The following is a 56055-nucleotide window of genomic DNA, read 5'->3' as shown; positions in this document are numbered from 1 at the left end:
CGGCTTCGCGGAGGCCGGGAGCGTGTGGCAGAAACCCGCGGCCGCCGTCGAGGCGAGCGCGGCCGCCACCGGGTTGACGCCCGCGCCCACCGCGGCGATCACGACCAGCGGCACCAGGACCGAGGAGCGGGCCGAGCGGGACTGCAGGACGAGGTGCGCGGCTGTGCTGACGACGATGACGAAGGCGAGGAACGCGACCGGCGAGAGACCCGCGGGCAACCCGTCGACCAGCCACTTCGCCGCGCCCGAGTCGGCGAGCGCGACACCCATCGCCATCGTGGCCGCCATGAAGAGCAGCAGCGACCACGGCACGGTCTTGAGAGCGTCCTTGAGGCGTACGGTGCCGAGGGCCGGCGAGGACGCGACCACCGCGCCGATCAACGCGACCACCGCGGGCGGCACTTGGTGCAGCGGCTCGCTGCACCACAGCAGCACCACCGTGCCGAGCAGCAGCGCGCAACGGGTCTCCTCCGTGGTCAGCGGACCCGTGACCGGGCGTTCGCTGTGCTCCTGGAGCTGCTCGGCCGTGATCCGCACCGGCGCCTCGCGGTCCTCGCGCCGTGTCATCGTCCACAGGACGGCCTCGGCGGCCAGATGCGAGGACGCGACCGCGAGCGGCAGGCCGAGGAGCAGCCACTGGGTGAAGCCGATCTGCTCGCCCGTCGCCTCGAACAGGACGTTCACCGTGATGAGATGCGCGCCGGCGCCGATCAGCGTCGCGACCGCCGACAGCAGGATCACGGTCGGGAAGAGCAGCGCCAGCATCACGACGAGCCGCCGCCGGTCGGCGAGCACCTTCGCGAGCGCCAGGAAGACGGGCAGCGCGAGGGCCGCGCGGCCGGAGGTGGCCGGGACGGCGAAGGCCGTGACGACCAGCGCCGCGGTCGTCAGATGCGTCAACTGCCGTACGCTGCGTGCCCCGCTGACCAGGAACGCCGCCGCCCGCCCCGCCAGGCCCGTGCGGGCCACGGCGGCCGCGAGGACGAACGCGCAGATCAGCAGCCAGACCGTCTCGTCGCCGAGCGTCCCGAACAGCGTCTCGCTGCTGATCACCCCGGTCGCCGTGAGCGCGAGGCCGGCGCCGAGCGCGATGTATGTGTCGTCGATCGGCGTGCCGATCCACGCACAGGTCGCCAGGGCGAACACCGCGAGGGTCAGCCGGGCCTCTCCGGTCAGGGACGGGAGGTTGCCCGGCACGAGCAGCAGCGCGCAGATGCTGAGCGCCACGATCAAGGTGGCTGTTTGCCGTACGTTCAGGGTCACGCAGTACAGCGTTGCGAGCGGCGGTGAGTGCTCAATGAGTCCTGGATGAAGGAAAGTTCACCGAAGAGGGCTCGCCCCGCAGGAGGTCAGGCCCCCGGCAGCCGGTACCCCATCCCGCGCACCGTCTCGACGTGCGCCGCCCCGAGCTTCTTGCGCAGGGCCCGTACGTACACGTCCACGATGTTGGACCCGGGGTCGAAGTCGTAACCCCAGACGTGGGAGAGGATCTGCTCGCGCGAGAGCACCTGGCCGGGGTGGCGCAGGAACAGTTCGAGCAGCACGAACTCGCGGGCGGTCAGATCGACCGTACGGCCGTCGGCGCGGGCCCTGCGGGTCCGCAGATCCAGTGTCAGCTCACCGCTCTTGAGTACGGTCACCTCGGGCGCGCGGGCCGCGGTGCGCAGGCGCAGCCGTATCCGCGCGAGCAGCTCCTCGAAGCGGAAGGGCTTCGTCATCCAGTCGTCCGCGCCGCCCTCCAGGCCCGCCACCGTGTCCCGCACCGAGTCGCGGGCGGTGAGCACGATGACGGGGACGGTGACGCGGGCCTCGCGCAGCTGGCGCAGGACCGTGAAACCGTCCTTGCCGGGCAGCCCGATGTCGAGGACCACCAGGTCGTAGCCGCCGGTGACCGCGTAGTCGTAGCCGGTCTCGCCGTCCGGCACGACCGTCGGCGTGAAGCCGTTGGCGCGCAGGCCCTTCTCCACGAAGGAGGCGATGCGTTCCTCGTCCTCGACGATGAGGATGCGGTTCATGGGGAACTTCCTTTTCCGTACGGGTCGTTCAGAGCGAGCGCGAGCACGAACGTGGCGCCGCCCCCGTCGGTCCTGCGCAGCAGCACCCGGCCGCGGTGGCCCTCGGCTATCGCCTTGACGATGGACAGACCGAGTCCGGCCCCGCTGCCCCGGGTCCGTGCCGTGCCGCGCCGGAACCGCTCGAAGATCAGCTCGGTGTCCCCGGGGTGGACTCCACGCCCCGAGTCGGCCACGTACAGCTCGACGCGCGGGCCCTTGGTGCGCGAGCCGATCCGGATCGTCTGCCCCGGGACGGTGTGCTGCACGGCGTTCTGCGCGAGCTGCACCATCGCCTGGGTGACCCGCTGCTCGTCCAGCTCGGCCTCGCAGTCGGCGACTTCGGCGAGCACCCAGTCGCGGTCGCCGAGGGTGCGTGCCTTCACGTAGACGTCGGCGGTGAGTTCGGCGAGCTGCACGGGTCCCGGCGTGATGAAGTCGGGCCGCTCGGCCTTGGCGAGCAGCAGCAGGTCCTCGACGATCCGGCTCATCCGGTCGAGCTCGTCGGTGACGATCCGCATCGTCTCCTCGCGCTCCGCGGGATCGTCCCCCATCACTTCCAGATGGCCGCGCACGATGGTGATGGGCGTGCGCAGTTCGTGGCCCGCGTCGTCCACGAACTGGCGCTGGGCCGCGAAGGCCCGTTCGAGCCGGTCCAGCATCCCGTTGAACGTCTCGGCGAGCGCGGCCACGTCGTCCTTGCCCTGCACGGGGATCCGCCGGGTCAGATCCTGCTCGGTGAGCTGCGCGGCCGCCGTGCGCACCAGGCGTACGGGCTTGAGGATGCGGCCCGCGACCACCCAGCCGATGCCGGTGGTCATCAGGAGCGCGACCCCGGATATCGCAAGCAGCACCCGGAAGACCATGTCGGCCTTCTCCTGCTCGGCGCCCGGGTGGAAGGCCACCACGAACGCCCCGTCGGTCACCGAGCCCTTGAGGCCGACCTCGACCTTGGCCCAGCGGATCTCGCCCGTGGGGCGGTGCAGGGTGCCGGAGGTCTCGGAGGAGTCGAAGATCTGCCGGCGCGCGGCGGGGTCCTCGTGCAGCGGCAGCGTCACGTCGATCGTGCGCGGCTGCCACCGTTTGGCCGGGCCCTGACCGCCGTCACGGGCGATCAGGCCGATCAACTCCTCGTCCGGGTCGGCGTACTGGCGCTCCAGGAACACTTCGAGGAGCCGGGTGGTGTCGGTGAAGCGCTTCCCGGTGTTCGGGTCGATGCCCTGGGACACGAAGTTCGAGAACTCGTTCGCCTCCTGGCTGAGCAGCTTCGCCACCCGCTGGTCCACGTCCCGCAGCAGGATCGAGCGGGTCGTGGCCGCGACGGAGGCCAGCGCCACCGCCATCACCAGGAGCAGCCACAACAGGATGCGGACCCGGGCGGAGACCCGGCGGGGTGCGGGCTCCGTCGCGGCGTCAGCCGTCGTCGCCTTCGCGGGCATCGTCCCCCGTACCCCGGTCGTCATCGTCATCGTCGTCGTCCACCGGCGGGCGGGAGACGGCTTCGTCGCTCGGTTCACCGCTCGGTGTGCCGTCCGTCGCGGACGGGCTCGGGCCCGTGGTCGGAGTCGTCTCCGGGGTGGGCGAACCGCTGTGGTCGAGCTCGACCTTGGGCGGGACCTTGGGCGTCTCGGAACTGTCGGTCAGTGCGTAGGAGGTCGCCGCGATCCCCAGAGGGATCGCCACGACGGCGGCCAGGGTCGCGATGCGCTGGGAGAAAGCCATGCCCTCAGCGTGCGCGCGCGACCCCGCGCGCCGGATGAGCCGCAGATGAAGAAGTCCTCATCCGCGGCCGGGCAGTTGCCGCCCGACGGGCCGGCGGCCGCGTGGACGTCAGTTGTCGAGGCCGATGGCGAACGCGGCCTCCAGGTCGTGCTGCGAGTACGTACGGAACGCCACGTGCGTGTCGGTCGCCTCGACGCCCGGGATCTTGCTGATCCGGCCGGGGATGACATCCGCGAGGTTCTCGTGCTGGGCCACCCGCACCATCGCGATGAGGTCGTACGTCCCCGTCACCGAGAAGACCTCGGAGACGCTGTCGAGGGCGGCGATGGACTCGGCGATCTCCGGGATCCGGTCCACGCTGGTCTTGATGAGCACGATCGCGGTGATCACGGCTGGCTGTCTCCCTCGGTGGCCGGCGCCCTGTGCCCGGCGGGCCCCTTCACCTTAGTCGTACGCGATCCCGGGCGGTCCTCGCGTGCGTAGCGGCCCCACGCGTACAGGAAGCCCAGCGCGAACCCGGCGAGATGCGCCAGATACGCGACCCCGGGACCGCTCTCCTCGCGCCGCGAGGCGAGCCACTGCAGTGCCACCCAGAACGGCAGTACGACCCAGGCCGGGAAGCGCAGGGGCAGGAAGAACAGGAACGGCAGCAGGCTGGTGACCCGCGCCTTCGGGAACAGCTTCAGGAACGCGCCGAGCACCGCGGAGATCGCCCCGGAGGCCCCCACGAGGGTCTGCTCGGAGCCCGCGTTCGCCAGCGCGTACACGAACAGCGCCAGGGCGCCGCAGCCCACGTAGAACACGGCGAACTGCAGATGCCCGAGCCGCTCCTCGACCATGCCCCCGAACACGTACAGGAAGAGCATGTTGCCGAGCAGATGAAGCCAGCTGCCGTGCACGAACAGGGCCGTCACGGGGGTGATCGCCGCGCGCGGCGCGCCGCTGAGCAGTTCGGCCGGGATCACGCCCCAGCGCGCGAAGAACGCGCGCTGCGCGGCGAGCAGCGTGTCACCGGTCCCGTACGCGGGGTTGAGGCCCGAGGCGGGCGAGAGGACGAAGACCGCGCAGCACAGGACGATGAGGCCGTACGTGACCACGGGGCCGTGGCCCGCGAGGACCCGGGTGGCCGAGGTGCGCATGGTCCGGGCGATCTCCCCGCTCCTGTTGATCATGTGCAGATACTGACGGAACCGGACCAATCCGCATAGACCGCCTCGCCGCTCCGGGGGCGTCCGCGCGGCCGCCTGGCAGGCCGTAGGGTTGTAGAGCCTGTTTCCTGACCCCCGCCTGCGCCCCGACGCCCGGCACGCACTCTCGGCGCACGGCGCCCCAGGACCGGTGGCTCCGCCACAGGACCTGGAACGCCGCACGCCGAGAGCACGCACCGAACGCCGCTGCGCCGTCCTCCGGACGAACGACGGGGGTCAGGAAACAGGCTCTACGGCCGAGTAATGCCACCTGAAAGGCGCCCTGCCACCATGACGGTTCCCCTGCCGACCGCCGAGACCCGCTGGCGCTGCACGCTCTGCGGCAATCTGACCCGTTTCGACGTGACGCGTTCCTCGAAGGTAGTGGAATACGTGCATCTCGACCTGGCCGGTGAGCCGAAGGTGGAGGAGCGTGAGGTGGTCAGTGAGACCATCGAGTCGGTGCGCTGCCGCTGGTGCAACGCGCAGGACCAGGTCGAGCTGGTCGACAGGCCGGGCGCGGGCTCCTGAGGAGTACCGCACCCTCGGACTTTGGGGTGACGGATGGTGGAGAACCAGGGCGGGGAGCCGGACGACGGCGCCGCTGAGGTGCTCGACCGCCCGCTGCCCGAAGGGGTGCGGCGCCGCGTCGTCGCGCTCACCTCGGAGGGCTTCGGCTCCCTGACGATGGCCGAACTGCCCGCGCAGCTGCGCCAGTACGCGCGGTTCACACCGTCGCGGCGGCTGAAGTTCGCGGGCAACGCGATGGCTTCCGCCCTGGAGTCCGACGCGCTGTTCCGTCAGCGCATCGGCGAGCGGTTCAAGGAGGCGCAGCCCGAGCTGGCCGGCGCCCTCGAATCCGGCTCGCCGCCGCCCGCCGCCGACCCGCTCGACGTGGCGGCCGCCGCGTATGTGCTGCGTCCCGCGGGCTGGGTCAAGCTGGTCACCGCCGCCGGCGAGGAGGCGCAGCGCGCCGAGTCCGAGCGGGCCGGCGAGGAGACCAAGGCCGAACTGGAGCGCCTCAAGGCCGAACTGGCCGCCGCGCAGGAGCACACGAAGGCCGAGAACGAGCGGCTGCGCTGCGAGGTCGACACGGCCCGCAAGGAGGCCGAGTCGCTGCAGCGCAAGCTGCGCAGCGCGCTCAGTGATGTGAAGCGGGGCGAGGCCGCGCTGCGCAAGGCGCAAGGCGAGCACGAGGCGCAGCGCGCCGAGTCCCATGCCGCGCAGTCCGCCGCCGAGAGCGAGTCGCGGCGGCTCAAGTCCCGGCTCTCCGAGGCCGAGGCGGCTCTGGAGGCGAGCCGCAAGGCCGTGCGCGAGGGCCGTTCCATCGAGGACATGCGGGTGCGGCTGCTGCTCGACACCGTCCTTGAGTCCGCGCAGGGCCTGCGCCGCGAACTCGCGCTGCCGCCCGTCGACCTGCGGCCCGCCGAGACGGTGGACGCGGTCGAGCCCGGCCGGATGTCACCCAAGGACATCGCGGCCCGCGCCCTGTCCGAGGCCGACCCGGCGATCCTCGATCAGCTGCTCGCGCTGCCCCAGGCGCATCTCGTGGTCGACGGCTACAACGTGACGAAGACCGGCTATCCGACCATGCCCCTGGAGAAGCAGCGGCTGCGGCTGCTCGGCGGTCTGTCCGCGCTCGCCGCCCAGACCGGCGCCGAGGTCACCTGTGTCTTCGACGGGGCGGAGCTGGCCGCGCCCGTGCTGCTCGCGCCGCCGCGCGGGGTGCGGGTGCTGTTCTCCAAGGCCGGCGTGACGGCGGATGAATTGATCCGCCAGCTCGTGCGCGCCGAGCCGCCCGGCCGGCCCGTGACGGTCGTCTCGACGGACCGCGAGGTCGCGGACGGCGTGGCGAAGGCCGGGGCGCGGCCCGTTCCTTCCGTGATGCTCCTCAAGCGGCTGTCGCGCTGAGTAGTGCCCTTCCGCATGGAACGCCGGACTATCGGTGCTCTCGTCAACTCCTGTGACGTATGCCCGATTTGGCGTGACCTTCACACGACGTAGCGTCAATCCCTCATCACTGCACGTGGGTTCTCGGTAAAGAAAACCCTCGGCGGCAGATTTTTTGCTCATCCGGATTTGAACTGATCACAGGAAGGTCACTAAGGTCACGCTCGAACCTTCGCACGGTTGATCACCCATAAGGGGTGGCGGCGGGTTCACCGCCCACCGGCTCGTACGGTAGGCGGCTTGAGGAGAAGGAGCCCGCCTTCGTGGCGTCCCACCGTCGACCCAAGCAGCCGAGCCGCACCCGTGTGACCGTGCTCACCGCGACCGCAGCCGCCGCCGTGGCGCTCACCTCCCAGGCCGCGCAGGCCGACGAGAAGCCCACGAAGAAGGAAGTCAAGGCGAAGGTCGACAAGTTGTACGAGGAGGCCGAGAAGGCCACCGAGAAGTACAACGGCGCCAAGGAGCAGCAGGGCAAGCTCCAGGACGACATCGACGAGATCCAGGACCAGGTCGCCCGCGGCCAGGACGAGCTCAACGACCTGCGCGCGAGCCTCGGTTCGATGGCCAGCGCCCAGTACCGCAGCGGTGGCATCGACCCCACCGTCCAGCTGTTCCTGTCGTCGGACCCCGACACGTACCTGGACAAGGCCTCCACGCTCGACCAGCTGACCTCCAAGCAGGCCGACGCGCTGGACCAGATCCAGGACAAGCAGCGCAGCCTGGCGCAGAAGCGCAAGGAAGCCACGCAGAAGCTGAAGGACCTCGACGAGACGCGCGAGGAACTCGGCAAGAAGAAGAAGGAAGTCCAGGGCAAGCTCGGCGAGGCGCAGAAGCTCCTCAACACCCTGACCGAGAAGGAGCGCGCCGCGCTCGCCGCCGAGGACGCGCGCGCCAGCCGCGCCTCCGGCGACCGCGTCGACCTGGGCAGCGCGCCCAAGGGCTCGAACGTCGCGATGGCCGCCTTCCAGGCCGCCCAGGGCAAGATCGGCACGCCGTACGTCTACGGCGCCTCCGGCCCCGGCTCCTTCGACTGCTCGGGCCTCACCTCGTGGGCCTACGCCCAGGCCGGTGCCTCCATACCCCGGACCTCGCAGGCGCAGGCGAACTACGGCACCCGGATCTCGAAGGCCGACCTCAAGGTCGGCGACCTTGTCATCTTCTACGGCGACCTGCACCACGTCGGCTTCTACGCGGGCAACGGCCAGATCCTGCACGCCCCGAAGCCGGGTGCGGTCGTCCGCTACGAGTCGATCAACAACATGCCGTTCATGTTCGGCGTCCGGATCTGACGCTCCCGGTCCGGTCCTTCGGATCCGCGGGCTCCGCAGCGGAGTCCGTCATGCCCCGAGGGCGCTGACGTGCCCTCCGAACGGGCGAATTCCCGCATAGTGTGCTGACCCCACGCCCCGCCGACGACCTGCGTCGATGGCGGGGCGTCGTGTTGCGCGCGGCGCCGCGGCGGCCGTCGTCGGTGATAGCTTCCGCGTCGTTCGTCCCGGGCCCTGTCGTACGGAGCCGGGGCGGACCTACCGCCGGACGGGCGGGACGTGATGCCTGTGGAGGTCCCGCAGGCCCGGAACCGCGGTTCCGGCAGGGGCCGTTGAAGCGGGAACCCGCCGGGAGCCGTCCGCGCCGCGGACGGCCGACCGGAGGCCCGGACACCTCGCCCGGCGCCGGACGTCCGCACTGCCGCTGATCTCCGGCAGCCCGGCCCGCGACGCGGGGCGGGCGGCAGCGGCAGCAGGAAGGAGAGCCGTACCCCGTGGCGTCGCATCGCCGTTCCGCTCCGTCCGACCGCTTCGGCGGGCTCGGCCGGGGCGCTCGCGTCACCGTCCTCTCCGCGGCCGCGGCCACCGCCGCCGCGGCCCTCACCGCCGCACCGGCCGGCGCCGACCCGGCGGAGCCCGCGGGCACCCGGGCCAAGGTCGACAAGCTCTACGCGCAGGCGGAGCGGGCCACGGAGGCGTACAACAAGGCGGACGAGAAGGCCGGGAAGCTGCGTAAGCAGGTCGACCGCGCCAAGGACCGTCTCGCGAGCGGGCAGGAGCGCATCAACACCATGCGGGGGAAGCTCGGTACGCTCGCCGGGGCCCAGTACCGCTCCGGGGGCATCGACCCGACGCTCGGCCTGATGCTCTCCGAGAGCCCGGCCGGCTATCTGGAGAAGGCGGCCACGCTCGACCGGATCAGCTCACGGCAGGCCGGTGAACTGGCCGGCCTCCAGGAGGCCCAGCGCGCCCTCGCGCAGGAGCGGGACGAGGCGCGGCGCAAGCTGACGCAGCTGGAAGAGGCCCGTACGACCGTGGCGAAGCAGAAGCGGATCGTCACGAAGAAGCTGGCCGAGGCGCGCCGGCTGCTCAACTCCCTTCCGGGCGCCGAGCGGGCCGCCTACGACCGCGCGTCGCGCTCGGGCCGGGACGGCCTGCCTCCGCTCACCGGCGCACCCGCGTCAAGCCGTGCCGCCGCCGCGATCGCCGCGGCCCGGCAGGCGGTCGGACGGCCGTACGTGTGGGGCGCCAACGGACCGAACGGCTTCGACTGCTCCGGTCTGACCCAGTGGGCGTACTCGCAGGCGGGCGTCGGTCTGCCGCGGACCTCGCAGGCGCAGCGGTACGCGGGGCGCCAGGTCTCGCTCGCGGAGGCCCAGCCCGGCGACCTGGTGGCGTACCGCGACGACGCCAGCCACATCGGGATGTACATGGGCAACGGCCAGGTGGTGCACGCGCCGTACCCCGGCGCCCCGGTCCGGTACGACCCGGTCGGGATGATGCCGGTCTCCTCGGTCACGCGGGTCTGACCGTGTCCCGGGCGCCCTTCGCGAGGCGCGATCGTGCGGTCGGGCTCCGGTGATCCGGGCCGTACGATCGTGAACGTGGCTGGTCGAGGGCGTACGAGGGCGTGGGGTGCGGGGGTCGTCGTGACCGCCGTGCTGGCCGGGTGCGGCGGACCGCCCGGTGCGCCCGCCGACAGCCGCGACGTGAAGGCGCTGCTCGACCGGCGGGCCGAGGCGGTGCTGGCCCGGGACGCCGCCGCGTTCCGGGCCACCGAGGCCGACGGGGACGCCGGCGAACTCGACGCCCTGGCCGACGTACCGCTCAGCTCCTGGACGTACGAGCTGACCCGCCTCGTACCCGCGGGCGACGAGGCCACCGCGACCGCGCGGCTGCGCTACCGGATCTCCGGCTACGACGGCGCCCCGGTCACCGCGGACCGCACCCTGAAGCTCCGTCGCGAGGACGGCGCCTGGCGGGTCGCCTCCGACCGGCCCAAGGACAAGACCGCGCAGCAGCTCTGGGAGCAGGGCGAGGTCGAGGCCGTACGGGGCGAGCGCAGCCTCGTACTCGGGGTCGGGCGCGACCCGGCCAAGCTGCGCTCGTACGCCGAACTCGCCGACCGTGCCGTGCCCGCCGTCCAGGAGGTCTGGGGCAAGGGCTGGTCGGGGCGCGTGGTGATCCTCGTACCGGAGTCGCTCGACGCCATGGGAGGGCTGCTCGGCGCGCCGGCCTCCGGCTACCAGGGCATCGCGGCCGTGACCACCGGCGAGGCGGGCGGCACCGGACGGACGCCCGCGGACCGGATCATCCTCAACCCCGAGGCGTTCGACGAACTCGGCGACTTCGGCAAGCAGGTCGTCCTCACCCACGAGACCACCCATGTCGCCACGCGTTCCGCCACCACCGCGGCCACCCCGCTGTGGCTCTCGGAGGGCCTCGCGGACTGGCTCGGCTACCGCGGTTCCGGACGGACGGCCCAGCAGGCGGCGCCCGAACTGGACCGTGCCCTCGACCGCTCCGAGCCGCCCGTGAAGCTGCCCGCCGACGACGCGTTCGCGTTCTCGAGCGACGCCTCGCGTCTGGCCCAGGCGTACGAGAGCGGCTGGCTGGCCTGCAAGATGGTCGCCGAGCGCTGGGGCGACCGGAAACTCCTGGCGTTCTACCGGGCGGTCGGCGAGCACGACGGGCGCGAGGGCGCGGTCGAGGACGCGCTCGGCGACGTGCTCCGCACGGATCTCGATGCGTTCACGCGGGAGTGGATCGCGTACGTACGGGCCGAGCTGACCTAGCGGTCAGCGGTCAGCGGTCAGCGGTCAACGGTCTGCGGCCTCGGGGCCGGCCGGTCAGGTGGACTCCAGCTCCGCGATGGCCTCGGCGAGCCACTTCTTCTCCGCCGTGCCCGTCGCCCGGGCGATCCGCAGCATGCCCCGGCGGAAGGGGTCCGGCTCGTCCTCCGCCCTGACCGGCTCCCCGCCCTCGTAGAAGAAACTCGCCGGGGCCAGCAGGAACTCCTGCCGCCGGCGCAGGACCGCGATCTGGTCCGCGCGGTCCGGGAGCCGGCCGAGGAAGGCGAGCAGGGTGAAGAAGCGCTGGCCGTCCGTGATGTCCGTGTCCTTCGGCGCGCGCAGCCGCTCGTGCAGCGCCGCCCGGCCCGCGGGGGTGAGCGCGAGGATGCGACGCGGTACCGCGCCTGCGCCCGGCTCGGTGCGCTGATCGAGCTTGCCGGCCTTCACCAGACGGCTGAGCGCGGGGTAGAGCGCGCCGTCGCTGACCGGGCGGACATGGCCGCTCAGGCCCTGGATGCGGGCCTTCAACTCATAGCCGTGCAGGGGCTGTTCGTCGAGGAAGCCCAGGATCGTCAGCTCAAGCACCGTGCGCTCCCCGCTGGTTGTCGGTCGTCGTGACCGTATGATATCTCTCATCGAGGTGCCTCGATTCGAGGTATGCGAGACGGGGCGTGATGGGGCAGGGGGCGCGATGGGGCAGGGGAGCGGTCAGGAGCACAGGAGGCCGAGCGGCCGGAAGCACAGGAAGCGGCTGATCACCCTCGCGTATCCGGTCTACTGCGAACTGCTCGCCTCCGTCGCCGCCGGGATCGTCACGATGATCTGGGTCGCGCGGCTCGGCGGCGCGGCCGTCGCCGCCGTGGCCGTGGCGACCAACGTGGAGAACCTGCTGCTCGGCCTCGCCCTGATCGGCGCATCCGGCACCACGGTCCTGGTGGCGCACGCCCGTGGCGCGCAGGACACGGCCGCGCGGCGGCGGGCGGTCGCGGGCGGCTGGGCGGTGTGCGCGGTGATCGCCCCGGCGGTCGCGCTCTGCGGGTTCCTGCTGCGCGAGCCGATCGCCGCGCTGGTGCTCGGCGGCGCGCCCGGACCCCAAGTCGCGCTCGCGGCAACGTACTTCGCGATCTCGCTGCCCGGCTCCGCCCTGCTCTTCGCGCAGCTCCAGCTCGACGCCGTGCTCAAGGGCGGCGGCGACACCCGCACCCCGATGCGGCTCGCGCTCCTGGCGAACGGGCTGATCCTCGTCCTCGACCCGCTGCTCATCCACGCGTACGGGATCCGCGGCGCCGCCCTCGCCACGGTGCTCGGCCGCGCGGTGGCCCTCGGCTTCGGCCTGCGGGTCCTGCGCCGGCACCGGGCCGGCGGCCCGCGCCCCGCCGTGCTCCGCGCCGCCCTGCGCACGCTGCGGACCGGTCTGCCGATGGGTGCGGACTTCCTGCTGCGGATGGCGGCGACGCTCGCCCTGGTCGGAGTCGTCGGGCGGTTCGGGGTGGCCTCCGTCGCCGCGTACGGGATCGCCACGAAGGCGATGTACGTCGCCACGATGGCGTTCTATGCCGTACGGCAGGCCGCCGCGATCCACACCGCCCACCTGCTCGGTACGGGCCGGGGCGAGCGGGGCGCCGTCGGGCGGCAGACGGTCCTCGTCGCCGGGTCCCTCGGTGCGCTCTTCGCCGCGCTGCTGTGCGCGGGGGCGCCCGGCGTGCTCGCCGTGTTCGGGGCGGAGGCCGAGGCGGCCCGGCAGGGGGCGCTGTTCCTGCGCTGCCTCGGCCCGTATCTCGTCCTGCTCGCCTGCTTCATCGCGCTCGGCGGCGTCCTCGAAGGCGCCGGTCACAGCGCCCGGCTGCTGCGGATCACCGCACTGGGCGCGCTGGTCCAACTCCCGCTCGCGTACGCCCTGTCGGGCCTCGGCCTGGCGGGCGTGGCGCTGGCGATGGGCCTGGCGGCCGCCGTGCAGTGCGCCGCGCTGGCGCTGCTCGTGCGGCGGGTGGGTCAGACGCCCGCGCCGGTCCTCGCGCGCGCCGCCTGAGCCGGCAGCGCGGCGGTCCGCGCGCGGGGTTCGGTGACCGTCTGCCGCCACAGGCGGCGGGCCGCCGACAGTGTGGCCGCCGCAAGCAGGCCGTTGCGTACGGCGAGCAGGGTGATGCCCCAGGGATCGCTGGCCGCGATGTGCGAGAACCAGACGGGGAACTCCATGAACGTCACGGCCGTCGCCGCGAGGGCGAGCAGGGCGGGCCGCCGCATCCGGCTCGTACGGAACACCAGGCAGACCGCGGCCAGACCGACCAGCCACAGCAGATACTGCGGGCTGATCACCCGGCTCGTGGCCGTGAACAGGAGCACCGCGGTGAACGCCGCGTCCGCGGGCGTCGACGGGGCACAGACCCGCGCGCGCAGCCGCCACACCACGAGCCAGCCGAGCGCGAGCACCGACAGGGCCTGGGCGAGGGTGCTGACCAGCGGGACGTACGGGCCGAGGAACTCCACCGAGCCGTAGTTGAGCTGCATCCGGCCCGGCCAGCCGAAGTGGCGGGCGACATGGAAGGGCAGCGCGCCGAGCGACTCGACCTCCGTGCCGCGCTCGCGCTGGAACGTCAGGAAGGCCAGCGCCCCGGGCATCGTCACCGTGAACGCCACGGTCAGCGCGAGCGCCGTCGCGAGCGCCGTGGTCCAGGCGCGGCGCGTGGCGCGGCCGCGGGGCGTGCCGACGAGCAGCAGCGCGGGCCACACCTTCAGGAGCGCGCCGAACGCCACCAGCGCTCCCTGGACGCGGGCGTGCCGGGCGCCCGCGAGCAGGGCGGTGACGGCGACCGCGGTCACGAACAGGTCGTAGCGGGCGTACGCGGTCGGTCCGAGGAGCGGCACCCCGGCCACCCACACCCAGGCCCCCGCCGCCGACTTGCCCGGCCGCCCGGCCGCGTACCGCAGCAGCCCGAGCACGACGGCGTCCGTGAGGAACGCGAGCACGAAGAACGCCGAGGTGTACGCGAGGAACGGCAGCAGTGCGGGGGAGAGGACGGCGAGCGCGGCGGCCGGCGGGTACTGCCATGTGACGTCGTCCAGCGGGAACGTCCCCGTACGCAGAATCTCGAACCAGCTCTGGTAGATCACCTCGACATCGCCCGTGACATCCGGGCCCGGCGCCGTGAACACCTTGAACACCCACAGCAGGAGCAGCGCACGCGTGGGGAGCCAGACGGCCAGGAGGCGGAGCGTCAGGGGGAGTTGAGCGAAGGGAAGGGGTCGCTTTACGGACGTCATGTGTGGCCTTGCCCGGATATGTACAGAGTATGAGCCGTCATGATGCCGCTGCGCATCGGGCCATGGGGTGAGGCGCGACCGTACGCACCGCCGGCTCCTGCGGTCGGCTACTGTCGGCGTCGATGCACAAGACCCTGATCGTCACGAACGACTTCCCGCCCCGCCCCGGCGGCATCCAGGCCTTCCTGCACAACATGGCGCTGCGGCTCGACCCCGAGCAGCTCGTCGTCTACGCCTCCACCTGGAAGCGCGGCCGAGAGGGCGCCGAGGCCACCGCCGCCTTCGACGCGGAGCAGCCCTTCAAGGTCGTCCGCGACCGCACGACGATGCTGCTGCCGACGCCCCGCGTCACCCGCTGCGCCGTCTCGCTGCTCAGGGAACACGGCTGTACGTCGGTGTGGTTCGGCGCCGCCGCGCCCCTCGGCCTGATGGGCGGGGCGCTGCGCAAGGCGGGTGCCACACGCCTGGTGGCCACGACACACGGGCACGAGGCGGGCTGGGCCCAGCTGCCCGCCTCCCGTCAACTGCTGCGCAGGATCGGCGAGTCCACGGACACGATCACGTACCTCGGCGAGTACACCCGCTCCCGTATCGCCGCCGCGCTCACCCCCGAGGCGGCCGCGCGGATGGTCCAACTGCCGCCCGGCGTCGACGAGAAGACCTTCCACCCCGGCTCCGGCGGCGCCGAGGTGCGGGCCCGGCTGGGGCTCAGCGAGCGTCCGGTGGTCGTCTGCGTGTCCCGGCTCGTGCCGCGCAAGGGGCAGGACACCCTGATCGAGGCGATGCCGCTGATCCTGGCGAAGGTGCCGGACGCGGTGCTCCTGATCGTGGGCGGCGGCCCGTACGAGAAGGAGCTGCGCAAGCTCGCGGCCGAGACGGGCGTCGCCGGGTCGGTGCGCTTCACGGGCGCCGTGCCCTGGGGCGAACTGCCCGCGCACTACGGGGCGGGCGATGTCTTCGCGATGCCGTGCCGCACGCGGCGCGGCGGCCTGGACGTCGAGGGCCTCGGCATCGTCTACCTGGAGGCCTCCGCGACCGGGCTGCCGGTCGTCGCAGGCGACTCCGGCGGCGCGCCCGACGCGGTGCTCGACGGCGAGACCGGCTGGGTGGTCCGCGGCGGCTCCCCCGAGGAGTCCGCGGACCGCGTCACGACCCTTCTGCTCGACCCCGAACTGCGGGCCCGGATGGGCGAGCGCGGTCGCGAGTGGGTCGAGGAGAAGTGGCGCTGGGACCTGCTGGCGGAGAAGCTGAAGCAGCTGCTCTGAGGCGTACGCAAAGGGGGCCCGCTCATCGAGCGGGCCCCCTTTGCGTACGCCTTGCGGGGCTCAGCCCCGGTAGATCGCCTCGATCTCGTCGGCGAAGTCCTTCGCCACCACGTTGCGCTTCAGCTTCAGGGACGGCGTCAGATGGCCCGACTCCTCCGTGAACTGCGCGCCGAGGATCCGGACCTTGCGGACCGACTCGGCCTTCGAGACCGCCGCGTTCCCGTCGTCCACCGCGCTCTGGATCGCCGCGAGCAGATCCGCGTCCTCGCGCAGATCGGCCACCGCCGCCGAGGGCTTGCCGTGCTCCGAGGCCCAGCGGCCCAGGAACTCCTCGTCGAGGGTGACGAGGGCGCCCACGAACGGGCGGCCGTCGCCGACCACCATGCACTCGGCGACCAGGGCGTGCGCCCGGATCCGGTCCTCGATCACCGCGGGCGCGACGTTCTTGCCGCCGGCCGTCACGATGATCTCCTTCTTGCGGCCGGTGATCGCGAGGTAGCCGTCCTCGTCGAGCGTGCCGATGTCCCCGGTGTGGAACCAGCCGTCCTCGAGGGCCTCGGCGGTCGCGCCCTCGTTGTTCCAGTAGCCCGCGAACAAGTGCTCGCCGTGCAGCAGGACTTCGCCGTCGTCCGCGATCCGGATCACCGAACCGGGCAGCGGCTGGCCGACCGTGCCGATCTTCTGGCGGTCCCACGGGTTGAAGGCCGTGGCCGCGCAGGACTCGGTGAGACCGTAGCCCTCGAGGACCGTGAAGCCGATGCCCCGGAAGAAGTGACCGAGCCGCTCACCGAGCGGGGCGCCGCCGGAGATCGCGTACTCGCCGCGGCCGCCGAGCACCGCGCGCAGCTTGCTGTAGACGAGCTTGTCGAACAGCTTGTGCTTCAGCTTGAGGCCGAGCGACGGGCCCGACGGGGCGTCCAGTGCACGGCTGTACGCGATGGCCGTGTCCGCGGCCTTGTCGAAGATCTTGCCCTTGCCGTCGGCCTGCGCCTTGGCACGCGCCGAGTTGTAGACCTTCTCGAAGACGCGCGGCACGCCGAGGATCAGCGTCGGCCGGAAGGAGGCCAGCTCGTCCGTGAGGTTCTTGATGTCCGGCACATGGCCGAGCTTGATCGGCGCCATCATCGGCGCGACCTGCACCAGGCGCCCGAAGACATGCGCGAGCGGCAGGAACAGGAGCACCGAGCAGTCGCCGGTACGGAACAGGGGGCGAAGGCGCTCCACCACGTTGCCGCACTCCGCGAAGAAGCTGCGGTGGGTGAGCACACAGCCCTTGGGGCGGCCGGTGGTGCCCGAGGTGTAGACGATCGTCGCCGGGTCGTCGGCCTTCGCGACGGCCGAGCGCTCGTCGACGGTCTCGTCGCTCACCGACGTGCCGGAGGCGCGCAGCGCGTCCAGGCCGTCGCCCTCGATCTGCCACATCTCGCGCAGGGCCGGGAGGCGGTCCCGTACGGAGGCGACCGCGGCCGCGTGGGCGTCGAGCTCCACGAAGCAGGCGACCGCGCCCGAGTCGCCGAGGATCCACTGGATCTGCTCGGGTGAGCTGGTCTCGTACACCGGGACCGTGACCGCGCCCGCGCTCCAGATCGCGAAGTCGAGCAGCGTCCACTCGTAGCGGGTACGGGACATCAGACCGACCCGGTCGCCCGGGTTCACCCCGGCGGCGATCAGGCCCTTGGCGGCGGCGCGCACCTCGGCGAGGAAGTCTCTGGCGGTGACATCGGTCCAGGTGCCGTTCACCTTGCGGCCGATCACGGCCACGTCGGGATGCTGTGCGGCGTTGCGATGGACGATGTCGGTCAGATTGCCGTCCGCAGGGACCTCGTAAAGGGCCGGAAGGCTGAACTCGCGCAAGACTGCTGCTCCTCATAGGGCGCCGGCGCCACGACGGTGTGTGCTGCGACGGTGCGGTCCAAGATCGGGCAGGTGCTCTCCGCATTGGGGGTACGTGGAGCACAACTGGACTGCCCGGACGTTACCCACCGGTACGGGCTCTCCGATAGGGGGTCCGGGCCAGATGTACGCTGCGTCACACGACAAGGCTGTGCAGTTCGCACAGTAGTCGACCCCTCCGGCGACTCGGAAGTAACCGCAGGTCCGGTGGGGGTTCGGGAGAGAAGCGGGGCGCTCTACCCCTGCGCGGACCGGAGTTCTAGGGTGATCGGCATGCGTGTGCATGTGGTCAGCGACGTTCACGGCAACACCGAGGCCCTCGCCCGCGCCGGAAACGGCGCGGACGCCCTGGTCTGCCTCGGTGACCTGGTGTTGTTCCTCGATTACGCCGACCACTCGCGCGGCATCTTCCCCGACCTCTTCGGCCGCGAGAACGCCTCGCGCATCGTCGAGCTGCGCACCGCCCGCCGCTACGAGGAGGCCCGCGCCTTCGGCGCCTCGCTCTGGCAGGGGATCGACCGGGGCGCGGCCATCGAGAGCGCCGTACGCAGGCAGTACGCCGAGATGTTCGCGGCCTTCCCGACCCCGACGTACGCCACGTACGGCAATGTCGACATCCCGGGCCTGTGGAAGGAGTACGCGGGCCCGGGCACGACCGTCCTCGACGGCGAACGCGTCGAGATCGGCGGCCTCGTCTTCGGCTTCGTCGGCGGCGGCCTCAAGTCGCCCATGCGCACGCCGTACGAGATCAGCGACGAGGAGTACGCGGCGAAGATCGAGGCGGTCGGCGAGGTGGACGTGCTGTGCACGCACATCCCGCCGGAGGTGCCCGAGCTCGTCTACGACACCGTGGCGCGGCGCTTCGAGCGCGGCAGCGTCGCGCTCCTCGACGCGATCCGGCGCACCAAGCCGCGGTACGCGCTCTTCGGACACGTCCACCAGCCGCTGGTGCGGCGGATGCGGATCGGGGTCACGGAGTGCGTGAATGTGGGCCACTTCGCCGGGTCGGGGCGGCCGTGGGCGCTGGAGTGGTGAGGCGCGCGCGGGCTCGTGTCCCACGGGTCGAGGCGGCTGCCACCGCGCCGCACGCGGCGCGGTAGCCTTCACGGCGGCGGACCCGGTGCAATTCCGGCGCCGCCACCACCCACCCCTTGCATGCGTCCTGTACCGGAGGAGCCACGGCGATGGCGGAACACACCAGCTCGAGCATCACGATCGAGGCGTCGCCCGCCGAGGTCATGGCCGTGATCGCCGACTTCGCCCGCTACCCCGACTGGACCGGCGAGGTGAAGCAGGCGGAGGTCCTCGCGACGGACGCCGCCGGGCGCGCCGAGCAGGTCCGCCTGGTCATGGACGCCGGCGCCATCAAGGACGACCAGGTCCTCGGCTACACCTGGACCGGCGATGACGAGGTCAGCTGGACGCTGGTCAAGTCCCAGATGCTGCGCGCCCTGGACGGCTCGTACGCGCTGGCGCCGTCCGGCAAGGGCACGGTCGTCACGTACAAGCTCACGGTCGACGTGAAGATCCCGATGCTCGGCATGATCAAGCGCAAGGCGGAGAAGGTCATCATCGACCGGGCGCTGGCCGGGCTGAAGAAGCGGGTGGAGTCCGGGCTCAAGTAGCCCCTGCCGCCGCCGCGGCCGGAGCCTGGGAGCCCTCCGCGCCGCCGCGGCCGTCTCACGTACCGTTGCCGCATGCGCACCCTCCTCCTCACCGGCCCCGGCGGCGCGGGCCGCACCACCCTGGCCGCCGCCACTGCGGCATCGGCGGCCGCGGAGGGGCACAGGGTCGCCCTGCTCACGGCCGACCACGCCACGCAGACTCCGGGCGTCACGGTCATCACGCTGAGCCCCGCCACCCACTTCCGCGCCGAACTCCTCGCCCTCCAGGAGCGGGCCGCCACGGCCCTGGACCTCCTCGGCGCCCAGCGCCTCGACGAGGACGAGCTCACGCCGCTCCCCGGGGCCGCCGAGCTCGCCCTGCTCACGGCGGTGCGGGACGCGCACCGGAGCGAGGCGTACGACCTCGTCGTGGTCGATCTGCCGCCCACCCGCCAGGCCCTGGCCACCCTCGCCCTGCCCGCCCAGCTGCGCCGCTACGTCCGCCGGCTGCTGCCGCCGGAGCGGCAGGCCGCCCGGGCCCTGCGCCCCGTCCTGGCGCAACTCGCGGGCGTGCCGATGCCCGCGCAGTGGCTGTACGAGGCGGCCGCCCAGTGGGACGCGCATCTCGCCGGGGTGCAGGCCGTGATCGAGAGCGCGGACACGGCCGTACGGTTCGTCGCCGAGCCCGGACCGGCCGGCACCGAGGCCCTGCGCGAGGCGCTGATGGGGCTCGCCCTGCACGAGCTCGGCATCGAGTCCGTCGTCGCCAACCGCGTCCTGCCGCGCGGCTCCGCCGACCCGTGGCTCGCCTCGCTCGCCGCCCAGCAGGACAAGGCGCTCGCGCAGTGGCGCGGTGACGGGCTGCCCGTCACCGAGGTCGCCCACCTCGGGCGCGACCCGCGGGACGCGGCCGACCTGGCCGCCCTCGCCGTCCCCGCGCCGCGCGCCGTGGCGCCGCGGGCCCAGTGGCCGACGGCGGACCGCCGGGCCGAGGACGGCGTCCTCGAGTGGCGGATACCGCTGCCGGGAGCGCGGCGCGAGGAACTCGACCTCGTACGGCGCGACGACGAACTCGTCGTCACCGCCGGGGAGTTCCGGCGAATCGTTCCGCTCCCTTCCGCCCTGCGCCGCTGCACCGTCTCGGGCGCGGGCCTCAAGGAGGGCACCCTCGGCATCCGCTTCACCCCCGACCCGGGCCTGTGGCCCGAGGACCGCCGCACGCGCTGAGCCCGCCGTACGCGGCCGGGGCGCCGATCCCGTACGGGTCACCCCCTGATCCCCGTACCGCCGTTCGGGTACCGTCGAAGGTACGTAGGTCCTGTCCCCGGACAGGACCGGCCGCGCACCGTCCGACCCGCCGCAGGAGCCCGTCATGAGTGACACCGAGCGCCCCGCCGACCAGCCGCGAGCGGTCGACGACGACGCGTGGGAGAAGGCCTGTGCCGAGGACCTCGCCGCCGAGCAGGCCCGGCGCCGCGCCCAGCACGGCACCCCGCCCGGCTCCGCCGCCGAGGAACTGCGGCGCCTGGTCGACGCGGTGAGCGAGAAGCTGTCCGGGCTGCAGACCCCGATCGCCGGGATGGCCGCCCAGGGTGCCGTCAACCAGCTGATCAACCAGGCGAAGTCGGTCGTCGAGCCGGTCATCCAGCGCAACCCCGACGTCTTCGACCACCTCGCCGCCGCGGGCTCCGAACTCCTCGCGGCCTACCGTTCGGCCGTCGAGGGCCACGAACGCCGCTGGACGGACGACCGCAAGGACAAGGGCGACGAGCCGTCCGGTGGCGACCACATCGACCTGGACTGACGTTCCCCTCGGTTGGCGGGCCCGGCGCACCCCTCGGATAGGCTGGGGCTCAGCGGGGCTCGACCGAAAACTGAGGGACACATGGGACTCACCATCGGCGTCGACATCGGCGGCACCAAGATTGCGGCCGGCGTGGTCGACGAGGAAGGCACGATCCTTTCCACCTTCAAGGTGCCGACTCCCAGCACACCCGAGGCCATCGTGGACGCGATCGCCTCGGCCGTGGAAGGCGCGCGGGCCGGTCACGACATCGTGGGCGTGGGCATCGGCGCGGCCGGATACGTCAACCGCCAGCGTTCCACCGTCTACTTCGCGCCCAACATCGACTGGCGCCACGAGACGCTCAAGGAGAAGGTCGAGGGCCGCGTCGGCCTGCCGGTCGTCGTGGAGAACGACGCGAACGCCGCGGCCTGGGGCGAGTACAAGTTCGGTGCGGGCAAGGGGCACCGCAACGTCATCTGCATCACCCTCGGCACCGGCCTCGGCGGCGGCATCATCATCGGCAACAAGCTGCGCCGCGGACACTTCGGCGTGGCCGCGGAGTTCGGCCACATCCGCATGGTCCCCGACGGTCTGCTCTGCGGCTGCGGCAGCCAGGGCTGCTGGGAGCAGTACGCCTCCGGCAGCGCCCTCGTGCGGTACGCGAAGCAGCGTGCCAACGCCACCCCGGAGAACGCGGAGTTGCTGCTCTCCCTCGGCGACGGCACCCCCGACGGCATCGAGGGCAAGCACATCTCGATGGCCGCGCGCCAGGGCGACCTGGTGGCCGTGGACTCCTACCGCGAGCTGGCCCGCTGGGCCGGCGCGGGCCTCGCCGACCTCGCCTCGCTCTTCGACCCGTCCGCGTTCATCATCGGCGGCGGTCTCTCGGACGAGGGCGAGCTGGTCCTCGACCCCATCCGCAAGTCGTACAAGCGCTGGCTCGTGGGCGGCAACTGGCGCCCCCAGGCCGAGGTGATCGCGGCCCAGCTGGGCAACAAGGCGGGCCTCGTCGGCGCCGCCGACCTGGCCCGGGAGCCCGACCCGGTCATGTGATCCCGAGCGAATGACAACCGCCCGCCGTGTTCCGTACAGGACCGGCGGGCGGCGTCGTATCGTGGCCCGGTGACCGGACAGGACCAGCCCATCTCACTGCCCAACTCCCGTACGGATCCGGACGGTTCGGCCGTCGTCAGGGTGCTCTCGTACAACATCCGCTCGATGCGCGACGACACCGCCGCGCTCGCCCGGGTGATCCGCGCCTGCGACCCCGACCTGGTCCTCATCCAGGAGGCCCCGCGCTTCTTCCGCTGGAACAAGAAGCTCGCCCGGCTCGCCAAGGCCTCCGACCTGGTGATCCTCTCAGGCGGCGCCCCGGCGGCCGGGCCCGCGCTGCTCTGCTCGCTGCGGGCGACGGTCGAGCGCACCGAGGACGTACTGCTTCCGCTCACCCCGGGGCTGCACCGCCGCGGCTTCTCCACCGCGGTCGTACGGTTCGGGGGCGCCCGACTCGGGGTCCTGAGCTGCCATCTGTCGCTGCAGACCGATGAGCGCTACGACCAGGGCGGCATGCTGCTCGACCGGCTCGCGGGCATGGGCGTGGAGCACACCGTCGCGGGCGGCGACCTCAACGACCGGCCGAACGGGCGCACGTTCAAGCTGCTCGCGGGAGCGCTGCAGGACTGCTGGGCGACGAAGCCGTGGGGCGGCGAGTACTCCTCCGAGGCGGACAACCCGCGCCAGCGCATCGACGCGGTCTTCGCCTCGCGCGGCATCGAGGTCCTGGGGTGCGGTGTGCCGACGGGGCACGCGGGCGTTGCCGGGAGCGACCTGAGGGCGGCCACGGACCATCTGCCGGTCCTGGCCGCCCTCAGGGTTCCCCCCGTTTCCCCCGCTCGATGAGCGTTACGGGCGTTCGTACACCTTCTCCACGGCCGCCCACTCCACGGTGTGCGACAGCTGGGTGTACTTCTTCTTGCCGTCGGCCGAGATCCGCTCGTCACGGAAGCCCAGGAATTCGTAGGTCTTCTCGTCGAAGATCAGGTACCGGCCCGGGAAGTGGTCCGGGTAGGCGATCCCGACCCCGCGCCGTCCGGCGGAGTCCTTGACGTCCGGAATCGTCTCGACTCCGGGGATGAGCGCCAGCCCCTCGTACGCCGCGGCACGCAGCCCCTCGGGCAGCACCGGCGCCTCCAGGAGCGCACCGAGCAGGAAGTAGGCCTGCCACCGGTCGGTCTTCGTGAGGTCGCCGATCTCCTTGTCGGTCGGGCCCGAGTTGACGATCACCGGGACGAGCTTCTCCGGGTCCGTGGGCAGCTCCTTCAGATCGTCCCACTTCACCGGCGGCCACACCCCCTCGCCCTCACCCAGGGCCTCCTCCCACATGGGGTTGCCCAGCTCCGAGCTCAGGGAGCGCTTGGAGCCGTCGACCGAGATCCACATCTCGTCGGTGTACTCCTTGACCTCGCCGGTCTTCTGCTCCGTCTCCTTGATGATCCGCTTGGAGTAGATGAACTGGTCGTTGCGCGGCGGCACGACCCCCTTCTCGTTCGCGCGGTCCCAGTCGGCCGCGCCGTTCAGGACCTTCTCCACGCTGACGTTGGCCAGGTTCGGCGAGCTGCTCGCGGGCGGCTTCGCCTGCTGGTCGGGACGTGTGCCGTCCACCGTCACGAGCACGGTCGCGGCCACCGCGGCCGTCACCACCCCCGTGGCGAGGATCCGCAGAACGGGCCGGCGCCACAACGGCCGTGCGGCGGACGGCTGTTCGTTCATCACAGTGAACAGCCGCACCCGCGCACGGTGGCGGGCGTCGTCGTCGAGAGCGGGCTCGTCCCACTCCCTCAAGCGGTCGAGTTCGTCAGTCATGGGCCTGTGTCCCCCTGCGGGCGTGTGCCTCTTCATGGGCGTGTGCCTCCCGGAAAGCTGTCGGATCGGATCCGCCCAGTGCTTCGCGCAGTTTGCTGCGGGCTCGATGCAGTCGTGACCTGACCGTTCCGACGGGGACCCCGAGTGCCTGGGCCGCTTCCTCGTAGTCGAGGCCGGCCCACGCGATCAGGAGCACCACGTCGCGGTGGCGCGCCGACAGACCCGTGAGGGCCGCCGCGAGCTCGCGGCGCACCCCGTGCGCCCCGGCCCGCGCCACCGCGCGGTCGGCCACCGCCTCGTCCAGCTCCACCGGGGCGGGCACCTGCGAGAGCGCCTTGAAGCGGCGCGCCTCCGCGCGGCGGTGCCGTCCGATGAGGTTGGTCGCGATACCGAACAGCCAGGGGCGGGCGTCGGCCCGCTCCCGGTCGTAGCGGTGGCGCAGCCGGAACGCGGTGGTGAAGGTCTCCGCCATCAGGTCCTCCGCCGCCTCGCCGCCGAGGCGGCGGGCCGCATAGCGGTGTACGGCGTCGGCATGCCGGTCGAAGAGAACGGCGAACTGCTCGGGCTCATCCCGGGACCGCTCGATCACGCGGGCGTCACTGTCCTCGCGGGCTGCCGCGGGGGGCCGCACGCCCGGTTCGACGGTCATCGGGGCTCCTCTCGTTCGGTGAACGCCTCGAAGGCTTGGGCTCGTTGTTCACCGGTACTTCGCCGCACGCCGGAATCGGGTTCCATCTCGGCCGCGAACACGAAAGGCCCGCCCGGAACAACCCCGGTACGGGCCCTCGTACAAGCAGAAGCGCGGCTCAGACCACCGCACCCCGCCCCGGATCATCGTCCTCGTCGTCCCCGTCCCCCATGCGCATCACCAGCGTGGCGAAGCCGCCCAGGAAGCCGCCGATGCCGAGCGTGGTCAGCCACCACGTCATCGGCCACTGGAGCACCACCGCGAGCAGCAGCAGGACCGGGCCGCCGATCACGGCGAGCCAGGCGAACTTGGCCGTGGTGTCGGCCTCGGGCAGCGGGGGCGGCTCCGGCGGGACGAAGTGGCCCTCGTCGCTCTCGTCCAGATCGTCCTCGGAGGCCTCCGCCACGTCGTAGTCGCGCGGGCCGACGCCCGGCGCGAACACGATCGAACCGGCCACGGGCTTGTCGGAGCCCGTCCGCGCGGAGCCGCGCTCCTGCTCGGCCTCCTCCGCCTCCGCGACCAGACCGGAGAGGTCCTCCACGGACCTGAAGGGCTTGGCACCCGGCGGGTCCACCGGCTGCTCCCCGTATCCGGCGACGATCGCGGCCCAGGCCGCGTCCTCGTCGACCGGGACCGGCTTGTCCTCCGCCGGCTTGCCCGCCGCCGCACCCGAAACGGGGGCCGCGTCGGGCTCCGCCGCCTCGCGCGGTCCGTCGTCGGGCGTCAGCGGATCGCGCGAGGGCTCCGTATGCTCCTCGCGGCTCTCGTCGCGGTCCGCCGCCTCATGCTCAGCCACCGGCCGTCGTACCTTCCCGGGAATCCAGTGCGTCGGGTGCGAGCCGGGCGACGAAGGCGTGGCTCTCGTCGAAGATCCGGTCCGCGTCATGGTCCAACGTCGCGACGTGGTAGCTCTGTTCCAGCAGGATCTCGGTGACGTCCGAGGAGGAGACGCGGCCGAGGATGCGCGCCGAGTCGGCCGGCGAGACGACATGGTCCTGCGGGCTGTGCAGAAGAAGAAGCGGCTGGGTCACCTGCGGCAGCTCCGCGTCGACGAGCTGGGCGAAGCGTCGCAGGGAGTGCGCGGCGTGCAGCGGGACCCGGTCGTACCCGGTCTCCTCGCTGCCCTCCTTCGCGATGTCGCTCGCGATGCCCTTGGTGCTGCGCACGAAGTGCCGGGCGACGGGCAGCGCGAAGGCGCCCGGGTCACGCACCTTGTTGAGCGGGTTCACCAGGACGATCCCGCTGATCGCCTCGCCGTGCTTGGCCGCGAGCGACAGCGTCAGGGCGCCGCCCATCGACAGACCGAACACGAAGACCCGCTCGCAGCGCTCGCTCAGGGCCCGCAGCTCGCGGTCCACCTCCGCGTACCAGTCCTGCCAGCCGGTGAGCGCCAGGTCCTGCCAGCGCGTGCCGTGCCCGGGCAGCAGCGGCAGGGACACGGTGAGGCCGCGCGCGGCCAGGTACTCCGCCCACGGGCGCAGCGACTGCGGGGAACCGGTGAAACCGTGGCAGAGGAGCACACCGATCTCGCCGCCCTCGTGGCGGTACGGCTCGGCTCCGGGGAGGACCGGCACCTTCGGTCTCCTTCGTGGTACGGCTCCGGCGCGCGGCGGCGGCCGGAGGGGACGGGAGGGTTGCGTGCACAGCGTCGGAAGTTGCGTTCACGGTACGCGACCGGACCGACACCGACCAGGGCCGATGCGACCCGCCACGGCGGCCCGCGCGCCCCGGCCAGGAAAGGAGCGCAGGCCCGGCACGGGTTAAGGTCTCAGTGACAGAACGAGAAAGGCACCTGCGTTGATCTACGGGTTCATGAAGCTCACCGTCGGCGGGAGCCTCAAAGCGGCCTTCCGGCCCTGGGTCGAGGGGCTCGAGAACATCCCCGCGGAGGGGCCCGCGATCCTCGCGAGCAACCACCTGTCCTTCTCGGACTCCTTCTTCCTGCCCGCGGTGCTCGACCGCAAGGTCACCTTCATCGCGAAGGCGGAGTACTTCAACAGCCCCGGCGTGAAGGGCAAGCTCACGGCCGCCTTCTTCAAGGGCGTCGGCCAGCTCCCCGTGGACCGCTCGGGCGCGCGCGGCGCCGGCGAGGCGGCCATCAAGAGCGGCATCGACGTCGTCGAGCGCGGCGAGCTCTTCGGCATCTACCCCGAGGGCACCCGCTCCCCGGACGGTCGCCTCTACCGCGGCAAGCCCGGCGGTCTGGCCCGCGTGGCGCTGGCCACCGGCGCTCCGGTCATCCCGGTCGCGATGATCGACACCGAGAAGATCCAGCCGCCCGGCAAGGTCGTGCCCAAGCTGATGCGCCCGGGCATCCGGATCGGCAAGCCGCTCGACTTCAGCCGCTACCACGGCATGGAGGGCGACCGCTTCATCCTCCGCTCGGTGACGGACGAGGTCATGTACGAAATCATGAAGCTCTCCGGCCAGGAGTACGTGGACGTCTACGCCACGGCCGCGAAGCGGCAGCTCGCGGACGAGGCCAAGAAGAAGGCCGAGCTCGCGAAGGCCGCGGGGAAAGCCGACAAGAGCAGCTAGCCGGTCCGGCGCAGGACCACAGGGGGCGGGGGAGACATGGCCAAGCGCGAGCGCGTCATGCGGATGTCGGTCGAGCTGCCGCTCTGGCGCGCCCTGGCCGCGTACCGCATCGGCACGATGGTGTACGCGATCGGTCTGTTCCTCGCCGCGTACGACGAGTTCGACCGGCCCTGGGTCGCCATCGCCTACTACGTGGTGCTCGCCGTCTGGACCCTCGCCACCCTGCGCTACGTCTCGAACGCGGCGGCCTGCACCAAACGCTTCCTCGTCATCGACCTCGGCATCGCCCTCACCGGCATCCTGCTCACCCCGGTCGCCGACTCCGCCGAGCGGATCGCGGGCGGCGGGCCCACGCTCCCGTCGATCTGGACCGCGGGCGCCGTCCTCGCGTACGCGATCAAGGGCGGCTGGCGCTGGGCCGCTCTCGCCTCGGTGTTCGTCGGTATCGCGAACATCATCCAGCGGGGCTCGCCCAGCCAGGACACCCTCCACAACGTGCTGCTCGTCTGCATCGCCTCGATAGCGATCGGCTACGTGGTCGAGGTGGCCCGCGCCTCCGAGCGCACCCTCGCGCGGGCCCTGGAGATCGAGGCGGCCACCCGCGAGCGCGAGCGGCTCGCCCGCGACATCCACGACAACGTGCTGCAGGTGCTCGCCATGGTGCAGCGCCGCGGCACGGCGCTCGGCGGCGAGGCGGCGGAGCTGGGCCGGATGGCCGGCGAGCAGGAGGTCGCGCTGCGCACCCTTGTCGCGGGCGGTCTGATGCCCGCGTCCCGGGTCTCCGAGGACGCCGAGCAGGGCGCGTTCGTGCGCGTCGTCGACGAACCCGACGACGATCCGGACGATCTGCCGCGCGACCTCCGTATCCTGCTCTCCCCGTACGCCGGTTCCCGTGTCACGCTCTCCGAACCGGGCGCGCCCGTGCTGCTGCCCCCGGCGGCGGCACGCGAGCTCGCGGCCGCGGTCGGTGCCGCCCTGGACAATGTGCGCAAGCACGCGGGCGACGACGCACGGGCCTGGATCCTGGTCGAGGACTGGCCGGACGAGGTGATCGTGACCGTCCGTGACGACGGTCCGGGCATCCCGGAGGGCCGGCTCGCGCAGGCCGAGGGCGAGGGCCGGATGGGTGTGGCCCTGTCGATCTGCGGCCGGCTGCGTGACATCGGCGGCACGGCGGAGCTGATCTCGGTGCCCGGGCAGGGTACGGAAGTAGAACTGAAGGTCCCACGGGGGAAGGCGAGTTGATGAGCGAGCAGCAGAGCGGCGAGCAGGCAGGGCCGCAGATCAAGGTGATGGTGGTCGACGACCACCCGATGTGGCGCGACGCGGTGGCCCGCGACCTGGCGGCGGAGCAGGGCCTCGACGTGGTGGCCACGGCGGGCGACGGCGAGCAGGCCGTGCGCCGGGCCAAGGCCGTCACGCCCGACGTCCTGGTCCTCGACCTCAACCTGCCGCTCAAGCCGGGCGTGCAGGTCTGCAAGGAACTGGTGGGCGCGAACCCCAAGCTGCGCGTCCTCGTCCTGTCGGCGAGCGGTGAGCACGCGGACGTCCTGGAGGCCGTCAAGTCCGGCGCGACCGGCTACCTCCTGAAGTCGGCCTCCACGGAGGAACTGATCGACGCGGTCCGCCGTACCGCCGTCGGCGACGCGGTGTTCACGCCGGGCCTCGCGGGCCTGGTCCTCGGCGAGTACCGGCGCCTGGCCTCCGAGCCGGCCCCCGCGACCTCCGACGAGCCGAAGGCCCCGCAGCTCACCGACCGCGAGACCGAGGTCCTGCGCCTGGTCGCCAAGGGCCTCAGCTACAAGCAGATCGCGGAACGCCTGGTCATCTCGCACCGCACGGTCCAGAACCACGTCCAGAACACCCTGGGCAAGCTGCAGCTGCACAACCGTGTGGAGCTGGTCCGGTACGCCATAGAGCGGGGCCTCGACGACGAGTAGGACGAGGGAGGCGGCAACGCGTGGGCCGCGCCCTCCCCTCGTACGAGTGAAAGTCGTCGATCAACTGTCAAGTGCCGTACGGGATTTGACGCCCTCGACACCGCCGAGTGACCTGGATCACCATTAGCGTGACGGGTCACACAGCGAACGTGGCGAAGGGATTCCCCATGGGGGCCAAGAAAATCGGCGTGCTGACCGGTGGCGGCGACTGCCCCGGGCTCAATGCCGTCATCCGCGGCATCGTCCGCAAGGGCGTCCAGGAGTACGACTACGACTTCGTGGGCTTCCGGGACGGCTGGCGCGGGCCGCTCGAAGGCGACACCGTGCCGCTCGGCATCCCCGCCGTGCGCGGCATCCTGCCCCGCGGCGGCACGATCCTCGGCTCCTCGCGGACGAACCCGTTCAAGGAGGAGAACGGGATCCGGCGCATCAAGGAGAACCTCGCCAAGTACGAGGTGGACTCCCTGATCGCGATCGGCGGCGAGGACACCCTCGGCGTCGCCGCCCGGCTCACCGACGAGTACGGCATCCCGGTCGTCGGCGTACCGAAGACCATCGACAACGATCTGAGCGCCACCGACTACACCTTCGGCTTCGACACGGCCGTCGGTATCGCCACCGAGGCGATCGACCGGCTGCACACCACCGCCGAGTCGCACATGCGCGTCCTCGTCGTCGAGGTCATGGGGCGCCACGCTGGCTGGATCGCGCTGCACTCCGGGCTCGCGGGCGGCGCCAACGTCATCCTCATCCCCGAGCAGCGCTTCGACCTGGACCAGGTCTGCGCCTGGGTCACCTCGCGCTTCAAGGCCTCGTACGCGCCGATCGTGGTCGTCGCCGAGGGCGCGATGCCCAAGGACGGCGAGATGGTGCTCAAGGACGGCACGCTCGACTCGTTCGGCCACGTCCGGCTCTCCGGCGTCGGCGAATGGCTGTCCAAGGAGATCGAGAAGCGCACCGGCAAGGAGGCCCGCACCACGGTCCTCGGCCACGTCCAGCGCGGCGGCACCCCGAGCGCCTTCGACCGCTGGCTCGCCACCCGCTTCGGGCTGCACGCCATCGAGGCCGTGCGCGACGGGGACTTCGGCAAGATGGTCGCGCTGCGCGGCACGGACATCGTGCGGGTGCCGATCGCCGAGGCCACGGCCAAGCTCAAGACCGTGGACCCGGAGCTCTACAAAGAGGTCGGCGTCTTCTTCGGGTGAGCCCGGGGCTGCGAGCCTGCGGGGCTAGGCCTTCGGCGCGGCGGGAACGAGGACGTTCTCGCTGCGCCGCCCCGCCTGGTAGTCGAGCACGTTCTGCACGGTCGTCTCGATGATCTGCCCCAGCGCGTCCAGCGTGTAGTACGCCTGGTGCGAGGTGACCACGACGTTGGGGAACGTGAGGAGGCGGGCCAGGACGTCGTCCTCGACGCCCTGGATCGACTTGTCGAAGAAGAACAGCCCCGCCTCGGCCTCGTACACATCGAGGCCCACCCCCGTGAAGCGGCCCTTGCGCAACTCGCTGACCAGCGCCTCCGTATCGACGAGGCCGCCGCGGCTGGAGTTCACCAGGATCGCGTCGTCCTTCATGGAGTGCAGCGCGTCGGCGTTGATGATGTGCTGCGTCGACGGAAGCAGCGGCACATGCAGGCTGATCACGTCGGACTCGGCGAAGAGCTGCTCCTTCTCGACGTACTTCATGCCGAGCTCGACGCAGGCCGGGTTCTGGGCGACGTCCCAGCCGAGCAGGTTCATGCCGAAGCCGTGCGCGATCCGGGTGAAGGCCTCGCCGATCTTGCCGGTGCCGAGCACCCCGACGGTGCGGCCGCGCATGTCGCGGCCCATCAGGCCTTCGAGGCGGAAGTCGAAGTCGCGGGTGCGGTTGGAGGCGCGCACGATGCGCCGGTTGACGGCCATCGCGAGGGTCCAGGCGAACTCCGCGACCGAGTACGGCGAGTAGTACGAGACGCGTGCGACGGTCAGACCGAGCCGCTCGGCGACCTCCAGGTCGATGTGGTTGAAGCCGGTGGAGCGCGTGGCGATCATCTGGGTGCCGCCGGCCGCGAGGGTCTGCAGGACCCGGTTGCCCACGTTGGCGTTGACGCTGACCGTGATGATCTCGTACCCGGCCGCGATGGGCGCCGTGTCCTCGGTGAGGAACACGTCCAGGCAGCGGACGTCGTGGTGTCCTTCGAAGGCCTTCTCGATGAGCGGCTTCTCGTCGGCCTGCACACCGAATGACAGGATCTCCACGACTGGCTCCCTGGCTCGCGTAGCGTTCGCTGAGGCTTTCGCCGGATACGCGCGAATATCCGGATACGCGCGAATATACGGGGGTCCGGGTCCCGCCGCCCCTGGGACCCGGACCCCCGCTCGCCGCCCTCAGACGCGCACGGTCGCCCGCACCGACTCCACCAGGTCCCGCACGATCGCCGCACCCCGCAGCGTCAGCACCGACTCCGGGTGGAACTGCACCCCGGCGAACCCCGGCCCGCGCAGCGCGTGCACTTCGCCGGTGGCCGCGGTGCGGCTGACCTCGACACCGTGGGCCGCCAGCTCGGTCGCGGTGTCCGTGTCGCAGACCGCGGTGAAGCTGTTGTAGTAGCCGACCGTCTCGGGCCGCCCGAAGAGCACGATCCGGGTCTGCGCCCCCTGGTACGGCACCTGCTTGCGCACGATCTCCAGACCCAGCTCCGCCGCGAGCAGCTCGTGGCCGAGGCACACGCCGAGCAGCCCGTGCCGGTGCGTGCGGACGAGATCGGCGGTCAGGGTCCGCAGGAAGCGCATCTTCGGATCGGCCGTGTCCGAGGGGTCGCCGGGCCCGGGGCCCAGGACGACCGGCCCCTGGTGTACGAGCGCCGCCTCCCGTACTCCCGGATCGTCGTAGCGCCGGACGGTCACCTCCAGGCCGCACGAGCGCAGGACGTGGGCGAGCATCGCCGTGAAGGTGTCCTCGCCGTCGATCACCAGGGCGTGCCCGCTGAGCTCGCCGGTCCGCTCCTGCATCCGCAGCCAGAACGGCGCGAGCGCACCGCGCCGCGAGTCGAGGGTCTCCTGGACGCGGGGATCGTCCGCGAGCCGCGGCCGCGCGTGCTCGGTGCGCGGACGCCCGGGCCGTACGCCGAGCGCGGCCAGGATCCCGGCCGCCTTGGCATGGGTCTCGGCGACCTCGTCGGCCGGTACGGAATCCCGTACGAGCGTGGCGCCGACCGGCACGCGGAGGCGGCCGTCGGAAGCGATGTCCGCGGTACGGATCAGGATGGGGGAGTCCAGCGTCTGCGCCCCGCCCGCGTCCCGGCCGATCAGGGCGAGGGCGCCCGCGTAGTAGCCGCGGCCGCCGTCCTCGTACCGCCGGATGACCCGGCAGGCGTTCTCCACGGGCGAGCCCGTGACGGTCGCCGCGAACATCGTCTCCTTGAGCACCTCGCGCACATCGAGGCTGGACTTCCCGCGCAGCTCGTACTCGGTGTGCGCGAGATGCGCCATCTCCTTGAGCCGCGGCCCGACCACGACCCCGCCCTGGTCGCCGACCGTGCACATCATCTTGAGCTCCTCGTCGACCACCATCGACAGCTCGGCGCGCTCCTTGGAGTCCGCGAGGAAGGTGAGCAGCCCGTCGGCGGTCGGCCCCTCGGCGGGGTAGCGGTACGTCCCGCTGATCGGGTTCATGACGACCGTGCCGCCGCTCATCCGCACATGCACCTCGGGGCTCGCGCCCACCAGCGTCCTCTCCCCGGTGTGCACGACGAAGGTCCAGTACGCGCCCCGCTCCCCGTCGAGCAGCCGCCGGAAGAGCGCGAGGGCGTCGGCCCGCCCGAACCCTTCGATCTCGCCCTCGTACGTCCGCCGGATCACGAAGTTCGCGCCTTCGCCCTGCCCGATCTCGTCCCGGATCACCCGCTCGACGATCCCGGCGTACGCGGCGTCGTCGATGTCGAAGGCCCCGCCCCGCACCTGGACGTCATGCGCGGGGAGCTGCTCGAGCGCCTCGGCCAGGCTGAGCTCGTACGACTCCCGGGCGACGAGGTACGTCAGCGGGGTGCCGTCGTCCGTCACCTCGAAGCCGCGCTCGCGGATCTGCCGGAAGGGGACGAGGGCGAGCAGCGGGAGGCCGTGGTCGGGCAGCCCGGAGAGGTGCTGCGCCTCGGCCACCTCGCCGGTCAGGACCTCGACCGTGTCGTGGTCGCGGCCCGGGGTGCGGCGGCGCAGGAGGGCGAAAGGGGTGTCCGAGTCGATAAGTCGGCTGAGGCGGTTTTCCAGGTGGTCCATGGCATGGGTTCCTTCCGGCGGGATCGGGATCTTGGATCTCGTGGAGAGGAACGGCCCCGGACATGCAAAAAGGCCGCCCCTCGGGCGGCCTTCGCGAGTCTTGGGAACGCGCAGTCAGTGGGCCGCCGGATGAGCGGTCCACCACCAGTTCTGGGTCGAATGCGCGAACATGTCGGCGACCTTAGCGCACCGGAGGCCGGATGTGCGGCCCGTGTCCGTACTCGATGTTCTGCGTCTCACTCCGTGGTCCGGGGAATGGGCAGGGTCACGGACCCCGTAATGTTGACGAGGTGACCGTGAACGCTAAGACCACCGCAAACGGTGGCAACACCTGGCGAGACCTTCCCGCGGCGCAGCAGCCCACGTACCCCGATGCCGAGGCTCTGCGCGATGTGATCGCGGACCTCGAGTCGTATCCCCCGCTCGTCTTCGCAGGCGAGTGCGATCAGCTGCGCAACCGGATGGCCGCCGTGGCCAAGGGTGAGGCGTTCCTGCTGCAGGGCGGCGACTGCGCCGAGGCCTTCGACGCCGTCTCGGCCGACCACATCCGCAACAAGCTGAAGACGCTGCTGCAGATGGGCGCCGTCCTCACGTACGCGGCCTCCGTGCCCGTCGTGAAGGTCGGCCGCATCGCCGGCCAGTACTCGAAGCCCCGCTCCAAGGACACCGAGACCCGCGACGGCGTGACCCTGCCGACCTATCGCGGCGACTCGGTCAACGGCTTCGACTTCAACGCCGAGGCCCGTGTCCCGGACCCCGAGCGCCTGAAGCGGATGTACCACGCCTCCGCCTCGACGCTGAACCTGGTGCGCGCCTTCACGACCGGCGGTTACGCCGACCTGCACCAGGTGCACGCCTGGAACCAGGACTTCGTGAAGTCCTCGCCGTCGGGCCAGCGCTACGAGCAGCTCGCGCGCGAGATCGACAACGCGCTGAAGTTCATGCGCGCCTGCGGCACCGACCCGGCCGAGTTCCGCACGGTCGAGTTCTACTCCTCGCACGAGGCGCTGCTGCTCGACTACGAGTCGGCGCTGACCCGCGTGGACTCCCGCACCGGCCGTCTCTACGACGTGTCCGGCCACATGGTCTGGATCGGCGAGCGCACCCGTCAGATGGACGGCGCGCACATCGAGTTCGCCTCCAAGATCCGCAACCCGATCGGCATCAAGCTGGGCCCGACCACCACCCCGGAGGAGGCGCTGCAGTACATCGAGCGCCTCGACCCGGACCGCGAGCCGGGCCGGCTGACCTTCATCGTGCGGATGGGCGCGGACAAGATCCGCGACAAGCTCCCCACGCTGGTCGAGAAGGTCACGGCCTCCGGTGCCACCGTCGCCTGGGTCACCGACCCGATGCACGGCAACACCTTCGAGGCCGCCTCGGGCCACAAGACCCGCCGCTTCGACGACGTCCTCGACGAGGTCAAGGGCTTCTTCGAGGTGCACAAGGGCCTCGGCACGCACCCGGGCGGCATCCACGTCGAGCTCACCGGTGACGATGTCACCGAGTGCGTGGGCGGCGGCGACGAGATCTTCGTCGACGACCTGCACCAGCGCTACGAGACGGCCTGCGACCCCCGCCTGAACCGCAGCCAGTCGCTCGACCTGGCGTTCCTCGTCGCGGAGATGTACCGCGACCAGTAGTTCCGCACGCAAATGTGGGGCGCAGATCCATGTGATCTGCGCCCCACACTGCTTTTGCGCAACTGGTGTGGCGGGTAAGGTTAGGTTAGCCTCACCGATCATCGGGGGAGCGCAACCTGGTCCTGTCGTCGGGAGGTGAACGGCGTGTACGTCTGCTCGTGCTTCGGTGTCACGGAACAGCAGGTCAAGCAGCACGCTGACGCCGGTGCCTGCACTCCGCGGCAGATAGCCTCCGCGTGCAAGGCCGGTACGGACTGCGGATCCTGTGTCCGCCGTATCCAGTCGATCCTCGGCCGGGGCAACTGCCCGCGGCGCGAGCTCGTCGACCAGGGCAACGGAGTGGCGGCACTGGCCGCCGAGCCCGCCCTCACCGAAACGCTCGACGAAGCCGCCTGACCTCCTCCGCCCGCCGTCTCAGCCCGGCGTCTCAGCCCTCCGGCTGCTCGATCAGCTGCGCGAGATAGAGCGGCTCACCGAGCTTCTCCAGCAGCTCCAGCTGCGTGTCGAGATAGTCGATGTGGTGCTCCTCGTCCTCGAGGATCGACTCGAAGATGTTCGCCGAGGTGATGTCGCCCTTGCCGCGCATGACCTCGATCCCGCGCTTGAGCCGGTCGATGGCCTCGACCTCGACCTGGCGGTCGGCCTGGAACATCTCGCCGACCGTCTGGCCCACGCGCACATGGAAGAGCCGCTGGTAGTTCGGCAGGCCGTCCAGGAAGAGGATCCGGTCGGTGAGCACCTCCGCGTGCTTCATCTCGTCGATCGACTCGTGCCGCGTGTACTTCGCGAGCTTCGTCCAGCCGAAGTTCTCCTGCATCTTCGCGTGCAGGAAGTACTGGTTGATGGCCGTGAGCTCGGCGGTCAGCTGCTCATTGAGAAATTCGATGACCTCGGGGTCGCCCTGCATCGCAGAGGCTCCTTCCAAGCGCGTTACGGGGGCAGGTGCGCCGCATCTTTGCACCGCCTTTCAGGGCCGTCCAGTAAGTGCATGCTTAGTAGGAGTTGCCCGAATCGGTGCAGACCTGGTCACGTCCACCCTCCGCGGGCTGTCATCATGGAGTCATGGGTCAGCCGGATAGCCGCGTCACGAAGCAGCACGAGCTTCCTCCGGGGCAGCGGCTACAGCGGGGCTGGCCGGTCACCCACTACGGGCCCGTACCGAAATTCCGGCCCGAGCGCTGGGAGTTCAGGGTCTTCGGAGCCACCGCCGACGGCGAGAAGCACTGCTGGACCCACGAGGAGTTCGGCGCGCTGCCGTACGGGTCGGTCACGGCCGATCTGCACTGCGTCACGAAATTCTCGGTCCTGGGCGCCGAATGGGGCGGTGTCCCCGCGCGCGCGGTCCTCGAGCTCGCGCCACCGGCCGCCGATGTCACCCATGTGATGGTGTGGGCCGAGTACGGCTACAGCGCCAATCTGCGGATCGCCGACTTCATGGCGGAGCAGACGATCTTCGCGACGCACCGCGACGGCGAGGTGCTCACGGCCGAGCACGGCTTTCCGCTGCGGCTCGTCATTCCGCATCTGTACGCGTGGAAGGGCCCGAAGTGGGTCCGCGGCGTCGAGTACATGACCGATGACCGCCGCGGCTTCTGGGAGGAGCGCGGCTATCACAACGTCGGCGACCCCTGGCGCGAGCAGCGCTACTCGTACCAGGAGGAGCCCGGGGACGGCCCCGAGCTCTGACCGGGGCCGACAGCCCCGGTCCCGGCGGCCCCCGCTAGCTTTCCGGCCGCAGCTTCTTCAGGAGCTCCACGTCCGCCGTATGGCCCGACTGGCCCCCCGGCGTCTCGATGACCAGCGGTACGCCGTCCATCTCCGGGTGCCGCATCAGCGCACGGAACGCGTCCTCGCCGATGTGGCCCCGGCCGATGTTCGCGTGCCGGTCCTTCTTCGCGCCGACGACGTCCTTGGAGTCGTTCGCGTGGATCAGCTTCAGCCGGCCCGCGCCGACCGTGTCGACGAGCTGGTCGAGCGTCCGGTGCATCCCGTGCGGACCCGTGAGGTCATGGCCGGCGGCGAAGATGTGGCAGGTGTCCAGGCAGACACCGAGCTTCGGGTGGTGGTCGAGGGCGTCGAAGTACGGGCCGAAGTCCCAGGTGCGCGAACAGATCGAGTAGCCCTGGCCCGCCGTCGACTCCAGGAGCAGATACGGGTCGTCCTCGTGCGTGAGCTCGTCGAGCAGCGGCCGCATGTGCTCGCGTACCTGCGCGAGCGCCTCCGCGCGGTCGCGGCCCATCGTCGCGGATCCCGTGTGCACCACGACGCCGAGCGCGCCGATCTCGCGGCCGCGGCGCAGCGAGTGGCGCAGCGACGCGACGGACTTCTCGACGGTCTCGGGGGAGTGGGAGCCGAAGTTGATCAGATACGGCGCGTGGATGTACGCCGGGATCGACTCCTCGGCGCAGGCCGCGCGGAAGGCCTCGTCCTCGGCCGGGCTGCCGGGCGGGGTGGCCCAGCCGCGCGGGTTGGCCACGAAGACCTGGACGGTCTCGCACCCCAGCTCACGCGCGTACGGGAGACCTTTGGTGGCGAGACCGCCGGCCACGGGGACGTGGCTGCCGACGGGGTTACGGGAGCGTTGCACGAGGTCAAGGGTGTCATGCGGGCGCCGGAACCCGTCCGGCGCCCGTCGTCCCCGTCCGCGGAGCTCGTCCGTGCGGCTCAGCGGATCTTGATGGTGATCGTCGAGCCCTTGGGCGCTTCCTCGCCGCCCTCGACCGACTGGCTCTCCACCGTGTCGCCGAACAGGCCGAGCAGGCCGCGGTCCTCGTCGACCTCGAAGCCCGCGTCCGTCAGCGTCTGCTTGGCGTCGTCGACGCTCTCGCCGGTGACGTCCGGGACCTCGACCATCTCCGGGCCCTTGGAGATCGACAGTGTGACCGTGTCGCCCTCGCCGAGCTGCGCGCCGCCGCCGGGCGACTGCGCACCGATCAGACCCTTCTCGTGCACGGAGTGGACCTGTTCGTCGGCGATCTCGACCTTGAAGCCGTCCTCCTCCAGGTCCTCGCGCGCGTCCTCGGGCGAGGACCCGGTGACATCCGGGACCTCGACCGGCTCGCCCTTGCTGACGGTGAGGGCGACGGCCGTGCCCGACTGACGCTGCGTCCCCGAGGTCGGGCTGGTGCGGATCACCTGACCGCGTTCCACGTCGTCGCTGAACTCCCGGGTGACCGTGCCCGGTTCGAGCCCGGCCGCCTTCAGCTCCTTCTTCGCCGCGGCGAGCGAGGAACCGCTGACGTCGGGCACACGCACGATCTTCTGGCCGAGCGAGACCGTCAGTGTGACGGTGCCGCCCTCACGGATGCGCTTGCCCTGTCCGGGATCGCTGCCCATCACCTCGCCGCGCTCGTAGGCGTCGCTGTGCTTCCGGTTGACCTTGTCGTCGATCCGGAGCCCGGCGGCCTCCAGCTTCTTGCGGGCCTCGGCCTCCGACTTCGCGAGGATCGGCGGGACCTGCGTGAACTGCCCGGAGTTGATGTACCAGACGCCCGCGCCGATGCCGAGCGCGAGGAGCACCGCGGCGATCACCGTGTACATCCCGCGCCGCGGCCGCCGCGCACCCGCGGGTGCGACGGGAGCGGTCGGTGCGGCCGGCGGCATCTCCAGACGGCTGGTGCGGTGGAGCGCGTCGCCCTCGGCGGGCAGCGGCCGCGGCACCGTACGAGGGATCACGCTCGTACGGTCCTCGGCGCCGCTGTGCGCGGGTACCTGGTCGACCGCGGCCGGCGGTATCGCGTCCAGCTGCTCCTCGCTGAGCGCGGCGCGCGCCTGCCGGGTCTGGCCGAGCAGCGCGACGGCGTCGTACGGGCGCAGCTCGGGAGTACGGGCCGTCGCGGACGCGACGAGTTCGTCGAGGTCGACCGGGAGACCCGGCACCATGGCCGAGGGCGCGGGCACGTCCTCGTGGAGGTGCTTGTAGAGGATCTGCGCGGGCGACTCACCGGAGTGCGGCTTGGCGCCGGTGAGCATCTCGTAGAGGACGACACCGCACGCGTACACATCTACGCGGGGGTCGGCGACGCCGCGCTCGATCTGCTCCGGCGCCAGATACGAGACCGTGCCGAGGACGGTGCCGGTGGTGTTCGTCACCGTGTCCACGGACCGGACGAGACCGAAGTCCGCGACCTTGACCCGGCCGTCATCCCCTATCAGGACGTTCTCGGGCTTCATGTCACGGTGCACGAAGCCCGCGCGGTGCGCCGCACCGAGCGCCGCGAGCACCGGCTCCAGGATGTCGAGGGCGGCGCGTGGCTGCAGGGCACCACGCTCGCGCAGCACGTCACGCAGGGTGCAGCCGGCCACGTACTCCATCGCGAGATAGACGTACGCGCCCTGGGCGCCCTGGTCGAAGACGGCGACCACATTGGGGTGGGCGAGCCGGGCCACGGACTTGGCCTCGCGGATGAAGCGGTCGACGAACGCGGCGTCGGCGGCGAGCGTCGGGTGCATCACCTTGAGGGCGAGCACGCGGTCGAGGCGGGTGTCCACGGCCCGGTAGACCGTGGCCATCCCGCCCACCGCGATCCGTGCGTCGATGCGGTACCGGCCGTCGAGCAGCTGCCCGACGAGAGGGTCCTGGAGGGTCGTGTCCACGCGCAGAGTCTACGAGCCGGGACGAGGGTGGTTGCGCTCTCGGGGCCGTACTGGGGCCGAGCTGTGACGGATTCGGTGCGGCGGGTCGCGGTGCGCGGGCACGCCTGGTCAGAACGCCGGGCGCTCGGGATCCAGCCGCGCCCGGCCCTCCCGGGGCGAGGACGCCTCCGCGAAGTGGCGGCGCGGGATACGGCCCGCGCGGTACGCGAGACGGCCCGCCTCCACACCGTGGCGCATCGCCTCCGCCATGAGGACCGGCTCCTGGGCGCGGGTGACCGCCGAGGCGAGCATCACGGCCGCGCAGCCCAGCTCCATCGCCAGCGCCACGTCGGAGGCCGTGCCCGCGCCCGCGTCGAGGATCACGGGCACCTCCGCGTTCTCCACGATCAGCTGGAAGTTGTGCGGGTTGCGGATGCCGAGGCCCGAGCCGATGGGGGAGCCGAGCGGCATGATCGCCGCGCAGCCCGCGTCCTGAAGCTTCCGGGCGAGTACGGGGTCGTCGTTGGTGTAGGGCAGGACCGTGAACCCGTCGTCCACCAGGGTCTCGGCGGCCTCCAGGGTCTCCACCGGGTCCGGCAGGAGCGTGCGCTCGTCGGCGATGACCTCCAGCTTCACCAGGTCCGTGCCGAGTGCCTCGCGTGCGAGACGTGCGGTGAGGACCGCCTCGCCCGCGGTGAAGCAGCCCGCCGTGTTCGGCAGCACCTCGATACCGAGCTTGGTCAGGACGGAGAGCACGGACCCCTTGGTGCCGGGGTCGACGCGGCGCATCGCGACGGTGGTGAGTTCCGTGCCGGACGCCGTCAGGGAGCGTTCGAGGATGTTGAGGCTCGGGGCACCGCCGGTGCCCATGATCAGGCGCGAGGAGTACGTCCTCGATCCGATGACGAGAGTGTCGTCGGCCATGATGGTCAGCCTCCCTGGACGGCGGTCAGGACCTCGACGCGGTCGCCGGTGCGCAGGGCCGTGGCCTGCCACTCGCCGCGCGGTACGACGGTCTCGTTGAGTGCGGCCGCCACCCCGGAGGGCGCGGCGGTGAGGGTCGCGACGAGCGCGTCGAGCGTGAGGCCCTCCGACACCGCCCGCGTCTCGCCGTTGACCTCGACGGAGATCTCGCTCATACGGTCTGCTCCTGACGTGCTCCGAAGCGCTTCGGGGTGAACGGGCGGGCGGCCTCCGGGAGTTCCCCGGTCGTCAGGACCTGGGCCATCGCGTCGCCCGTGACGGGGGTGAGCAGCACGCCGTTGCGGTGGTGGCCGGTGGCGAGAAGCAGGTCCGGCAGTGCGGTCGGGCCGAGCAGCGGGGCGTTGTCGGGGGAGCCGGGGCGCAGGCCCGCGATGGTCTCCACCAGCGGGAGTTCCGTGATGCCCGGGATCAGCTCGTGCGCGTCCCGCAGGAGTTCGTAGACGCCGCCCGCGGTGACCGTCGTGTCGTAGCCCTGCTCCTCGCTGGTCGCGCCGACGACCAGCTCGCCGTTCTCGCGCGGGACCAGGTAGACATCGCTGCCGCGGACGACCGCGCGAACGGTGCGCTGCAGGAAGGGGGCGTACGCGTCGGGGATGCGCAGGCGCAGGACCTGCCCCTTCACGGGGCGGACCGGCACGGCGACCTCCTCGGGGAGGCCGGTCAGGAGGGCGGTGTGGCTGCCGCCCGCGAGGACGGTGCGGCCGGCGGTGAGTTCCGTGCCGTCGGTGAGGGCGACGCCCGCCGCCCGGTCCCGTATGACCGAGAGCCGGGCGGCCCACTCGCGGTGGAAGGTGACACCCGCGCGCTCGCAGGCGATGAGCAGGGCCTTCGCGAGGCGGCGCGGATCGATCTGGTGGTCGTCGTCGGCGCGCAGGCCGCCGCGGACGCCGGGCGCGAGCATCGGTTCCAGCCGGCGGCACTCGCGGCCCGAGAGCCACTCCGAGGCGAGGCCCGCGCGCTGCTGCAGGGCGTGGACCTCGCGCAGGTGGGCGCGGTCGTCGGCGTCGAGTGCGACGGAGAGGGTGCCGCAGGAGCGGTAGCCGAGGTCCTCGCCGCTCGCCTCGGTGAGCTCTTCGGCGAACGACGGGTAGCGGTCGGCCGAGGCCAGGTTGAGGGCGAGGAGGGTCTCCTCGCCGTAGTGCAGTTCGGTGACGGCGGCGAGCATCCCGGCCGCGACCTGGGCGGCGCCCCGGCCGGGGGCCGGGTCGACGACCGCGGTGCGCAGGCCCTGCTGCGCGGACCGCCAGGCCGTGACCAGGCCGATGATCCCGCCTCCCACGACGAGGACGTCGTGCGGTGCGGTCGCTGTGGACGGCACCTTCGAAGACAGCTGTGACATGGGCGTCCAGCCCCTCCCTTCGCCGGCATGACCCGGATCAGGTTCATACGGTCGGAGGCCGCCGCCTCCCTCTCAGCCCGGCGCGTCCGGGCTCCCGCGGTGTGCAGTGGGTTCACTTTAGCGTTCGGGGTTGGGGCGCTTGAAGTGTGGCCGGGTCCGTGGGTGGCCTTACGGGCCTGCGGCCCGCGCGTCGCTGCGCCGCTCCGCGGCGCCGGGGTTCCGTGGGCTCCGCCCCCGTCCTGGGCTCTGCCCTCTCGCCCGGCCGGGCTTGCGCGGGGGCCTTGCGGGCCTGCGGCCCGGACGCTGCTGCGCCGCTCCGCGGCGCTGGGAGGTTCGGGGGCTGACGCCCCTGGCCCCGTTCGGGGTTCTGGCCTTGCGCCGGGCCGGCTTTGCGCGGGGGCACTGCGGGCCTGCGGCCCGGACGCTGCTGCGCCGCTCCGCGGCGCTGGGAGGCCGAGGGCTGACGCCCCCGGGCCCCCTTGCGGGGCTCCGCCCCTGCACCCCGGCGGGGGCTCCGCCCCCTGCACCCCCGCGGGGTTCGCCAGCTGCTTCGGCGCGCTCGCGGGGTTAGCCATCTGTTAGGCACGCTCGCGGGGTGCGCCGTCTGCCCGGCAACCCGCGGGGCGCGCGATCCGCCACCTCCGCGCGGCGCGCGATCCGCCACCTTTGCGGGGTTCGCGACCTGCCCCCGCCACCCTCGCGGGGAGCACCAGCCACCTTTGCACCCTCGCGGGGGTTCGCGATCCACCATGCACCCCTGCGGGTCCGCAACCCACCCCGCTGGGTTCGCAACCCACCCCGCCGGACGTGCCACCCACCCCGCTGGGCGCACAACCCACCCCGCCGGGCACACAACCCACCCCGCCGGGCACACAATCCGGACTCCCAAGGGACTGTGCCCATCCACCCCGCAAGCGCATCCTGGCCCCAGGCAAACCCTCACCGTTGTGGAACACCTCACGGCCTGAGCTGTGGGATCCAGGGTTCCTGACGGTTCGTCAGTTGTTTATGGTGGCCGGGTGAGCGATCAGGTGGAGGTGGGACCCGTGGAGCAGCGCCGAGTGGTGATCGTCGGGGCGGGGATGGCCGGGGTGCAGACGGCGGTTGCCCTGCGGGAGCAAGGGTTCGAGGGGCCGGTCCGGCTGATCGGTGCCGAGCCGCACCAGCCGTACGACCGGCCGCCGCTGTCGAAGGCCGTGCTGCTCGGCAAGGCCGAGGGCTCCGCGTTCGAGGTGGACTTCGAATCCCTCGGCGTCGAGCTGGAGTTGGGGCGCGAGGCGACCGGCCTCAGGGCGGGGGAGCATGAGCTCGACACCGCGCAGGGGCCCGTACCGTACGACGTCCTCGTCCTCGCGACCGGTGCCGAGCCGCTCCAGCTGCCCGGCACGGAAGGCGTCCCCGGCGTGCATCTCCTGCGCACGCTGGATGACGCGCAGCGGCTGCGGCCCGTGCTCGCCGAGCAGCACGACATCGTGGTCGTGGGCGCCGGCTGGATCGGCGCGGAGTTCGCCACGGCCGCGCGGGACGCGGGGTGCGCGGTGACCGTCGTCGAGGCCGCCGGCCGGCCGCTCGCCGGCGCGCTGCCGGCGGAGGTCGCGGCGCCGATGGCGGACTGGTACGCGGAGGCGGGCGCGGTCCTGCGCACGGGTGCGCGGGTGCGGGCGGTCGAGCCCGGCGCCGTCGTCCTCGACGACGGGACCCGGCTGCCCGCGGGCGCGGTCGTCGTCGGCATCGGCGCGCGCCCGGCGACGGGCTGGCTCGCGGGCTCGGGCGTGGAGCTGGGCCCGGACGGCGCGGTCGTCGCGGACGCCGCGCTGCGGACCTCGGCCCCTGACGTGTACGCGGTCGGCGACTGCGCCTCGTTCCCCTCGGCCCGCTACGGCGCCCGCCTCCTGGTCCACCACTGGGACAACGCGCTGCAGGGCCCGCGCACGGTGGCCGCCAACATCCTCGGCACCGAGCCCGCGGTCTACGACCCGGTCCCGTACTTCTGGTCCGAGCAGTTCGGCCGCTTCGTCCAGTACGCGGGCCACCACACTGACGCGGACACCCTGGTGTGGCGCGGAGACCCGTCCGGCCCCGCCTGGTCGGTCTGCTGGCTGCGCGAGGGCACCCTCACAGCGGTCCTCGCCGTGGGCCGCCCCCGCGACCTGGCCCAGGGCCGCAAGCTGATCGAGTCATCCGCAACGATCGACCCGGCCCGGGCGGCGGACGCCGGGATCCCGCTGAAGAGCGCGGTGCTGAAGTAGGCGATTGCGGGGTCTCCTGTCCCAGCGGTGGGGTGTGGGAGCGTCAGCCCCCGCAACCTCCCCCGCCGCGGAGCGGCGGAGCAGCGTCGCCCGTGAGGGCGCATGGCCCAGGGCGCCCCGGGCCGCAACCTGCCCCAACGGGCCCGCGAGGGAACGGGGGGCGTGAGGGCGCCAGCCCCACATAAACCTCCCCGCCGCGGAGCGGCGGAGCGTCACCGCCCGTGAGGGCGCAAGGCCCCCGGGCGCAGCCCAGCCCGAAAGGGGTCGTGGGGGCGTCAGCCCCCGCAACCTCCCCCGCCGCGGAGCGGCGGAGCAGCGTCGCCCGTGAGGGCGCAGGGGCAGGCCCCCCGGGCCACCCGAACCCACCCCCACCCCCCAACCCATGGCACTCTTGAGCCGTGACCCAGATTGACGCAAAGACCGAGGCTCTCGTGCCCGCGTGGCTGAACCTTCCCGAGATCGCCGACATGTTCGGGGTCGAGGTGACGCGTGTGCGGCAGCACGTCAGGGAAGGCCGGCTGCTGGCCGTGCGCCGTGGGGAGAACAAGGCGCTGTACGTGCCCGCCGCCTTCATCGACGGCAACGCCGAGGACGGCTGGAAGATCGTCAAGGGCCTGCCGGGCGTGCTGACCCTGCTGCGCGACGACGGCTTCTCCGACGAGGAGATGCTGGAGTGGCTCTTCACGGCGGACGACACCCTGCCCGGCACCCCCGCACAGGCCCTGAGCGAGAATCGCGGCACGGAGGTGAAGCGCCGCGCCCAGGCGCTCGCCGTCTGACAGCCACGTAGACGACAACGTGCGGCCCGACGGCCGCGTACCGCATTCGGCAGACGGGCCTCGCGACCGGGGAACACCCCCGGTCCGGGGCCCGTGTGCCGCGAACGAGGGGGGTTCCCATGTCCGTCACCGCAGCACGGCGCCGCGCCCAGCTGGCCGACGCCCGTCTGTACCTGTGCACCGACGCCCGCAAGCGCCAGGGTGACCTCCCTCAGTTCCTCGATGCGGCCCTGAGCGGCGGCGTCGACATCGTGCAGCTGCGCGACAAGGGCATGGAGGCCGCCGAGGAGCTGGAGCACCTCGCCGTGTTCGCCGACGCCTGCCGCCGCCACGGCAAACTGCTCGCGGTGAACGACCGAGCGGATGTCGCGCACGCCGCCGGCGCCGACGTCCTCCACCTCGGCCAGGGCGATCTCCCGGTCCCCGCGGCCCGCGCGATCCTCGGCGGCAGTGACGATGTACTGATCGGCCGCTCCACGCACGCCGACGCCGAGGCCTCCGCCGCGGCCGCGCAGCCCGGCACCGACTACTTCTGCACCGGCCCCTGCTGGCCCACCCCCACCAAGCCCGGCCGCCACGCCCCCGGCCTCGACCTGGTCCGTCACACCGCCGGACTCGGCACGGACCGGCCCTGGTTCGCGATCGGCGGGATCGACCTGGGCAACCTGGACGAGGTGCTCGCCGCGGGTGCGAGCCGGGTGGTCGTCGTCCGGGCGATCACGGAGGCGGACGACCCGGCCGCCGCGGCCGCCGAGTTCGCCAAGCGGCTCCGTACGGCCTGACAACTGTCCGAAGGGTGGACGGAAAACCGGCAAAACCGGCATAGCCACCGCTCGCGGTTGGGGTGGCGGGCCGCCGTGACTAACCTGCGGGTATGGCCCTCGGTACCGCTTCCACCAGGATGGATCGCGCGCGCACGGTGCGCGAGATGCTCGCGACCGGCAAGACCACGTATTCCTTCGAGTTCTCCGCGCCCAAAACCGAGAAGGGGCAGCGGAATCTCTGGACGTCGCTGCGCAGGGTCGAGGCGGTCGCGCCGGACTTCGTCTCGGTGACGTACGGCGCCGGCGGCTCGACCCGGGCGGGCACCGTGACGGAGACGCAGCAGATCGTCGCCGACACCACGCTCACACCGGTCGCGCATCTGACCGCCGTCGACCACTCGGTGGCCGAACTGCGGAACATCATCGGCCAGTACGCGGACGCCGGGATCAGGAACATCCTCGCGGTCCGCGGCGATCCGCCCGGCGACCCGATGGGCGAGTGGATCAAGCACCCCAAGGGTCTGACCTACGCGGCCGAGCTGGTCCGGCTCATCAAGGAGTCCGGCGACTTCTGCGTCGGCGTCGCGGCCTTCCCGGCCATGCACCCGCGCTCGCCCGACTGGGACGCCGACGTACGGCACTTCGTGGACAAATGCCGCGCGGGCGCCGACTACGCGATCACGCAGATGTTCTTCCACCCCGAGGAGTATTTGCGGCTGCGCGACCGCGTCGAGGCGGCCGGCTGCTCGACGCCGATCATCCCCGAGATCATGCCGGTCACGAGTGTCCGGATGCTCGAACGTCTGCCGCAGCTCAGCAACGCCGAGATTCCCGGCGGGCTGAAAGAGCGGATCCTCACATCCAAAGACGACGCCACGGCTGTACGCTCCATTGGCATCGAGTTCGCGACGGAGTTCTGCGCGCGGCTGAAGGCCGAGGGAGTGCCCGGTTTGCACTTCATCACGCTCAACAACTCCACGGCGACCCTGGAAATCTACGAGAATCTGGGCCTGCACCACCCGCAGGCCTGAACCGGCACAGCCGCACACCCCCACGCGGCGGGCCGTAGGAGAGGGGCGTACATGGGCTGGACGGTCCTCTATATCGCATTCGGACTGGTCGCACTGTGGCTGCTCGGTGAAGTGCTGCTGCAGTACAAGGCACGGCTGCGCTGGCGGCTGCTCGCCTTCGGCGGTTTCCTCTGCGTCGTGCTCGGTGTGCTGATTCCCTCCGTGTACGTGATCGGGGCGGGCGCGGTGGCCTTCGCCATCGGCCAGACCTATGTGACGCTCTCGTTCCGCCGCGGCTTCTCGACCGGCTGGGCGATCGGCGGCAACCCGGGGGAGAGCCGGCGCCGCAAGGGCGTGCCGGAGCAGGACCCGACGCTCGAGGTCTCGGACCTGGAGTACGACGAGGAGTACGGGCGCGACCAGCGGGACGCGGGATACGACCGTGGCCGCGACGCCGGTTACGACCGGGACGGCCGTGACGCAGGAGACGACCGGGACGCCGGATACGACGACGGCTACGCTCCGCAGCAGCCCTCCGTCTACGCCACCGAGCCGATGCCGGACGACACCGGTACGTACGGCGTCTACTCGGACCAGGGCTACGCACAGCAGCAGCCCGCCGCGGCCTCGGCCGACTCCTCCTCGTACGGCTACGGCGGCTACGACGACGTCTACAGCCAGCAGCAGAACTACGGCTACGACCCGCAGACCGCCCAGCAGAGCTACGCCGCCTACTCCGACCCGTACATCGGCCAGCAGTCCTACGACACCGGCCAGTACGACACGTACGGCGGGCAGCAGTCCTACGACACCGGGCAGTACGCGACGTACGGCGGCCAGCAGGGCGGTGGCTACGGGGACAACACCCCGCCCGGCGGCGTCTGGGTGCCGCAGCAGCGCAACGGGGACGGCGCGCAGGCCGGCGGCCTGCCGCCCGAGCAGCCCGCCTACCCGCCGTATCAGCAGGACGGGTACGACACCGGGTACAACGAGCAGCAGCAGTACCGCTACTGAGGACTGCTCCGCACGGAACGCACAGAACTCATCGAGGGCCGGACGGCCGGGGCTCCGCTCACTGCGAGCCCCGGAAGTCCGGCCCTTCGACGATCAGGCCCGCGACCAGCGCACCGGACATTCCGGCGTGCGGGAGACCGCCGCCGGGGTGGGACCAGCCGCCGGCGAGGTACAGCCCCGGCAGACGTGTGGTGTTCGACGGATAGAGGTAGCGGGCACCGGCGCCGGCGAGCGCGGGGTGGGGGACCGGGCCGCTCATCCGCACTTCGTGCCACAGGAGGCGCTCGCGCAGACCGGGGACGGCCCGCTCGGCGGCGGTGATCATCCGCTCGGCGAGCGCCGCCCGGTCCGCGGTGCGGTGGACGACGGCCGACAGGACCGCTGACTCATGCGCGTCGTCCGGACGGAGCGCCGGGTCGCCGGGGCGCAGGACGGTGACGGTCGGCGTGGTGTCCGGGCCCGACTCGCCTGCCAGGGCGTCGAGTTCGGCCTTGCGGTCGGGGGCGTGGACGAGCGTCCGGTGCGCCGCGCCGTCCTCCCGCGCGCCGCGCAGGGCGAGCAGCACCGTGAGGCGGCCGGGGCGGACGCGGGTCGTGTCGAGCATCGCGTCCTGGCCAGGGGTCTGCAGTTCGTGACCGGTGAGCGCGCTCGGGTCGATGCCCGCGACCACGTGCTCGGCCTCGACCACCGTGCCGTCCGCGAGCTCCACGCCCGCCGCACGTCCGTCCTTCTCGACGATCCGGGTGACCTCGGCGCCGAACCGGAACTCCACGCGACGCTGCACACACCGCTCGTACACGGCCCGCGCGAGCTCACGGATCCCACCCCGTACGTACCAGGTCCCGAACGCCTGCTCCATGTACGGCAGGACGGCCGCGCTCGCGGGAGCGGTGCGGGGATCGAGTCCGTACGCGAGGACGGAACTCTCGACGAGAGCGACGAGGCGGGGATCGGCCAGCTCGTGACGCATCGCCTCGGCGAAGGCCGGCGGCCGCTTGCGCAGCAGCCCCGCTTTACGGACGGCCGGGTACGGGTCGCGCTCGCCGAGGACGCGCCAGTCCTGCCACAGCGGCTCTTCGAGGAGGGGGCGGCGGGCGCGGTCCCAGGCCTCGCGGGCGCGCGTGAGAAACTGGGCCCACCGTTCACCGCTGCCGCCGCCGAGGGCCTGCTCGATGGCCTCGACCGTGCCGGCGCGGGAGGCGTTGGGGACGGTGAGGGTGGTGCCGTCCGCGAAGAGATGGCGGGCCGTGGGGTCGACCTGGACGAGGTCGACGCAGTCCTCCAGCGGCTGCTTGCCGGTCTTGATGAACAGGTCGCGGTACACGGCGGGGAGCGGCAGCAGCCCGGGTCCGGTGTCGAAGCGGAATCCGTCGCGCTCGTCCTGCCGTACGTCCCCGCCGTAGGTCTGCTCGCGTTCGAGGACGCTGACGCGGTGACCGGCGACGGCCAGCCTGGCGGCGGCTGCCATCGCGCCCATTCCTGCGCCGATCACGACGATTTGTGCCATGTGGGGGACTGTACCGGCAGGGTGTGTGGGGGATTTCCGGGGCTCCGGGCGGCCGCCGACACCGAGCCCGCTAGTCCCAGTCCCGCGGCGGCCCGCTGCCGACACCTTCCCTCACCATCCGCTTCTCCTCCCGCCGCTGCGCCCGCCGCCGCAGGAAGCGCCGGATCCGGTGGGCGAGGAAGAGCAGTATGGCCAGCCCCAGGAGCAGGAGGACGGCCGCGATGATCGCCGCCGCCTCCGGGTAGAACATCGCGAACGTGATGATGCCGCCGACCCCGAGGTCCTCGGCCGTGCTCATGATCACGTTGCTGAACGGCTCGGGTGAGGTGTTGATCGCCATCCGGGTGCCGGCCTTCACGAAATGGCTGGCCAGCGCCGTCGACCCGCCGACCGCGCCGGCCGTGAGGTCCGAGAGCGAGCCGGTCTGGCCGGCGAGGAGTGCGCCGACCACCGCGCCGGACACCGGCCGGATCACGGTGTGTGCCGTGTCCCAGAGCGAGTCGACGTACGGGATCTTGTCGCAGACCGCGTCGCACAGGAACAGGACGCCGGCCGCGACGAGCACGTCGGTGCGCTCCAGGGCGGGCGGCACCTCGTCGCTGACGCCGGTCGCGCCGAAGATGCCGAGCAGGAGCACCACCGCGTACGCGTTGATGCCGCTGGCCCAGCCGCTTGTGAACACCAAGGGGAGTACGGACACGGACGCGATCGTAACCAGTCGGCATCCGCGCGTCCTGGGGATGAGCACGTGCGTCTGAGTATCCGTACCTAGTCAGGGAGATGAGTACGGGGACGGATGGGGTCCCACCTGCACGGACGGAAGAGTGGGGCACACGGAAGGGGCGCAGCGCCGGTACCGCCGACACGGGGCGGCGGAACGGGCGCGGCTCCCCGGACGGAACGGGGGTCGCCTCGTCCCGGAGGGACACCGGGGAACGGGGCGGACCACGGGGGAATCGGGGGAAGCGCTGGTCCGGTGGGGCTCGTCAGGAACGATCGAGCCGCGCCGGACCAGTGTCCGTTCCGGCCAGGGGCCTTGTGCCGAACGGGGCTCAGCCCCCGGCCACCCGCCCCTGCAGCAGCCGTGACAGCGCCGCGTGCACCTCGTCGATCGAGCGCTCCGGCTGGAACGCCTGCCAGTCGAGGGCCGCGACAAGGACCATGCCGACCAGTGCGGCGGCGGTCAGCGGGATGTCGATCTCCTCGCTCAGCTCGCCCGTCTCGACCCCTTCGCGCAGCACGCCTTCGACCACGGCGACGGCCTGCTGCCGTACGACGAGCAGCGTGGACTGCCAGGCCCGGCCCGTCCGCCACAGTTCGGCCACGTACAGCTGGGTGAAGGACGGATACGTGGCGATGAAGTCGAGACCCGCGCGGATCATCGCGTCGAGGGCCGCCACCTTCGTGCCGCCCTCGCGTGCCGTCTCCTCGGCGGCCGTCCGCAGCGACTCGGTGAGCAGGCCGACGCCGTAGCGGAGCAACTCCTCGAAGAGCTCGGCCTTGCTGGCGAAGTTGTAGTAGACGGTGCCCTTGGCGACGCCCGCGCGTTCGGCGATCTCGTCGACCGTGGTCGCTGAGAAGCCCTGTTCGGCGATGAGCGTCACCGCCGCCTCGTACAACTTCGCCTTGGTGGCCTGCCGCCGTCCGCCGCCACCGCTCCCCTTGGAGCCGGTGGGCCCCGCTTTGGAGCCGGTGGCCCCCGCTGCCTTCTGCATGGCTCCGATTGTCACAGGCCCGCCCGTCCGTCTCTCACAGACTCAGCTCCGGATGCAGCCGGTCGAGCGTCCACACCTGCCGCTTGCGCGCCGAGAGCGCGGTCAGGGCCAGGGCGCCGACGGTGAAGGCGATCAGGACGGCACAGCCCTGCCACACGGGCCCGAGGCCGCCGCCGGTGATCAGGCGGCGCAGCGCCTCGACCACGTATGTCATCGGCAGGAACGGGTGGATCGCGCCGAAGAAGGACGGACTCGTCTGGACCGGATAGGTGCCGCCGGCCGAGGTCAGCTGGAGCATCAGGAAGGCCAGGACGAGGATGCGTCCCGCCGGGCCGAAGCGGGCGTTGAGCCACTGCACGATCGCCGCGAAACAGCCGGTGACCAGGAGCAGGAAGCCGACGGTGCCCGCCGCGTGCGCCATCTGGAGGCCGAGCGCCCAGTGCAGTACGGAGATCAGCGCGAGCGTCTGCAGCGTGCCGATCGCCGCCACCGGCAGCCAGCCCGCCAGCGCGATCCGCCAGGCCGAGGCTCCGGTGGCGAGCGCGCGCCGGTTGAGCGGCGCGATCACCATGTACGCGACCATCGCACCGACCCACAGGGACAGCGGGATGAAGTACGGGGCGAAGCCGGTGCCGTAATTGGGCGCCTGGTGCAGGGACTTGGCGGCCAGCTGGACGGGGTCGGCCATCACTTCCGTACGGGCGTCGCGGTCCTGCTTGCCGTAGTCGGGGATCTGCTCGGCGCCGTCGCGCAGCCCGCCGGCCAGCTCACCGGAGCCGTCGACCAGCTTGAACAGGCCGCCGTCGAGTTCCTTCGCGCCGTCCTTGAGGCGGCCCAGGCCCGAGTTGAGCTCGGACGAACCGGTCCGGGCGGTGGTGAGGCCGGTGTGCAGCTGGTCCGCGCCCTTGGCGACGGCCCGTGCGCCCCGGTTCAGCTCGTTGATCTTCTTCACGGCCGTCTCGACGTCGCCGGCGAGGTGCGGGGCCCGTTCGGCCAGCGCGTCGGCCTGCTGCTGCAGCGTGGCCAGGTGGTCGTCGAGCTTGTCGGTGTCGCCCGCGTAGTTCTGCACCACGGAGTTCACATCGGCGGCGATCCGGGCCACCTCGTCACCCGCGTCCTTGGCCTGCTTGAGCTGCGGGCAGTTCGGGTCGTCGACGAGCGCGTCCTCGCAGCGTGCCTTGTACACGGAGTCGAGTGCGGCGGAGGCCTTCTCCGCGCCCGACGAGGCGAGCGGCGCCTTCTCGACGAGGGTGCCCAGGTGGCGGCGCACGGCACCGGCCGTGTCGCTGACGAGGCGGGCGGTGTCGCCGATGCTGTCGCCGTTCTCGCGCAGGAAGGGCAGCACCTTGTCGGAAGCGCCGTTCACCTTGTCGGCGAGCAGCTGGGTGCCGTCGGCCACCTGGCCCGCGCCCGTCTCCAGGTCGCCGGAGCCCTTGTCGAGCTTCTTGATGCCACGCGCGAGCTCGCCGCTGCCCGACTTCGCGTCGCCGAGTCCGTCCGCGAGCTGCTTCGCCCCGTCCTTCGCCTTGCCCGCGCCCTCCTCAAGGCGCCCGGCGCCGTCCGCGGCCTCCTTCGTCTTGTCGTGGAGGTCGGAGAACGACACGAAGATCTTGTCCAGGAACGTCCGTGACGCCTTGCTCGACGCCGCCGCGCGCACCTCGGAGAAGAGGGTCCGCGAGAGCTGTCCGACGATGTAGTTGTTGGCGTCGTTCGTCTTCACCTGCAGCGCGCCCGTCTCCGGGCTGTCACCGGCGCTGGACGCGATGCGCTCGCTGAAGTCCTCGGGCACGGTCAGCGACAGGTAGTACGTACCGTCCTCCAGGCCCTGGCGCGCCTGCGCCGCGTCCACCTCGTGCCAGTCGAAGACCTTGCTGTCGTGCAGCCCGGCGGCGATCCCGTCGCCCGCCGCGATCTTCTTCCCGTCGGCCTTCGCCCCCGCGTCCTCGTTGACCAGCGCGACGGGGATCTGGTCCAGGCGCCCGTACGGGTCCCAGAACGACCACAGGTAGAGCGCCCCGTAGAGCAGCGGGAGGAGCAGCAGCGAGACGAGCGCGGCGCGGGGCAGCCGGCCCCGGCCGAAGCGCTTGAGCTCAAGAGCGGCCAGTTTCGGCGAGCGCATCGGCCGCCCCCTTCTCGTCGGTTCCTCCGAGTACGACCTTGCGTGCCTGCGCCGGGGCGCCTGGCCCCGCGGCGACGACGGTCGTGCCGCCGTCGGCTATCGCGGCCAGCATCTGCCAGGCGGCGGCCAGTTCCCCGTCCGAGAGCTTCAGACCGAGGTCGTCCACCGCAAGCAGCTTCGGCTGCCCGACCAGCGCGAGCGCCACGGAGAGCCGCAGCGCCTCGATCCGCTCCAGATCCCGTACGGCGGTGCGCGAGCCCTTGACCAGCGTGGACAGGTCGAGTCCCGCGGCGGTCAGCGCGCGCTCCCGGAGCAGTGCGGACGCGGTCGCGCGCTCGCCGCGCGGGCGCAGGAGCGTGCGCAGCGAGGTGCCGAACCGCCGCTGCAGCAGCAGCCGTTCGTGCAGGTGCTCCGCGACGGTGAGGGCCGGGTCGAGGTCGGTGATGCCAGGGATGTGGGCCACGGCGCTGATCCGGCGGACGGCCGCGGCCTGGCGCGGCAGCTTCAGGCCGTCGACCTCCGCATGCCCTTCCGTGGCGCGCATCCGGCCGGTCAGCGCGAGCAGCAACGAGGTGCGCCCGGAGCCGGACGGCCCCTCGACGGCGATCAGGTCACCCGCCTCCGCCGTGCACCCCACCTCGCGAAAGGCCCAGCCCCGGGGGCCTCGCACCCCGAACCCCTCCACCACGAGCACGTACGGCCCCCTTTTTTGAACTGACTGGTCAGTTCAAAAAACTACAGGACGGGGGTACGGGGCTTCGTCGGCGGGGTCCCCAGGTTCGCCCTCAACTCCGTTATCCGAACCCTTGATCGAGCCATCGGTGCAGGTCAGGGCCGATTGTCAGTGGCGTACTTCACGATGGGGTCATACGGCAGCTTTGTTGAGCTTCTACGCCAGTGCTGCCAAACGACGACAGGAGGTTCGTCATGGCCAGTTCCTACGCGGCAGCCGCACGGCGGCGCCCCGCAGTCAAAGGGAACAGCGCCGGCCCTGCCCCCTCACTGAGCGGTCCCGCGAGCGATGTCCACCCGGTTCTGCGCCGAGCCTCGGCCCCGCCCGCCGCCCTCGACCTGCTCGCCCAGGCCCGCACCGGCCTCGACGAGGCGGCCCGCCTCGAAACCCCCAACGAGCGCTACTCCGCGGCCCACCTCGCCGCCCTGCGCACCGCCGCCGCCGTGCTCGCCGCACGCGGACGGCCCGAGACGAACGCGCGCAAGCGGGCGAAGATCAGGAGCGCTTGGGAAGTGCTCCCCGAGATAGCCCCCGAACTGACCGAGTGGAGCGCCCTGTTCGCCTCCGGCGCCACCAAGCGCGCCCGCGCCGACGCGGGCATCCAGGGCGCCGCCACCCCACGTGACGCCGACGATCTGCTGCGCGATGTCGCGATGTTCCTGCGCCTGGTCGAGCGCATGCTGGTGCTCCAGCCGGTCCTGCCGCAGGCGCGGTCCGAGCAGCCGGATGCAGGGTGAGGGGGGTGATGGGCCGCAGGCAATAGGGTGGGGACGAACCGTCCCCGCACCGCCCTCGTAGGGCGGGGCTACGCCGAGGAGTAACTGCCGTGTCGGACTCGATGCGCCCGCCCGTCTCCCACCACCACTCCCAGGGGACGTCGCTTCGCTCCGGCACCTCCGGCTCCCGTGCTTCCCTGCGTACCGGTGTTGTCTGGGAGGTACTGAAAGAGGCACTCGACCGGCAGGTGAAGGCGACCGGACGTGAGTCGCTCGACGTGCTCGACACCGGGGGCGGCAGCGGCAAGTTCGCCGTGCCGGTCGCCGCACTCGGCCACCGCGTCACCGTCGTCGACCCGAGCCCCAACGCGCTGTTCGCGCTGGAGCGCCGGACCGCCGAGGCCGGGGTCGCGGACCGGGTCAGCGGGGTGCAGGGCGATGTGCACGGCCTGTTCGACGTGGTCGAGCGCGGCGCCTTCGACGCGGTGCTCTGCCACGGCGTCCTGGAGTACGTGGACGACCCGGCCGAGGGCGTACGGAACGTCGCGGGCGCGCTCCGTGACAGCGGCGTCCTCAGCCTGCTCGCGTCCGGGCTCGGCGGCGCCGTGCTCGCCCGCGCCCTGGCCGGCCACTTCACCGAGGCCCGGCACGCCCTGACCGACCCGGCCGGGCGCTGGGGCGAGGGCGACCCGGTGCCGCGCCGCTTCAGCGCCGAGCAGCTGACCGCGCTCGTCGAGGACGGCGGGCTGCGGGTCGGCTCCGTCCACGGCGTGCGGGTCTTCGCCGACCTGGTGCCCGGTGTCCTGGTGGACACCGAGCCCGGCGCCCTGGACGCGCTGATCAAGCTGGAGGCCGCGGCGGCCGAGCAGCCCGCCTTCCACGCGGTGGCGACGCAGCTGCACGTCCTGGGGGAGAAGGGCTAGGGCATGATCCGCCGGACAGGCCCTAGGAGGTGCCCGGCCGTGCGTGCGGCCGGCGCACCGGACGGCCGTACATCCGGTGGCGAATTACAGCCGTCGTGGCCGGAACTCCGGTGCCGGGCGTGCTCGCGGCGGTAACCGCGAGTAGCCCATCCTGCGCAGTCCCCCTGATCAGGGACGCAGCTGCAGATGGAGTACGCCACAGGCCCCCCGATCGGCGCCTGTGACCCGTATGATCGAGGGACACCGTCCGGCATGACGGCCGTATCGCTGGGGAATGTACGCCTCGGCATCGGGCGCCATGGCGGGCCTGAATGGCGAATTGGCGTAGAGGGGCGGGTTTCACGGGGGCGATTCCCTGCCTATCCTGAAGGGGACCCCCGGTCGCCCCGGCGACTGCACGATGAGGAGGGACTCCGTGCCGCTCTCAGAGCACGAGCAGCGCATGCTCGAGCAGATGGAGCGAGCGTTGTACGCCGAAGATCCCAAGTTCGCGACGACGCTTGAGGGAAGCGGGCTGCGCACGTACACCCGGAAGCGGGTCTACCAAGCGGTTGCCGGCTTCCTTGTGGGTATTGCCCTCCTCATGGCTGGAATGGTCGCGCAGCAGATCTGGATCAGCGTGGTGGGATTCCTCGTCATGCTCGGCTGTGCGGTGCTCGCAGTGACTGGTTGGCGCAAGGCGCCCAAGCCCGGTGAACAGGCTCCCGGCGCGGTGGCCGGTTCAGGCGGGACAGCTCCCCCGACCACCACGAGGCGTCAGGGCCGGCAGCGCCGGTCGATGATGGACCGTATCGAGCAGCGCTGGCAGAAGCGGCGGGACGAAGGTCAGTAGGGCTCACCCGAACGTGGGGGGGGGGGGGGGGGGGGGGGGGGGGGGGGGGGGGGCGCGGCCGCGCCCCCCCCGGCAACCAGACGCGAAGGGGGGGTG

Annotated in this window: 55 protein-coding genes and 1 riboswitch (1 of these 56 only partly in view); of the genes, 28 read left to right on the top strand and 27 right to left on the bottom strand. The window is 71.9% G+C overall.

What is annotated here, in order from left to right; translation table 11 throughout:
- The 6 genes from ACIBI4_RS17570 to ACIBI4_RS17545 all read right to left on the bottom strand — a co-directional run.
- Window positions 1-1263, bottom strand: the 5' portion of a protein-coding gene (locus ACIBI4_RS17570) for an SLC13 family permease (protein WP_399204780.1). Its footprint begins 156 nt before the window's first position; only the first 1263 of its 1419 coding nucleotides appear in the window; its start codon is at window positions 1261-1263; its stop codon lies beyond the left edge, outside the window.
- A gap of 86 nt (window positions 1264-1349) precedes the next feature.
- Window positions 1350-2015 (bottom strand): response regulator transcription factor, encoded by a 666-nt coding sequence (locus tag ACIBI4_RS17565; RefSeq protein ID WP_399204779.1) that lies wholly within the window; start codon window positions 2013-2015, stop codon window positions 1350-1352.
- On the bottom strand, window positions 2012-3514 hold the full coding sequence (locus tag ACIBI4_RS17560) for an ATP-binding protein (protein WP_399204832.1): 1503 nt from the start codon (window positions 3512-3514) through the stop codon (window positions 2012-2014). The genes ACIBI4_RS17565 and ACIBI4_RS17560 overlap by 4 nt, the downstream gene beginning before the upstream one ends.
- Window positions 3465-3773, bottom strand: a complete 309-nt coding sequence (locus ACIBI4_RS17555; RefSeq protein WP_399204778.1) for a small hydrophilic protein — start codon at window positions 3771-3773, stop codon at window positions 3465-3467. Before ACIBI4_RS17555 ends, ACIBI4_RS17560 begins: the two co-directional genes overlap by 50 nt.
- 108 nt (window positions 3774-3881) lie before the next feature.
- Complete coding sequence (locus ACIBI4_RS17550; protein ID WP_399204777.1) at window positions 3882-4163, bottom strand: Lrp/AsnC family transcriptional regulator; 282 nt, start codon at window positions 4161-4163, stop codon at window positions 3882-3884.
- Window positions 4160-4912: a rhomboid family intramembrane serine protease gene (locus ACIBI4_RS17545; protein WP_399204831.1), complete on the bottom strand. Its 753-nt coding sequence runs from the start codon at window positions 4910-4912 to the stop codon at window positions 4160-4162. Before ACIBI4_RS17545 ends, ACIBI4_RS17550 begins: the two co-directional genes overlap by 4 nt.
- 339 nt (window positions 4913-5251) lie before the next feature.
- Between ACIBI4_RS17545 and ACIBI4_RS17540 the strand changes: the two genes are divergently transcribed.
- The 5 genes from ACIBI4_RS17540 to ACIBI4_RS17520 all read left to right on the top strand — a co-directional run bounded on the left by ACIBI4_RS17540 (window position 5252) and on the right by ACIBI4_RS17520 (window position 10973).
- The gene (locus ACIBI4_RS17540) at window positions 5252-5491 is read left to right on the top strand and encodes a hypothetical protein (protein ID WP_093609527.1); all 240 of its coding nucleotides are present in this window, start codon (window positions 5252-5254) and stop codon (window positions 5489-5491) included.
- A gap of 33 nt (window positions 5492-5524) precedes the next feature.
- Window positions 5525-6871, top strand: a complete 1347-nt coding sequence (locus ACIBI4_RS17535; RefSeq protein ID WP_399204776.1) for an NYN domain-containing protein — start codon at window positions 5525-5527, stop codon at window positions 6869-6871.
- A gap of 302 nt (window positions 6872-7173) precedes the next feature.
- Window positions 7174-8199, top strand: coding sequence for an NlpC/P60 family protein (locus ACIBI4_RS17530; protein WP_399204775.1), 1026 nt, complete (start codon window positions 7174-7176; stop codon window positions 8197-8199).
- Between the two features lie 473 nt (window positions 8200-8672).
- Window positions 8673-9707 carry an NlpC/P60 family protein gene (locus ACIBI4_RS17525; protein ID WP_399204774.1) on the top strand — a complete coding sequence of 345 codons (1035 nt, stop codon included), beginning with the start codon at window positions 8673-8675 and terminating at the stop codon, window positions 9705-9707.
- A 75-nt stretch (window positions 9708-9782) separates the two neighbouring features.
- Entirely contained in the window at window positions 9783-10973 is a 1191-nt protein-coding gene (locus ACIBI4_RS17520) for a nuclear transport factor 2 family protein (RefSeq protein ID WP_399204773.1), read from the top strand.
- A 54-nt stretch (window positions 10974-11027) separates the two neighbouring features.
- Here the strand turns inward: ACIBI4_RS17520 and ACIBI4_RS17515 are convergent, their stop codons facing one another.
- On the bottom strand, window positions 11028-11555 hold the full coding sequence (locus ACIBI4_RS17515; RefSeq protein ID WP_399204772.1) for a PadR family transcriptional regulator: 528 nt from the start codon (window positions 11553-11555) through the stop codon (window positions 11028-11030).
- Window positions 11556-11661: 106 nt separating this feature from the next.
- On the opposite strand from ACIBI4_RS17515, the gene ACIBI4_RS17510 reads away from it, so the two are divergent.
- The gene (locus ACIBI4_RS17510) at window positions 11662-12999 is read left to right on the top strand and encodes an MATE family efflux transporter (protein WP_399204771.1); all 1338 of its coding nucleotides are present in this window, start codon (window positions 11662-11664) and stop codon (window positions 12997-12999) included.
- Here ACIBI4_RS17510 and ACIBI4_RS17505 read toward each other — a convergent pair.
- Entirely contained in the window at window positions 12963-14231 is a 1269-nt protein-coding gene (locus tag ACIBI4_RS17505; RefSeq protein WP_399204770.1) for a glycosyltransferase 87 family protein, read from the bottom strand. The two genes, ACIBI4_RS17510 and ACIBI4_RS17505, sit on opposite strands and share 37 nt — an antisense overlap.
- 122 nt (window positions 14232-14353) lie before the next feature.
- Here ACIBI4_RS17505 and ACIBI4_RS17500 point away from each other — a divergent pair, with 122 nt between their 5' ends.
- Window positions 14354-15496, top strand: coding sequence for a glycosyltransferase family 4 protein (locus ACIBI4_RS17500; protein ID WP_399204769.1), 1143 nt, complete (start codon window positions 14354-14356; stop codon window positions 15494-15496).
- Window positions 15497-15556: 60 nt separating this feature from the next.
- On the opposite strand, the gene ACIBI4_RS17495 is transcribed toward ACIBI4_RS17500, so the two are convergent.
- A complete protein-coding gene (locus ACIBI4_RS17495) occupies window positions 15557-17350 on the bottom strand; it encodes an AMP-dependent synthetase/ligase (protein ID WP_399204768.1) in 1794 nt (597 codons plus the stop codon).
- 312 nt (window positions 17351-17662) lie between these two features.
- Between ACIBI4_RS17495 and ACIBI4_RS17490 the strand changes: the two genes are divergently transcribed.
- The 6 genes from ACIBI4_RS17490 (at window position 17663) to ACIBI4_RS17465 (ending at window position 22678) form a co-directional block, all read left to right on the top strand.
- Complete coding sequence (locus tag ACIBI4_RS17490) at window positions 17663-18424, top strand: metallophosphoesterase (RefSeq protein ID WP_399204767.1); 762 nt, start codon at window positions 17663-17665, stop codon at window positions 18422-18424.
- 149 nt (window positions 18425-18573) lie between these two features.
- On the top strand, window positions 18574-19014 hold the full coding sequence (locus ACIBI4_RS17485; protein WP_399204766.1) for an SRPBCC family protein: 441 nt from the start codon (window positions 18574-18576) through the stop codon (window positions 19012-19014).
- Window positions 19015-19086: 72 nt separating this feature from the next.
- A complete protein-coding gene (locus ACIBI4_RS17480) occupies window positions 19087-20220 on the top strand; it encodes an ArsA family ATPase (RefSeq protein ID WP_399204765.1) in 1134 nt (377 codons plus the stop codon).
- A gap of 145 nt (window positions 20221-20365) precedes the next feature.
- Window positions 20366-20797 carry a DUF5304 domain-containing protein gene (locus ACIBI4_RS17475; protein ID WP_399204764.1) on the top strand — a complete coding sequence of 144 codons (432 nt, stop codon included), beginning with the start codon at window positions 20366-20368 and terminating at the stop codon, window positions 20795-20797.
- An 81-nt stretch (window positions 20798-20878) separates the two neighbouring features.
- Window positions 20879-21832, top strand: a complete 954-nt coding sequence (locus ACIBI4_RS17470; RefSeq protein ID WP_399204763.1) for an ROK family glucokinase — start codon at window positions 20879-20881, stop codon at window positions 21830-21832.
- 69 nt (window positions 21833-21901) lie between these two features.
- A complete protein-coding gene (locus ACIBI4_RS17465; protein WP_399204762.1) occupies window positions 21902-22678 on the top strand; it encodes an endonuclease/exonuclease/phosphatase family protein in 777 nt (258 codons plus the stop codon).
- 3 nt (window positions 22679-22681) lie between these two features.
- On the opposite strand, the gene ACIBI4_RS17460 is transcribed toward ACIBI4_RS17465, so the two are convergent.
- From ACIBI4_RS17460 to ACIBI4_RS17445, 4 genes are all read right to left on the bottom strand, one after another.
- The gene (locus tag ACIBI4_RS17460; RefSeq protein ID WP_399204761.1) at window positions 22682-23641 is read right to left on the bottom strand and encodes a CU044_5270 family protein; all 960 of its coding nucleotides are present in this window, start codon (window positions 23639-23641) and stop codon (window positions 22682-22684) included.
- Entirely contained in the window at window positions 23634-24290 is a 657-nt protein-coding gene (locus ACIBI4_RS17455; RefSeq protein ID WP_399204760.1) for an RNA polymerase sigma factor, read from the bottom strand. The genes ACIBI4_RS17460 and ACIBI4_RS17455 overlap by 8 nt, the downstream gene beginning before the upstream one ends.
- Before the next feature lie 157 nt (window positions 24291-24447).
- A complete protein-coding gene (locus ACIBI4_RS17450; RefSeq protein ID WP_399204759.1) occupies window positions 24448-25125 on the bottom strand; it encodes a hypothetical protein in 678 nt (225 codons plus the stop codon).
- Window positions 25118-25903 carry an alpha/beta hydrolase gene (locus ACIBI4_RS17445; protein WP_399204758.1) on the bottom strand — a complete coding sequence of 262 codons (786 nt, stop codon included), beginning with the start codon at window positions 25901-25903 and terminating at the stop codon, window positions 25118-25120. Before ACIBI4_RS17445 ends, ACIBI4_RS17450 begins: the two co-directional genes overlap by 8 nt.
- Window positions 25904-26126: 223 nt before the next feature.
- On the opposite strand from ACIBI4_RS17445, the gene ACIBI4_RS17440 reads away from it, so the two are divergent.
- The 4 genes from ACIBI4_RS17440 (at window position 26127) to ACIBI4_RS17425 (ending at window position 30012) form a co-directional block, all read left to right on the top strand.
- Window positions 26127-26867: a lysophospholipid acyltransferase family protein gene (locus ACIBI4_RS17440; protein WP_399204757.1), complete on the top strand. Its 741-nt coding sequence runs from the start codon at window positions 26127-26129 to the stop codon at window positions 26865-26867.
- Between the two features lie 36 nt (window positions 26868-26903).
- The gene (gene macS / locus ACIBI4_RS17435) at window positions 26904-28112 is read left to right on the top strand and encodes a MacS family sensor histidine kinase (protein ID WP_399204756.1); all 1209 of its coding nucleotides are present in this window, start codon (window positions 26904-26906) and stop codon (window positions 28110-28112) included.
- The gene (locus ACIBI4_RS17430; protein ID WP_399204755.1) at window positions 28112-28807 is read left to right on the top strand and encodes a response regulator; all 696 of its coding nucleotides are present in this window, start codon (window positions 28112-28114) and stop codon (window positions 28805-28807) included. The genes macS and ACIBI4_RS17430 overlap by 1 nt, the downstream gene beginning before the upstream one ends.
- A gap of 167 nt (window positions 28808-28974) precedes the next feature.
- Entirely contained in the window at window positions 28975-30012 is a 1038-nt protein-coding gene (locus ACIBI4_RS17425; RefSeq protein ID WP_399204754.1) for a 6-phosphofructokinase, read from the top strand.
- A 24-nt stretch (window positions 30013-30036) separates the two neighbouring features.
- On the opposite strand, the gene ACIBI4_RS17420 is transcribed toward ACIBI4_RS17425, so the two are convergent.
- From ACIBI4_RS17420 to ACIBI4_RS17410, 3 genes are all read right to left on the bottom strand, one after another.
- Entirely contained in the window at window positions 30037-31041 is a 1005-nt protein-coding gene (locus ACIBI4_RS17420) for a 2-hydroxyacid dehydrogenase (protein ID WP_399204753.1), read from the bottom strand.
- A 129-nt stretch (window positions 31042-31170) separates the two neighbouring features.
- Window positions 31171-33057: an anthranilate synthase family protein gene (locus tag ACIBI4_RS17415; RefSeq protein ID WP_399204752.1), complete on the bottom strand. Its 1887-nt coding sequence runs from the start codon at window positions 33055-33057 to the stop codon at window positions 31171-31173.
- Window positions 33058-33171: 114 nt separating this feature from the next.
- The gene (locus ACIBI4_RS17410) at window positions 33172-33228 is read right to left on the bottom strand and encodes a trp operon leader peptide (RefSeq protein ID WP_071528813.1); all 57 of its coding nucleotides are present in this window, start codon (window positions 33226-33228) and stop codon (window positions 33172-33174) included.
- 119 nt (window positions 33229-33347) lie between these two features.
- Here ACIBI4_RS17410 and ACIBI4_RS17405 point away from each other — a divergent pair, with 119 nt between their 5' ends.
- Window positions 33348-34700, top strand: coding sequence for a class II 3-deoxy-7-phosphoheptulonate synthase (locus ACIBI4_RS17405; RefSeq protein WP_399204751.1), 1353 nt, complete (start codon window positions 33348-33350; stop codon window positions 34698-34700).
- Between the two features lie 135 nt (window positions 34701-34835).
- Window positions 34836-35096 carry a bacterioferritin-associated ferredoxin gene (locus ACIBI4_RS17400; protein WP_399204750.1) on the top strand — a complete coding sequence of 87 codons (261 nt, stop codon included), beginning with the start codon at window positions 34836-34838 and terminating at the stop codon, window positions 35094-35096.
- 31 nt (window positions 35097-35127) lie between these two features.
- Here the strand turns inward: ACIBI4_RS17400 and bfr are convergent, their stop codons facing one another.
- Window positions 35128-35607, bottom strand: a complete 480-nt coding sequence (gene bfr, locus ACIBI4_RS17395; RefSeq protein ID WP_399204749.1) for a bacterioferritin — start codon at window positions 35605-35607, stop codon at window positions 35128-35130.
- Window positions 35608-35762: 155 nt separating this feature from the next.
- Between bfr and ACIBI4_RS17390 the strand changes: the two genes are divergently transcribed.
- Window positions 35763-36386 (top strand): sulfite oxidase-like oxidoreductase, encoded by a 624-nt coding sequence (locus ACIBI4_RS17390; protein WP_399204748.1) that lies wholly within the window; start codon window positions 35763-35765, stop codon window positions 36384-36386.
- Between the two features lie 34 nt (window positions 36387-36420).
- Here the strand turns inward: ACIBI4_RS17390 and ACIBI4_RS17385 are convergent, their stop codons facing one another.
- From ACIBI4_RS17385 to thiO, 5 genes are all read right to left on the bottom strand, one after another.
- On the bottom strand, window positions 36421-37287 hold the full coding sequence (locus ACIBI4_RS17385) for a deoxyribonuclease IV (protein ID WP_399204747.1): 867 nt from the start codon (window positions 37285-37287) through the stop codon (window positions 36421-36423).
- Window positions 37288-37364: 77 nt separating this feature from the next.
- On the bottom strand, window positions 37365-39296 hold the full coding sequence (gene pknB, locus ACIBI4_RS17380; protein ID WP_399204746.1) for a Stk1 family PASTA domain-containing Ser/Thr kinase: 1932 nt from the start codon (window positions 39294-39296) through the stop codon (window positions 37365-37367).
- 108 nt (window positions 39297-39404) lie between these two features.
- Window positions 39405-40199: a thiazole synthase gene (locus tag ACIBI4_RS17375; RefSeq protein ID WP_399204745.1), complete on the bottom strand. Its 795-nt coding sequence runs from the start codon at window positions 40197-40199 to the stop codon at window positions 39405-39407.
- Window positions 40200-40204: 5 nt separating this feature from the next.
- Window positions 40205-40414, bottom strand: coding sequence for a sulfur carrier protein ThiS (thiS, locus tag ACIBI4_RS17370; protein WP_399204744.1), 210 nt, complete (start codon window positions 40412-40414; stop codon window positions 40205-40207).
- A complete protein-coding gene (thiO, locus tag ACIBI4_RS17365; RefSeq protein ID WP_399204743.1) occupies window positions 40411-41598 on the bottom strand; it encodes a glycine oxidase ThiO in 1188 nt (395 codons plus the stop codon). The genes thiS and thiO overlap by 4 nt, the downstream gene beginning before the upstream one ends.
- Window positions 41596-41706: riboswitch (TPP riboswitch) on the bottom strand. Its footprint overlaps the gene before it by 3 nt.
- A gap of 974 nt (window positions 41707-42680) precedes the next feature.
- Between thiO and ACIBI4_RS17360 the strand changes: the two genes are divergently transcribed.
- The 5 genes from ACIBI4_RS17360 (at window position 42681) to ACIBI4_RS17340 (ending at window position 47414) form a co-directional block, all read left to right on the top strand.
- Window positions 42681-43847: an NAD(P)/FAD-dependent oxidoreductase gene (locus ACIBI4_RS17360; RefSeq protein WP_399204830.1), complete on the top strand. Its 1167-nt coding sequence runs from the start codon at window positions 42681-42683 to the stop codon at window positions 43845-43847.
- 398 nt (window positions 43848-44245) lie between these two features.
- Window positions 44246-44626 carry an Rv2175c family DNA-binding protein gene (locus tag ACIBI4_RS17355; RefSeq protein WP_399204742.1) on the top strand — a complete coding sequence of 127 codons (381 nt, stop codon included), beginning with the start codon at window positions 44246-44248 and terminating at the stop codon, window positions 44624-44626.
- A gap of 119 nt (window positions 44627-44745) precedes the next feature.
- Complete coding sequence (thiE, locus tag ACIBI4_RS17350; RefSeq protein ID WP_399204741.1) at window positions 44746-45408, top strand: thiamine phosphate synthase; 663 nt, start codon at window positions 44746-44748, stop codon at window positions 45406-45408.
- Window positions 45409-45500: 92 nt separating this feature from the next.
- The gene (gene metF, locus ACIBI4_RS17345) at window positions 45501-46421 is read left to right on the top strand and encodes a methylenetetrahydrofolate reductase [NAD(P)H] (protein WP_399204740.1); all 921 of its coding nucleotides are present in this window, start codon (window positions 45501-45503) and stop codon (window positions 46419-46421) included.
- A 51-nt stretch (window positions 46422-46472) separates the two neighbouring features.
- Window positions 46473-47414 carry a hypothetical protein gene (locus ACIBI4_RS17340; protein WP_399204739.1) on the top strand — a complete coding sequence of 314 codons (942 nt, stop codon included), beginning with the start codon at window positions 46473-46475 and terminating at the stop codon, window positions 47412-47414.
- Window positions 47415-47472: 58 nt separating this feature from the next.
- Here ACIBI4_RS17340 and ACIBI4_RS17335 read toward each other — a convergent pair whose 3' ends face one another.
- The 5 genes from ACIBI4_RS17335 to ACIBI4_RS17315 all read right to left on the bottom strand — a co-directional run bounded on the left by ACIBI4_RS17335 (window position 47473) and on the right by ACIBI4_RS17315 (window position 53449).
- On the bottom strand, window positions 47473-48921 hold the full coding sequence (locus tag ACIBI4_RS17335) for a phytoene desaturase family protein (RefSeq protein WP_399204738.1): 1449 nt from the start codon (window positions 48919-48921) through the stop codon (window positions 47473-47475).
- 70 nt (window positions 48922-48991) lie between these two features.
- On the bottom strand, window positions 48992-49621 hold the full coding sequence (locus ACIBI4_RS17330) for a DUF4126 domain-containing protein (RefSeq protein WP_399204737.1): 630 nt from the start codon (window positions 49619-49621) through the stop codon (window positions 48992-48994).
- A 352-nt stretch (window positions 49622-49973) separates the two neighbouring features.
- Window positions 49974-50636, bottom strand: coding sequence for a TetR/AcrR family transcriptional regulator (locus ACIBI4_RS17325; RefSeq protein WP_399204736.1), 663 nt, complete (start codon window positions 50634-50636; stop codon window positions 49974-49976).
- Window positions 50637-50670: 34 nt separating this feature from the next.
- On the bottom strand, window positions 50671-52755 hold the full coding sequence (locus ACIBI4_RS17320; RefSeq protein WP_399204735.1) for a YhgE/Pip family protein: 2085 nt from the start codon (window positions 52753-52755) through the stop codon (window positions 50671-50673).
- Window positions 52727-53449, bottom strand: coding sequence for an ATP-binding cassette domain-containing protein (locus tag ACIBI4_RS17315; protein WP_399204734.1), 723 nt, complete (start codon window positions 53447-53449; stop codon window positions 52727-52729). The genes ACIBI4_RS17320 and ACIBI4_RS17315 overlap by 29 nt, the downstream gene beginning before the upstream one ends.
- Before the next feature lie 233 nt (window positions 53450-53682).
- On the opposite strand from ACIBI4_RS17315, the gene ACIBI4_RS17310 reads away from it, so the two are divergent.
- The 3 genes from ACIBI4_RS17310 to ACIBI4_RS17300 all read left to right on the top strand — a co-directional run bounded on the left by ACIBI4_RS17310 (window position 53683) and on the right by ACIBI4_RS17300 (window position 55959).
- The gene (locus ACIBI4_RS17310; RefSeq protein ID WP_399204733.1) at window positions 53683-54225 is read left to right on the top strand and encodes an SAV_6107 family HEPN domain-containing protein; all 543 of its coding nucleotides are present in this window, start codon (window positions 53683-53685) and stop codon (window positions 54223-54225) included.
- A gap of 89 nt (window positions 54226-54314) precedes the next feature.
- Window positions 54315-55127: a class I SAM-dependent methyltransferase gene (locus tag ACIBI4_RS17305; RefSeq protein ID WP_399204732.1), complete on the top strand. Its 813-nt coding sequence runs from the start codon at window positions 54315-54317 to the stop codon at window positions 55125-55127.
- 415 nt (window positions 55128-55542) lie between these two features.
- The gene (locus ACIBI4_RS17300) at window positions 55543-55959 is read left to right on the top strand and encodes a DUF3040 domain-containing protein (RefSeq protein WP_399204731.1); all 417 of its coding nucleotides are present in this window, start codon (window positions 55543-55545) and stop codon (window positions 55957-55959) included.
- Window positions 55960-56055 lie beyond the last annotated feature (96 nt).

It is taken from the genome of Streptomyces sp. NPDC050418 (assembly GCF_044458745.1).
Taxonomy (GTDB): domain Bacteria; phylum Actinomycetota; class Actinomycetes; order Streptomycetales; family Streptomycetaceae; genus Streptomyces.
Note: the sequence above shows the minus strand (reverse complement) of the source record. Positions and strands in the feature narration are given on the sequence as shown.

Coding starts and splice junctions, on each gene's coding strand:
- ACIBI4_RS17565 (WP_399204779.1), bottom strand. CDS start 2,015: ATGAACCGCATCCTCATCGTCGAGGACGAGGAACGCATCGCCTCCTTC.
- ACIBI4_RS17560 (WP_399204832.1), bottom strand. CDS start 3,514: ATGACGACCGGGGTACGGGGGACGATGCCCGCGAAGGCGACGACGGCT.
- ACIBI4_RS17555 (WP_399204778.1), bottom strand. CDS start 3,773: ATGGCTTTCTCCCAGCGCATCGCGACCCTGGCCGCCGTCGTGGCGATC.
- ACIBI4_RS17545 (WP_399204831.1), bottom strand. CDS start 4,912: ATGCGCACCTCGGCCACCCGGGTCCTCGCGGGCCACGGCCCCGTGGTC.
- ACIBI4_RS17540 (WP_093609527.1), top strand. CDS start 5,252: ATGACGGTTCCCCTGCCGACCGCCGAGACCCGCTGGCGCTGCACGCTC.
- ACIBI4_RS17535 (WP_399204776.1), top strand. CDS start 5,525: ATGGTGGAGAACCAGGGCGGGGAGCCGGACGACGGCGCCGCTGAGGTG.
- ACIBI4_RS17510 (WP_399204771.1), top strand. CDS start 11,662: ATGGGGCAGGGGAGCGGTCAGGAGCACAGGAGGCCGAGCGGCCGGAAG.
- ACIBI4_RS17505 (WP_399204770.1), bottom strand. CDS start 14,231: ATGACGTCCGTAAAGCGACCCCTTCCCTTCGCTCAACTCCCCCTGACG.
- ACIBI4_RS17500 (WP_399204769.1), top strand. CDS start 14,354: ATGCACAAGACCCTGATCGTCACGAACGACTTCCCGCCCCGCCCCGGC.
- ACIBI4_RS17490 (WP_399204767.1), top strand. CDS start 17,663: ATGCGTGTGCATGTGGTCAGCGACGTTCACGGCAACACCGAGGCCCTC.
- ACIBI4_RS17485 (WP_399204766.1), top strand. CDS start 18,574: ATGGCGGAACACACCAGCTCGAGCATCACGATCGAGGCGTCGCCCGCC.
- ACIBI4_RS17480 (WP_399204765.1), top strand. CDS start 19,087: ATGCGCACCCTCCTCCTCACCGGCCCCGGCGGCGCGGGCCGCACCACC.
- ACIBI4_RS17475 (WP_399204764.1), top strand. CDS start 20,366: ATGAGTGACACCGAGCGCCCCGCCGACCAGCCGCGAGCGGTCGACGAC.
- ACIBI4_RS17470 (WP_399204763.1), top strand. CDS start 20,879: ATGGGACTCACCATCGGCGTCGACATCGGCGGCACCAAGATTGCGGCC.
- ACIBI4_RS17460 (WP_399204761.1), bottom strand. CDS start 23,641: ATGACTGACGAACTCGACCGCTTGAGGGAGTGGGACGAGCCCGCTCTC.
- ACIBI4_RS17455 (WP_399204760.1), bottom strand. CDS start 24,290: ATGACCGTCGAACCGGGCGTGCGGCCCCCCGCGGCAGCCCGCGAGGAC.
- macS (WP_399204756.1), top strand. CDS start 26,904: ATGGCCAAGCGCGAGCGCGTCATGCGGATGTCGGTCGAGCTGCCGCTC.
- ACIBI4_RS17430 (WP_399204755.1), top strand. CDS start 28,112: ATGAGCGAGCAGCAGAGCGGCGAGCAGGCAGGGCCGCAGATCAAGGTG.
- ACIBI4_RS17425 (WP_399204754.1), top strand. CDS start 28,975: ATGGGGGCCAAGAAAATCGGCGTGCTGACCGGTGGCGGCGACTGCCCC.
- ACIBI4_RS17415 (WP_399204752.1), bottom strand. CDS start 33,057: ATGGACCACCTGGAAAACCGCCTCAGCCGACTTATCGACTCGGACACC.
- bfr (WP_399204749.1), bottom strand. CDS start 35,607: ATGCAGGGCGACCCCGAGGTCATCGAATTTCTCAATGAGCAGCTGACC.
- ACIBI4_RS17390 (WP_399204748.1), top strand. CDS start 35,763: ATGGGTCAGCCGGATAGCCGCGTCACGAAGCAGCACGAGCTTCCTCCG.
- ACIBI4_RS17375 (WP_399204745.1), bottom strand. CDS start 40,199: ATGGCCGACGACACTCTCGTCATCGGATCGAGGACGTACTCCTCGCGC.
- thiS (WP_399204744.1), bottom strand. CDS start 40,414: ATGAGCGAGATCTCCGTCGAGGTCAACGGCGAGACGCGGGCGGTGTCG.
- thiO (WP_399204743.1), bottom strand. CDS start 41,598: ATGTCACAGCTGTCTTCGAAGGTGCCGTCCACAGCGACCGCACCGCAC.
- ACIBI4_RS17360 (WP_399204830.1), top strand. CDS start 42,681: ATGGCCGGGGTGCAGACGGCGGTTGCCCTGCGGGAGCAAGGGTTCGAG.
- thiE (WP_399204741.1), top strand. CDS start 44,746: ATGTCCGTCACCGCAGCACGGCGCCGCGCCCAGCTGGCCGACGCCCGT.
- metF (WP_399204740.1), top strand. CDS start 45,501: ATGGCCCTCGGTACCGCTTCCACCAGGATGGATCGCGCGCGCACGGTG.
- ACIBI4_RS17340 (WP_399204739.1), top strand. CDS start 46,473: ATGGGCTGGACGGTCCTCTATATCGCATTCGGACTGGTCGCACTGTGG.
- ACIBI4_RS17335 (WP_399204738.1), bottom strand. CDS start 48,921: ATGGCACAAATCGTCGTGATCGGCGCAGGAATGGGCGCGATGGCAGCC.
- ACIBI4_RS17325 (WP_399204736.1), bottom strand. CDS start 50,636: ATGCAGAAGGCAGCGGGGGCCACCGGCTCCAAAGCGGGGCCCACCGGC.
- ACIBI4_RS17320 (WP_399204735.1), bottom strand. CDS start 52,755: ATGCGCTCGCCGAAACTGGCCGCTCTTGAGCTCAAGCGCTTCGGCCGG.
- ACIBI4_RS17310 (WP_399204733.1), top strand. CDS start 53,683: ATGGCCAGTTCCTACGCGGCAGCCGCACGGCGGCGCCCCGCAGTCAAA.